Origin of the sequence: Cupriavidus basilensis, from assembly GCF_000876015.1 — a bacterium.
Taxonomy (GTDB): Bacteria; Pseudomonadota; Gammaproteobacteria; order Burkholderiales; family Burkholderiaceae; genus Cupriavidus; species Cupriavidus basilensis_B.
This window is the reverse complement of record NZ_BBQM01000018.1, coordinates 112579-168552: the sequence shown is the minus strand read 5'-3', so window position 1 is coordinate 168552 and position 55974 is coordinate 112579. Positions and strand designations below refer to the sequence as shown.

The 55974-nt window shown below is 70.4% G+C and carries 51 protein-coding genes and 1 pseudogene (2 of these 52 cut by a window edge); 33 read left to right on the top strand and 19 right to left on the bottom strand.

The genetic code is table 11. The features are described 5' to 3' along the window. Together glnE and rrtA are read left to right on the top strand one after the other, a co-directional pair. On the top strand, positions 1-2575 hold the 3' portion of the coding sequence (gene glnE / locus KF708C_RS19410; RefSeq protein ID WP_082079653.1) for a bifunctional [glutamate--ammonia ligase]-adenylyl-L-tyrosine phosphorylase/[glutamate--ammonia-ligase] adenylyltransferase. Its footprint begins 266 nt before the window's first position; 2575 of the gene's 2841 nt are visible here — the last part of the coding sequence; the start codon falls outside the window, past its left edge; the stop codon is at positions 2573-2575. Next, positions 2572-3207, top strand: coding sequence for a rhombosortase (gene rrtA, locus KF708C_RS19405; protein ID WP_059412958.1), 636 nt, complete (start codon positions 2572-2574; stop codon positions 3205-3207). Before glnE ends, rrtA begins: the two co-directional genes overlap by 4 nt. Positions 3208-3244: 37 nt before the next feature. Here rrtA and KF708C_RS19400 read toward each other — a convergent pair whose 3' ends face one another. The 4 genes from KF708C_RS19400 to KF708C_RS19385 form a co-directional block, all read right to left on the bottom strand. After that, complete coding sequence (locus tag KF708C_RS19400; RefSeq protein ID WP_063923037.1) at positions 3245-4954, bottom strand: S8 family peptidase; 1710 nt, start codon at positions 4952-4954, stop codon at positions 3245-3247. Between the two features lie 172 nt (positions 4955-5126). Beyond that, complete coding sequence (locus KF708C_RS19395) at positions 5127-5567, bottom strand: hypothetical protein (RefSeq protein WP_020201408.1); 441 nt, start codon at positions 5565-5567, stop codon at positions 5127-5129. A 43-nt stretch (positions 5568-5610) separates the two neighbouring features. Beyond that, the gene (gene recN, locus KF708C_RS19390; protein WP_059412957.1) at positions 5611-7335 is read right to left on the bottom strand and encodes a DNA repair protein RecN; all 1725 of its coding nucleotides are present in this window, start codon (positions 7333-7335) and stop codon (positions 5611-5613) included. Between the two features lie 55 nt (positions 7336-7390). Continuing rightward, positions 7391-8308, bottom strand: coding sequence for an NAD kinase (locus KF708C_RS19385; protein WP_020201410.1), 918 nt, complete (start codon positions 8306-8308; stop codon positions 7391-7393). A gap of 104 nt (positions 8309-8412) precedes the next feature. Between KF708C_RS19385 and hrcA the strand changes: the two genes are divergently transcribed. The 3 genes from hrcA to KF708C_RS19370 all read left to right on the top strand — a co-directional run bounded on the left by hrcA (position 8413) and on the right by KF708C_RS19370 (position 11103). Beyond that, positions 8413-9450, top strand: coding sequence for a heat-inducible transcriptional repressor HrcA (hrcA, locus tag KF708C_RS19380; protein WP_020201411.1), 1038 nt, complete (start codon positions 8413-8415; stop codon positions 9448-9450). Between the two features lie 112 nt (positions 9451-9562). Then, entirely contained in the window at positions 9563-10678 is a 1116-nt protein-coding gene (hemH, locus tag KF708C_RS19375; protein ID WP_020201412.1) for a ferrochelatase, read from the top strand. A 29-nt stretch (positions 10679-10707) separates the two neighbouring features. Further along, on the top strand, positions 10708-11103 hold the full coding sequence (locus KF708C_RS19370; protein WP_059412956.1) for an RNA-binding S4 domain-containing protein: 396 nt from the start codon (positions 10708-10710) through the stop codon (positions 11101-11103). 41 nt (positions 11104-11144) lie between these two features. Here the strand turns inward: KF708C_RS19370 and KF708C_RS36480 are convergent, their stop codons facing one another. Beyond that, a complete protein-coding gene (locus KF708C_RS36480) occupies positions 11145-11300 on the bottom strand; it encodes a hypothetical protein (protein ID WP_020201414.1) in 156 nt (51 codons plus the stop codon). 273 nt (positions 11301-11573) lie between these two features. Between KF708C_RS36480 and grpE the strand changes: the two genes are divergently transcribed. Continuing rightward, positions 11574-12131, top strand: coding sequence for a nucleotide exchange factor GrpE (gene grpE / locus KF708C_RS19365; RefSeq protein WP_059412955.1), 558 nt, complete (start codon positions 11574-11576; stop codon positions 12129-12131). A 95-nt stretch (positions 12132-12226) separates the two neighbouring features. After that, positions 12227-12652 (top strand): thioredoxin family protein, encoded by a 426-nt coding sequence (locus KF708C_RS19360; protein ID WP_082079646.1) that lies wholly within the window; start codon positions 12227-12229, stop codon positions 12650-12652. A gap of 12 nt (positions 12653-12664) precedes the next feature. Here KF708C_RS19360 and KF708C_RS19355 read toward each other — a convergent pair whose 3' ends face one another. Together KF708C_RS19355 and KF708C_RS19350 are read right to left on the bottom strand one after the other, a co-directional pair. Next, on the bottom strand, positions 12665-13999 hold the full coding sequence (locus KF708C_RS19355; RefSeq protein ID WP_059412954.1) for a phospholipase A: 1335 nt from the start codon (positions 13997-13999) through the stop codon (positions 12665-12667). A 181-nt stretch (positions 14000-14180) separates the two neighbouring features. Further along, positions 14181-14612: a DUF1841 family protein gene (locus KF708C_RS19350; RefSeq protein ID WP_020201418.1), complete on the bottom strand. Its 432-nt coding sequence runs from the start codon at positions 14610-14612 to the stop codon at positions 14181-14183. 250 nt (positions 14613-14862) lie between these two features. On the opposite strand from KF708C_RS19350, the gene KF708C_RS19345 reads away from it, so the two are divergent. After that, the gene (locus KF708C_RS19345; protein WP_020201419.1) at positions 14863-15450 is read left to right on the top strand and encodes a malonic semialdehyde reductase; all 588 of its coding nucleotides are present in this window, start codon (positions 14863-14865) and stop codon (positions 15448-15450) included. Positions 15451-15530: 80 nt separating this feature from the next. Here KF708C_RS19345 and nth read toward each other — a convergent pair whose 3' ends face one another. Together nth and rsxB are read right to left on the bottom strand one after the other, a co-directional pair. Beyond that, the gene (nth, locus tag KF708C_RS19340; RefSeq protein WP_020201420.1) at positions 15531-16175 is read right to left on the bottom strand and encodes an endonuclease III; all 645 of its coding nucleotides are present in this window, start codon (positions 16173-16175) and stop codon (positions 15531-15533) included. Beyond that, entirely contained in the window at positions 16172-17032 is an 861-nt protein-coding gene (gene rsxB, locus KF708C_RS19335) for an electron transport complex subunit RsxB (protein ID WP_231586536.1), read from the bottom strand. The genes nth and rsxB overlap by 4 nt, the downstream gene beginning before the upstream one ends. A 159-nt stretch (positions 17033-17191) precedes the next feature. On the opposite strand from rsxB, the gene KF708C_RS19330 reads away from it, so the two are divergent. Next, the gene (locus KF708C_RS19330) at positions 17192-17827 is read left to right on the top strand and encodes a TetR/AcrR family transcriptional regulator (protein WP_020201422.1); all 636 of its coding nucleotides are present in this window, start codon (positions 17192-17194) and stop codon (positions 17825-17827) included. Positions 17828-17926: 99 nt separating this feature from the next. Here KF708C_RS19330 and KF708C_RS19325 read toward each other — a convergent pair whose 3' ends face one another. Continuing rightward, positions 17927-19168, bottom strand: a complete 1242-nt coding sequence (locus tag KF708C_RS19325; protein ID WP_020201423.1) for a polyhydroxyalkanoate depolymerase — start codon at positions 19166-19168, stop codon at positions 17927-17929. 298 nt (positions 19169-19466) lie between these two features. Further along, positions 19467-20663, bottom strand: a complete 1197-nt coding sequence (locus KF708C_RS19320) for an amino acid aminotransferase (protein ID WP_059412952.1) — start codon at positions 20661-20663, stop codon at positions 19467-19469. Between the two features lie 168 nt (positions 20664-20831). Between KF708C_RS19320 and uvrB the strand changes: the two genes are divergently transcribed. Together uvrB and KF708C_RS19310 are read left to right on the top strand one after the other, a co-directional pair. Then, entirely contained in the window at positions 20832-22931 is a 2100-nt protein-coding gene (uvrB, locus tag KF708C_RS19315) for an excinuclease ABC subunit UvrB (RefSeq protein ID WP_020201425.1), read from the top strand. 64 nt (positions 22932-22995) lie between these two features. Then, a complete protein-coding gene (locus KF708C_RS19310; protein ID WP_059412951.1) occupies positions 22996-23295 on the top strand; it encodes a putative quinol monooxygenase in 300 nt (99 codons plus the stop codon). Between the two features lie 31 nt (positions 23296-23326). Here KF708C_RS19310 and KF708C_RS19305 read toward each other — a convergent pair whose 3' ends face one another. Then, on the bottom strand, positions 23327-23632 hold the full coding sequence (locus KF708C_RS19305; protein WP_020201427.1) for a hypothetical protein: 306 nt from the start codon (positions 23630-23632) through the stop codon (positions 23327-23329). A 331-nt stretch (positions 23633-23963) separates the two neighbouring features. Between KF708C_RS19305 and KF708C_RS19300 the strand changes: the two genes are divergently transcribed. From KF708C_RS19300 to iscX, 10 genes are all read left to right on the top strand, one after another. Then, positions 23964-24461, top strand: coding sequence for a low molecular weight protein-tyrosine-phosphatase (locus KF708C_RS19300; RefSeq protein ID WP_231586535.1), 498 nt, complete (start codon positions 23964-23966; stop codon positions 24459-24461). Between the two features lie 79 nt (positions 24462-24540). Continuing rightward, a complete protein-coding gene (locus KF708C_RS19295) occupies positions 24541-26637 on the top strand; it encodes a site-specific recombinase (RefSeq protein WP_059412948.1) in 2097 nt (698 codons plus the stop codon). Between the two features lie 90 nt (positions 26638-26727). Continuing rightward, positions 26728-27279 (top strand): Fe-S cluster assembly transcriptional regulator IscR, encoded by a 552-nt coding sequence (iscR, locus tag KF708C_RS19290; RefSeq protein WP_029043269.1) that lies wholly within the window; start codon positions 26728-26730, stop codon positions 27277-27279. Between the two features lie 58 nt (positions 27280-27337). After that, positions 27338-28561 carry an IscS subfamily cysteine desulfurase gene (locus tag KF708C_RS19285; RefSeq protein WP_269432163.1) on the top strand — a complete coding sequence of 408 codons (1224 nt, stop codon included), beginning with the start codon at positions 27338-27340 and terminating at the stop codon, positions 28559-28561. A 49-nt stretch (positions 28562-28610) separates the two neighbouring features. After that, positions 28611-29015 carry a Fe-S cluster assembly scaffold IscU gene (gene iscU, locus KF708C_RS19280; protein WP_020201432.1) on the top strand — a complete coding sequence of 135 codons (405 nt, stop codon included), beginning with the start codon at positions 28611-28613 and terminating at the stop codon, positions 29013-29015. A 25-nt stretch (positions 29016-29040) separates the two neighbouring features. Next, positions 29041-29361: an iron-sulfur cluster assembly protein IscA gene (iscA, locus tag KF708C_RS19275; RefSeq protein ID WP_020201433.1), complete on the top strand. Its 321-nt coding sequence runs from the start codon at positions 29041-29043 to the stop codon at positions 29359-29361. Between the two features lie 357 nt (positions 29362-29718). Beyond that, entirely contained in the window at positions 29719-30237 is a 519-nt protein-coding gene (gene hscB / locus KF708C_RS19270) for a Fe-S protein assembly co-chaperone HscB (RefSeq protein ID WP_059412947.1), read from the top strand. 109 nt (positions 30238-30346) lie between these two features. Further along, entirely contained in the window at positions 30347-32212 is a 1866-nt protein-coding gene (hscA, locus tag KF708C_RS19265) for a Fe-S protein assembly chaperone HscA (protein ID WP_020201435.1), read from the top strand. A 38-nt stretch (positions 32213-32250) separates the two neighbouring features. Beyond that, the gene (gene fdx / locus KF708C_RS19260) at positions 32251-32589 is read left to right on the top strand and encodes an ISC system 2Fe-2S type ferredoxin (RefSeq protein ID WP_020201436.1); all 339 of its coding nucleotides are present in this window, start codon (positions 32251-32253) and stop codon (positions 32587-32589) included. 52 nt (positions 32590-32641) lie between these two features. After that, positions 32642-32836, top strand: a complete 195-nt coding sequence (gene iscX, locus KF708C_RS19255) for a Fe-S cluster assembly protein IscX (protein WP_020201437.1) — start codon at positions 32642-32644, stop codon at positions 32834-32836. A gap of 255 nt (positions 32837-33091) precedes the next feature. On the opposite strand, the gene KF708C_RS19250 is transcribed toward iscX, so the two are convergent. The 4 genes from KF708C_RS19250 to prfB all read right to left on the bottom strand — a co-directional run bounded on the left by KF708C_RS19250 (position 33092) and on the right by prfB (position 37663). After that, positions 33092-33808 carry a glycine zipper 2TM domain-containing protein gene (locus tag KF708C_RS19250; RefSeq protein ID WP_059412946.1) on the bottom strand — a complete coding sequence of 239 codons (717 nt, stop codon included), beginning with the start codon at positions 33806-33808 and terminating at the stop codon, positions 33092-33094. Between the two features lie 324 nt (positions 33809-34132). Then, positions 34133-35671, bottom strand: coding sequence for a lysine--tRNA ligase (gene lysS / locus KF708C_RS19245; RefSeq protein WP_020201439.1), 1539 nt, complete (start codon positions 35669-35671; stop codon positions 34133-34135). Between the two features lie 56 nt (positions 35672-35727). Continuing rightward, complete coding sequence (locus KF708C_RS19240) at positions 35728-36498, bottom strand: SDR family oxidoreductase (protein WP_020201440.1); 771 nt, start codon at positions 36496-36498, stop codon at positions 35728-35730. 60 nt (positions 36499-36558) lie between these two features. Beyond that, positions 36559-37663, bottom strand: a protein-coding gene (gene prfB, locus KF708C_RS19235) for a peptide chain release factor 2 (RefSeq protein ID WP_155887964.1) whose coding sequence is annotated in 2 segments (ribosomal slippage) — positions 36559-37581 and positions 37583-37663 — 1104 coding nt in all. Because the reading frame shifts where the segments join, the coding sequence is not laid out codon by codon here. Between the two features lie 275 nt (positions 37664-37938). On the opposite strand from prfB, the gene KF708C_RS19230 reads away from it, so the two are divergent. Then, on the top strand, positions 37939-38676 hold the full coding sequence (locus KF708C_RS19230; RefSeq protein WP_059412945.1) for a peptidoglycan DD-metalloendopeptidase family protein: 738 nt from the start codon (positions 37939-37941) through the stop codon (positions 38674-38676). Positions 38677-38716: 40 nt separating this feature from the next. Here KF708C_RS19230 and recJ read toward each other — a convergent pair whose 3' ends face one another. Together recJ and KF708C_RS19220 are read right to left on the bottom strand one after the other, a co-directional pair. Beyond that, the gene (recJ, locus tag KF708C_RS19225) at positions 38717-40414 is read right to left on the bottom strand and encodes a single-stranded-DNA-specific exonuclease RecJ (RefSeq protein ID WP_059412944.1); all 1698 of its coding nucleotides are present in this window, start codon (positions 40412-40414) and stop codon (positions 38717-38719) included. Positions 40415-40486: 72 nt separating this feature from the next. Continuing rightward, entirely contained in the window at positions 40487-41626 is a 1140-nt protein-coding gene (locus tag KF708C_RS19220; protein WP_059412943.1) for a hypothetical protein, read from the bottom strand. Between the two features lie 128 nt (positions 41627-41754). On the opposite strand from KF708C_RS19220, the gene KF708C_RS19215 reads away from it, so the two are divergent. The 4 genes and pseudogenes from KF708C_RS19215 to KF708C_RS19200 form a co-directional block, all read left to right on the top strand. After that, on the top strand, positions 41755-43005 hold the full coding sequence (locus tag KF708C_RS19215; protein ID WP_020201446.1) for a lipoprotein-releasing ABC transporter permease subunit: 1251 nt from the start codon (positions 41755-41757) through the stop codon (positions 43003-43005). Further along, a complete protein-coding gene (lolD, locus tag KF708C_RS19210; protein ID WP_059412942.1) occupies positions 42998-43744 on the top strand; it encodes a lipoprotein-releasing ABC transporter ATP-binding protein LolD in 747 nt (248 codons plus the stop codon). Before KF708C_RS19215 ends, lolD begins: the two co-directional genes overlap by 8 nt. Positions 43745-43766: 22 nt before the next feature. Continuing rightward, positions 43767-44675: a TatD family hydrolase gene (locus KF708C_RS19205; protein WP_059412941.1), complete on the top strand. Its 909-nt coding sequence runs from the start codon at positions 43767-43769 to the stop codon at positions 44673-44675. A gap of 62 nt (positions 44676-44737) precedes the next feature. Beyond that, positions 44738-47140 (top strand): annotated as a pseudogene (locus KF708C_RS19200) (DNA internalization-related competence protein ComEC/Rec2); the annotation flags it as partial. A 28-nt stretch (positions 47141-47168) separates the two neighbouring features. Here the strand turns inward: KF708C_RS19200 and KF708C_RS34745 are convergent. Then, a complete protein-coding gene (locus tag KF708C_RS34745) occupies positions 47169-48170 on the bottom strand; it encodes a MurR/RpiR family transcriptional regulator (protein WP_231586534.1) in 1002 nt (333 codons plus the stop codon). A gap of 294 nt (positions 48171-48464) precedes the next feature. Between KF708C_RS34745 and edd the strand changes: the two genes are divergently transcribed. The 7 genes from edd to KF708C_RS19165 all read left to right on the top strand — a co-directional run. Next, on the top strand, positions 48465-50360 hold the full coding sequence (gene edd / locus KF708C_RS19195) for a phosphogluconate dehydratase (protein ID WP_059412939.1): 1896 nt from the start codon (positions 48465-48467) through the stop codon (positions 50358-50360). A 194-nt stretch (positions 50361-50554) separates the two neighbouring features. Further along, on the top strand, positions 50555-51055 hold the full coding sequence (locus KF708C_RS19190) for a gluconokinase (RefSeq protein ID WP_020201452.1): 501 nt from the start codon (positions 50555-50557) through the stop codon (positions 51053-51055). A 274-nt stretch (positions 51056-51329) separates the two neighbouring features. Further along, the gene (locus tag KF708C_RS19185) at positions 51330-52802 is read left to right on the top strand and encodes a circularly permuted type 2 ATP-grasp protein (RefSeq protein WP_020201453.1); all 1473 of its coding nucleotides are present in this window, start codon (positions 51330-51332) and stop codon (positions 52800-52802) included. Positions 52803-52898: 96 nt separating this feature from the next. Continuing rightward, positions 52899-53852: an alpha-E domain-containing protein gene (locus KF708C_RS19180; RefSeq protein ID WP_020423689.1), complete on the top strand. Its 954-nt coding sequence runs from the start codon at positions 52899-52901 to the stop codon at positions 53850-53852. Between the two features lie 33 nt (positions 53853-53885). Next, the gene (locus KF708C_RS19175; protein WP_059412938.1) at positions 53886-54710 is read left to right on the top strand and encodes a transglutaminase family protein; all 825 of its coding nucleotides are present in this window, start codon (positions 53886-53888) and stop codon (positions 54708-54710) included. A 156-nt stretch (positions 54711-54866) separates the two neighbouring features. Continuing rightward, positions 54867-55688: a peptidase gene (locus tag KF708C_RS19170; RefSeq protein WP_197090391.1), complete on the top strand. Its 822-nt coding sequence runs from the start codon at positions 54867-54869 to the stop codon at positions 55686-55688. A gap of 180 nt (positions 55689-55868) precedes the next feature. Continuing rightward, positions 55869-55974, top strand: the 5' end (the start) of a protein-coding gene (locus KF708C_RS19165; RefSeq protein ID WP_020201457.1) for a CTP synthase. The gene runs 1547 nt beyond the window's last position; 106 of the gene's 1653 nt are visible here — the first part of the coding sequence; its start codon is at positions 55869-55871; its stop codon lies beyond the right edge, outside the window.

Below are 55974 nucleotides of genomic sequence, written 5' to 3'. Positions count from 1 at the left end.
GATGTGCGTGGTGATCGAGCGCGACCTGCGCGGCCTGTCGACGCTGGGCGAAGTCACCGGCGCCATGACCGATCTGGCCGAGCTCGGCATCCAGTACGGCATGGCGGTGCTGGAGGAGGATATGGCCCCGGCCTACGGCCGCCCGGTCGGCGAGTCGAGCGGCGAGGTGCAGGAGCTGGTGGTGGTCGGCATGGGCAAGCTGGGCGGGCGCGAGCTCAACGTGTCGTCCGACATCGACCTGATCTTCCTCTACGACGAGGACGGCGACACGCGCGGCGGCCAGCGCAGCCTGTCGAACCACGAATATTTCATCCGCCTGGGCCGCCGCCTGATCAACCTGCTGGCCGAAGTCACCGCCGACGGCTACGTGTTCCGCGTCGACATGCGCCTGCGCCCGAACGGCGACGCCGGCCCGCTGGCGTGCAGCTTCGGCATGCTGGAGCAGTACCTGGTGGTGCAGGGGCGCGAGTGGGAGCGCTATGCGTGGATCAAGGGCCGGGTGGTGTCGGCGCAGGACACGCCGCACGCGCGCCGCACCGCGGCGCAGCTTGCCAGCCTGACCGGCCCGTTCGTGTTCCGCCGCTACCTGGACTACGGCGTGATCGCCGCGATCCGCTCGCTGCACGCGCAGATCCGCGCCGAGGCGGCCAAGCGCAGCGGCGGGCTAGTGGCGGCCGGCGGCGGGCAGCGCGTCAACCAGCGCGCGTTCGACATCAAGCTGGGCCGCGGCGGCATCCGCGAGATCGAGTTCATGGCCCAGGTGTTCCAGCTCATCCGCGGCGGGCAGGACACCGCGCTGCGCGTGCGGCCCACGCTGGAAGTGCTGGCGGTGGCGGTCGAGCATGGCCTGCTGCCGGCCGGCCAGGCCGAGCAGCTGGCCGACGCCTACCGCTTCCTGCGCCAGCTCGAGCACCGCCTGCAATACCGCGACGACGCCCAGACCCATCACCTGCCGACCACCGAGGAAGAACAGCAGGCGGTGGCCGCCATGATGGGCTTTGACGGCTGGCCGGCGCTGATGGCGCGGCTGTCCTCGCTGCAGGAGCCGGTGGCGCAGCAGTTCGAGGCGACCTTCTCCGACCCCGACCAGGTCAACGAGCCGTGCGAGGCGCTGTGGCCCGCGCTGATCCGCGACGAGGAGGACGAGCCGCCGTGCGAGCGCCTGGCCAAGGCCGGCTTCACCGACTGCACCGGGCTGCTGGACCGCCTGCGCGCGACCGGCTCGTCGCTGCGCTACCGCGCGCTGTCCGAGCAGAGCCGGGCGCGCTTCGACCTGCTGGTCAACCGCGCGCTGGACCTGGCCGCGCGCCAGCACGACGCCGACCGCACCATCGCGCGCTTCGTCGATTTCCTCGAGGCCATCAGCCGGCGCGCGTCCTATCTGTCGCTGCTGTCCGAATACCCGCAGGCGATGGCGCGCGTGGCCGACACGCTGCACGCATCGAGCTGGGCCGCCGCCTACCTGACGCGCCACCCGCAACTGCTCGACGAACTGCTCGACAGCGATGCGCTGGCCGGCGCGCCGGACTGGCACGATTTCCGCGCGCGCCTGGCCGCGCGGCTCGACGCCGCCCACGGCCAGGTCGAGGCGCAGATGGACATCCTGCGCCGCGAGCACCATGCCGAGACCTTCCGCATCCTGCTGCAGGACCTGCAGGGCATGCTGACCGTGGAGCAGGTGGCCGACCGCCTGTCCGACCTCGCCGACGCCATGCTGGCCGTCACGCTGCACGCGGTGTGGCGCCAGCTGGCCACGCGCCACCGCGAGGATCCGCGCTTCGCGGTGATCGCCTACGGCAAGCTGGGCGGCAAGGAGCTCGGCTATGCCTCCGACCTCGACATCATCTTCCTGTACGAGGACGAGCACGAGCGCGCGCCCGACATCTACGCGGCCTACGCGCGCCGGCTGATCACCTGGCTGACCAGCCACACCGCGGCCGGCACGCTGTTCGACGTGGACACGCGGCTGCGCCCGAACGGCGAGGCGGGCCTGCTGGTGACCAGCTTCGAGGGCTTTCGCCGCTACCAGCAGCGCGAGGGCGACAACACGGCCTGGGTGTGGGAGCACCAGGCGCTCACGCGCGCGCGCTTCTGCGCCGGCGACGCGGAGATCGGCGCGCACTTCGAGCGCCTGCGCGACGAGGTCCTGCGCCAGCCGCGCGACGCCGCCACGCTGCGCGGCGAGATTGCCGCGATGCGGCGCAAGGTGGCCGACGGCCACCCGAATCCCGGCGAGCTGTTCGACCTCAAGCACGACCGCGGCGGCATGGTCGACATCGAATTCACCGTGCAGTACCTGGTGCTGCTGCACAGCCACGACCATCCCGAGCTGACCCGCAACGCCGGCAATATCGCGCTGCTGCGCACCGCCGGCGAGCTGGGCCTGATCGACGCCACGCTGGCGCGCGAGGTGGGCGACGCCTACCGCGCGTTCCGCGCGCGCCAGCACCAGTTGCGGCTCGACGGCCACGACCAGGCGCGCGTGCCCGCCGATGCGGTGGCCGCGGCGGTGGCGCAGGTGCGCGCGCTGTGGCAGGCGGTGTTCGGCGAGCCGGCGGGCGCCGGCGGCAATTGACGCAGCCGCCCGCGCCGCCGCCGGCCGCCGCCAGCCCATCCACCTTGCCCGGCGTGCTGGCCGCGCTGGCCGCCACGGCCGCGCTCGGCGCGGCCTTCACCTTCATTCCGTGGCTGCACGCGCACGGGCTCTACCTGCGCGACGCGGTGCTCGGGCATGGCGCCGCCGGCCAGTGGTGGCGCCTGCTGACCGCGATGTGGGTGCACCTGGGCTGGCGCCACTGGCTGGCCGACCTGCTGGCCGCCGCGGGCCTGCTGCTGCTGGTCGGGCGCGAGGCGCGCGGCGGCGTCATGTTCGCGGTGCTGCTGGCCTGCGGCGTGGCGGTGCAGCTGGCGTTGTGCCGGGTGCCGTCGGTGGGCTGGTACGGCGGGCTGTCCGGCGCGCTGCACGGGCTGGCGCTGTGGGGCGGCTTGCGCTTGCTGCGCGGCGACGGCTGGTCGCGCGCGGCCGGCGTGCTGCTGTGCCTGGGCGTGCTGGTGAAGACCTGGCTGGAGCAGTCGTGGCTGGCGCCGGTGGTGTTCGACGCGCACTGGGGCTTCGGCGTGGTGCGCATCTCGCACGCGGCCGGCGCGGTGGCCGGCCTGGCGCTGTGGCTGCTGCAGGAGTGGTGGGAGCGCCGGCACGGCGCGTGAGCGCGCGGGGGGCGGCGCGGCCGCCTCCGCCGTGCCGTCAGCGCGGCGCGGCCTTCCTGCCGCGGCGCGCGCCCAGGCCCAGCAGCAGGCCGAGGCCGCACAGCGCGATCGAGAGCGGCCATGCCAGCGCGCCGCCACCGCCGCCGCCGCCGCTATCGCCACTCGAAGGCGCGGTCGGCGTGGTCGCCGGCGCCTGCGTGGCGGCGATCAGCGCGGCATTGGCGTCGAGCAGGCCCGCGCCGCAGTTGCCGGTGTTGGCCGCCAGCGTGCAATAGGTGTTGGCCGGATGCGGGCGCGCCGAGCTTTTCAGCGCGGCCAGCACCTGGGCCGGCGTCAGTGCCGGGTTGGCCGCCAGCATCAGCGCGGCCACGCCCGACACCAGCGGCGCGGCGAAGCTGGTGCCCTGCGAGTTGGTCACGTTGTAGTTGCCGAGCGTGGTGGTGCCGTCGTTGGACAGCGTGCGGATGAACGACTGCGACGCCGAGCACGAGATCTGGCCGGTGCCGGGGTCGGTGACGACCTTGGAGTTGCCGCAGCCGCCGCCCGGCGCGCTCAGCGAGACCTGCGGGCCAACGTTGGCGTAGCTGGCGTTCTCGCCGTCGTTGACGTGCGCGGTGACGGCCACCACGCCGGCGCAGTCCGCCGGCGCCTCGACCGCGCCGGCGCTGTTGCCGGTGGCGGCGACCACCACCGCGCCGGCGGCGGCAAGGTCGTTGACGGCCTGCTGCTCGACGGTGGAGCAGGTGCCGCCGCCCAGGCTCACGTTGATGACGCGCGCCGGGGTGGGGTTGTTCGGGATGTTCGGCACCGGCAGGCCGCCGGCCCAGCGCATGCCGTCGACGGTGTCGGACAGCAGCGCGCCGCAGCGGCCCGAGACGCGCACCGGCTGGATGCGCGCGTTCCAGTCCACCCCGGCGATGCTCTGCCCGTTGTCGGTGATCGCGCCCAGCGTGCCCGCCACGCGCGTGCCGTGCCAGCTGTTGTTGGTGGCGGTGGTGGCCGGCGCCGAGCCGGAGCAGGTGTAGCCGACCGGCACGCCGTCGCCGGCATCGGTGGCGTCGGCGTCGCGGCCGCCGCCGTCGTTGGCGGTGCCGGGGTCGGTGATGAAGTCATAGCCCGGCACGATGCGCGCGGCCAGGTCGGGGTGGGGCAGGTAGCCGGTGTCGACCACCGCGATCACCAGGCTGCCGTTGCCGCGGCTGCGGTCCCAGGCGGGCGGCAGGTTGACGCCGCCGCGCACCACGGCGGGCGTGTTGAGATAGGCCTGGTTGAGCGCGAATTCGGGATCGTTGGGGCTGGTGTCGTGGAGCCGCAGCCAGCGGTCAGGCACCACCTCGGCAATGCGCGGATCCTTGCGCAGGCGCGCCGCGGTGGCCTCGGGGTCGGCGGCATCGCCGGCGCTCAGCAGTTGCAGGTTGCCGCCCATCTGGCGCTTGACCGAGAGCGCCACGCCGGTGTCCTGGCTCACGCTCAGCATGCGCTCGGATTGCGGGTCCGCGCCGGCGTTGCCGGCGGCGCCGTCCTTGGTGGTGGCGCCGTCGCGCCAGCGCACGATGAAGTTGCCGCTGTAGCGGGGTGCCGGGCGCGCGGCCGGGTCGGGCGCCGCGCCGGCGGCGGCCGGCAGGCCCAGCCAGAGGCCGGCGCCCAGCACCAGCGGCGCCAGCAGCGCCGAGAGCGCCGATCGCGCTGCGCCGCGCCGCGCCCGTTGCGCTAGCCCGCTATTTCGATCCTGAAACGGTTGCCGCATGTCTGCCTCCTGCCGTTTGGTCCGCGTCGGACCGACCGCGGTGGAGCACCCCTGGGACGCTCCGGAATTGCCTGTGCGCGGATGCGCCGGAAACCTCGGTTACTGCGACCAAGCTTTTTCAAGGTACTTCAACGCCCGAGCGCGGGCATTCGACTACAGCAAACCGTTTTTCTCAGTCGGGCCGCATGTCGCGGCTGGCCGGCTGGGTGCGGTTGGGCTTGAGCACGCGGTCGGGCTCGGCGGTCTCGATGCGCGGCGCCGCGCGCAGCGTGGCCACGGCCTGGTCGAGCGTGGCGTCGGCCGAGGCGGAGATCGCGGTGACGAGCCAGACGCCGCCCGACATGGGCCGCTTGACCACGAAGCGGATCGGCCCGGCGATGGATTCCACCAGGCGCCCGGCGTCTTCCGAGGCGGTCACGGGCGGCGCGGTGAAGCGCACCATGATGTCGCCGACGGCGCGGTCGGCGTTGAGGCTGCTGGCCGGCGCGGACGGGCGCTGGGCCTGGCAGGCGCTCAGCGTGGCCAGCGCCAGCAGGGCCAGCGCGCCGCACAGGATGGTCAGGCGCAGCGGGCGGGCCGGCTTGCGGGAGAGCGGCTGCGTGCCGATGGACATGGGAGACTCCTGAATGGTTACGGGGCCGGAGGACGGGGCGCGGTCAACTGGCGGCGCGGCGCGTGCGGCGCGGCTCGCGGGCCGCGCCGGCGCCGCCGCGCGCGCCTTGCGCGAGCATTTCCTCGGCGTGCTGCATGGTGGTGGCCGTCACCGTGGTGCCGCCGAGCATGCGCGCGGTCTCGACCACGCGGCCGGCGGCATCGAGCGCGCGGATGCGCGAGCGGGTGACGGAGCCGGCCGGGCCGCCCTCACTGGTTTCCTTGCTGACCAGCAGGTGCGTGCCGGCCTGCGCGGCCACCTGCGGCAGGTGGGTCACGCACAGCACCTGGCGCGCGCGGCCCAGCTCCTGCAGGCGGCGGCCAACGACTTCGGCCACCGCGCCGCCGATGCCGGTATCGACTTCGTCGAAGATCAGGGTCGGCGTGGGCGCGGCCTCGCTGGTGATGACCGAGATCGCCAGGCTGATGCGGGCCAGCTCGCCGCCGGAGGCCACCTTGGCCAGCGGGCGGGCGCTCACGCCGGCATGCCCGGCGACCAGGAATTCGACTTGCTCGAGGCCGTGGCTCTGGCCTTCCTCGAGCGGGTGCAGCGCCACGGCGAAGCTGCCGCCGGCCATCGACAGGCCCTGCATGGCCTCGGTCACGCCGGCCGAGAGCTTCTCGGCGGCCACCTTGCGCGCCGCGCCGAGGTGCTGGGCGATGGTCAGGTAGGCGGCGCGCGCGGCGGCCTCGCGTGCCATCGCCTTGTTCAGGTCCTGGGCCGACTGCAGGTCGTCGAGCTGCTGGCGCCGTGCCAGCAGCTCGTCGGGCAGTTGCTCGGGCGGCAGCCGGTACTTGCGCGCGGTGGTGTGCAGCGCCTGCATGCGCGCCTCCACCACCTGCAGCCGCTCGGGGTCGAGGTCGAGCCGGTCGACGTAGCGGTTGAGCGAGTGCGCGGCTTCCTCGACCTGCACCTGGGCCGGGTCGAGCGCGGCCAGCACGTCGCCCAGGGCCGGGTCGACGTCGGCGAGCTGGCGCAGGCGCTGCACCACGCCGTTGAGCGTGGACAGTACCGAGCCGTCGGCCTCGGAGAGCGCCTCGAGCGCGGCGCGGCTGCCTTCGATCAGGCCGGCGGCGTGCGACAGGCGGTTGTATTCGGCCTGGGTGTCTTCCCATTCGCCGGGCTGCGGCGCGAGCTTTTCCAGCTCGCCGACCTGCCATTCGAGGCGCTCGCGCTCGAGCGCCATCTCGCGCGAGCGGTGCTCCACGGTTTCGCGCTGGCGCACGCAGGCGCGCCACGAGCGCCAGGCTTCGGCCACGGCGCCGGCCTGCGCGGTGAGGCCGGCGTGGGCGTCGAGCAGCAGGCGCTGGGCGTCCGGGCGCAGCAGCAACTGGTGGGCGTGCTGGCCGTGGATGTCGACCAGGCGGTCGCCGATCTCGCGCAGCTGGCCGAGCGTGGCGGCGGCGCCGTTGATGAAGGCCTTGCTGCGCCCGCCGGCGTCGACCGTGCGGCGCAGCAGCACCGTGCCTTCGTCGCCGGTGAGGTCGTGCTCGGCCAGCCAGGCGTCGAGCCCGGGCGGCGTGGCGAAGGTGGCGCTGATGCCGGCGCGGGCGGCGCCTTCGCGCACCACGCCGGCGTCGGCGCGCTCGCCCAGCACCAGGGCCAGCGCGTCGATCAGGATCGACTTGCCGGCGCCGGTCTCGCCGGTGAAGACGGTGAAGCCCGGGGAGAAGTCGAGGTCGAGGCTATCGACGATGACGAAATCGCGGATGGACAGGCTGCGCAGCATCGTGGGCGACGGGTCAGGGTCTGGGTTGGATCGTTCCGGGTCGTTCGGGGCCGCATCAGAGCCGGTTGTCTTCGCTCGGGTACTCGTGCCAGTGCAGCTTCTTGCGCAGCGTGGCGTAATAGTTGTAGCCGAGCGGGTGCAGCAGGTGGACGGTCTTGGCCGAGCGCCGCACCACGATGCGGTCGCCGGGCAGCAGCGAGGTCAGCGACTGCATGTCGAAGTTGACGCTGGCGTCGCGCGCGGTGGCCACCTCGATCGACACCTCGGCGTCGTGCGGCAGCACGATCGGGCGGTTCGACAGCGCGTGCGGGGCGATCGGCACCAGCACCAGGCCGGACAGCGTGGGATGCAGGATCGGGCCGCCGGCCGACAGCGCGTAGGCCGTGGAGCCGGTCGGCGTGGACACGATCAAGCCGTCCGAGCGCTGGTTGTACATGAAGTAGCCGTCCACCGAGACCGCCAGCTCGACCATGCCGGAGATGCCGGAGCGGTTGACCACCACGTCGTTGAAGGCCAGCGCGGAGAAGATCACGCCGTCGTCGCGCACCACCTGCGACTCCAGCAGCATGCGGGTCTCGGATTCGTAGCGCCCGGCCAGCATGTCGGGCAGCACCGACTGCACGTTCTCGAGCGGGATGTCGGTCATGAAGCCGAGCCGCCCGTGGTTGACGCCGATCAGCGGCACCGGGAAGCCGGCGAGCTGGCGCGCCAGCCCCAGCAGGGTGCCGTCGCCGCCCAGCACCACGGCGACGTCGGCATGCTTGCCGATCTCGCCGGGCGGCAGGGAAGGGTAGTCGGTCAGCCCGGTGGCCAGCGCGGTCTCGCGTTCGAACACGACGTCCTGGCCGTTCTTCAGGATGCAGGCGGCCAGTTCTTCCAGCGGGCCTTCGATGCCGGCGGTGGCGTACCTGCCGATCAGGGCGACGGTGCGGAAGGGGGCGCGCGCGGCGGCGGGCTTGGGGAGCGATGACATGCCCGGATTAGACCATACCGCCGTGACCATTGTCAGCACGCGGGCGCGCGCCGGTGCGCGCCAGCCGCCCGAACCGGGAAAACTTGCGTAAAATCGGGTGCATCATGGATGAACGTGCCAAAACGCTTCTCAAAACGCTGATCGAGCGCTATATCGCCGAGGGGCAGCCCGTCGGCTCGCGCACCCTGTCGAAATACTCGGGGCTCGACCTGTCGCCGGCCACCATCCGCAATGTGATGTCGGACCTGGAGGAGATGGGCTTCATCACCAGCCCGCACACCTCGGCCGGGCGCATCCCGACGCCGCGCGGCTACCGGCTGTTCGTCGACACCATGCTGACCGCCCAGCCGCTCGACAGCGCGCTCAACCTGGCCGAGCTGGCCGGCAAGATCCAGGGGCAGCTGCACGGCCAGCAGCTCGGGCCGCAGCGCATGATCACCTCGGCGGCGCACACCTTGTCCAACCTGTCGCATTTCGCCGGCGTGGTGATGACGCCGCGGCGCGCGCAGGCGTTCCGCCAGGTCGAATTCATGCGGCTGTCGGACAAGCGCATCCTGCTGATCATCGTCACGCCCGAGGGCGACGTGCAGAACCGCATCATCCAGACCGAGCTGCCGTACACGCCGTCGCAGCTGGTCGAGGCCGCCAACTTCATCAACTCGCACTATGCCGGCATGAGCTTCGACAACGTGCGCGACCACCTGCGCGGCGAACTGCGGGCGCTGCGCATGGACATGTCGCAGCTGATGCAGGCGGCGGTGGAGGCCGGCAGCAGCGCGATGGCCGAGGAAGAGGACAACCACGTCTTCATCTCCGGCGAGCGCAAGCTGCTCGAGGTGGAGGACCTGTCCTCCAGCATGGAAAAGCTGCGCCGCCTGTTCGACGTGTTCGAGCACAAGACCGGCCTGCTCAAGCTGCTCGACGTCTCCAGCCATGCGCAGGGCGTGCAGATCTTCATCGGCGGCGAGAGCAAGCTGGTGCCGCTCGAGGACATGGCGGTCATCACCGCGCCCTACGAGGTCGACGGCCAGATCGTCGGCACGCTGGGGGTGATCGGGCCGACCCGCATGGCCTACGAACGGGTGATCCCGATCGTCGACATCACGGCGCGGCTGCTGTCCAGCGCGCTGAGCCAGAACTAGTGCGGGGTCCGGCGGGTCTCACCGGCTGCCAGTGCCGTTGCGCCCGCCAGCCCGGCGCGACCCGGCGGCCGCGCGCGTTCGCCGCGGCCCGCCCCGCCACACCGGAAACACCATGACGACTACTCCCGAACCGGCCTATCAGCACGGCCAGGCGCCGCGCACGGCGGTCCTGCTGATCAATCTCGGCACCCCGGACGCGCCGACCCCGAAGGCCGTCGGCAGCTATCTCCGGCAGTTCCTGTCCGATCCGCGCGTGGTGGAGATCCCGCGCGCGGCCTGGCTGCCGATCCTGTACGGCTTCATCCTGCCGCTGCGCTCGCGCGCCTCGGCCATGAAATACGAGTCGGTGTGGCTGCGCGAGGCGCACATGACCGGCTCGCCGCTGCTGGTCCACACCGAGCGCCAGGCCCACGCGCTGCAACTGCTGCTCAACCAGCACGGCCACGAAGTGACGGTGGCGTGCGCGATGCGCTACGGCAATCCGTCGATCGGCTCGGTGCTCGAGGCGCTGCGGCGCCAGGGCACCGAGCGCGTCCTGCTGCTGCCGCTGTACCCGCAGTATTCGGGCAGCACCACGGCCACGGCGTTCGACGAGGCGTTCCGCGTGCTGGCGCAGTGGCGCAACCAGCCAGAGCTGCGGCTGGTCAAGCATTTTCACGACCATCCGTCCTATATCGCTGCCCTGCACCAGCAGGTGGGCGCATACTGGGCGCAGCACGGCACGCCCGATTTCGCGCGCGGCGACCGGCTGATCCTGTCGTTCCACGGGGTGCCGCGGCGCACGCTGGAACTGGGCGATCCCTACCATTGCGAATGCCTCAAGACCGGCCGCCTGCTGGGCGAGGCGCTGGGCCTGCAGCCGGGCCAGTACCAGGTCACGTTCCAGTCGCGCTTCGGGCGCGCGGAATGGCTGCAGCCGTACACGGCGCCGACGCTGCGGGAGCTGGGCAAGGTCGGCACGGGCCGCGTCGACGTGTTCTGCCCGGGCTTCCCGGCCGACTGCCTGGAGACGCTCGAGGAGATCGGCATGGAAGGGCGTTCCGAATTCCAGGTGGCCGGCGGCAAGGTTTTCCACTACATTCCCTGCCTCAACGACGCCGAGTCCTGGATCGCCGGGCTGGCGGAGATCGCCCTGCAGCACCTGCAGGGCTGGCCGCTGCGGCTGCCGCACCCGCACGAGCTGGAGGCGCGCCGCAGCCAGGCGCAGATGCGCGGCGCGGCGGCCTGAGGCGCGCTTCGTGGCAAGGAGATGACAGCATGAACGTATCTTTCGAGGCGGATGCCCGCCTGCGCATCGACAAATGGCTGTGGTGCGCGCGTTTCTTCAAGACCCGCTCGCTGGCGGCCGAGGCCGTGGAGCGCGGCAAGGTGCGGGTCAACGGCCAGCCGTGCAAGAACTCGCGCGAGGTCAGGCCCGGTGACACGGTCGTGCTCGAAGCGCACCAGCAGCGCTGGGAACTGGTGGTCAGGGGGATCGCGGGCGCGCGCGGCGCGGCGCCGGTGGCGCAGACGCTCTACGCGGAAACCGAGGCAAGCCAGGCGCGGCGGCGGGAGGAGGCGGAAAACCGGCGGGTCAACACGGAGCCGGCGTCGCGGCTGCAGGGCCGGCCGACCAAGCGCGACCGGCGCCTGCTCGACGGCATCGGGCAGTGAGGCGCGCGCCGGCGCATGCGGCGCCGCGGCTCACTGGCTGGTCAGCGAACGAAGGGAACGATGTAATGCTTGAAAACCGCCTTGCCACTGCCGTATTCGGTATCCCGCGGCGTGAAGGCGCCGGAGAGGCAGATGAAGACTGTCATCACCGATAATGCGGCGAGAAGGAAGACCGTCAGAACAGGCAGCTTATGCATGGCTAACCTTTCGAGAGTGGCCCGACTTGTGATGCATCTTCGACCCCGTTATTTTTGTCATTTTTGTACACTTTCATCTTAGAGGGTGCGTTGCAGCAAAGCAATATGGCCCCTATTTCGGTGCCCGCCTCTTTGTAACCATGTGTTTCACCGCACCGACACGGTGCGCTCTTGAAAAACCGGAAGCCTGTCACCAATTGCAGGCTACATTTGCCGATTTACCACCCGTGGCCGGCGCAGGCCGGCCGCGTCCTTGTATCAGAACGGATCGACATGGAAGAACAGAAGCAGACGCCATCCAACACGACGCCGCCCGAGGCCGCCGGCGAGGAGCTGAACAACGCGCCGGCCGCGCAGGCCGAGAACGCCGCCGCGGACGGCGTGGCCGCCCAGTTGGCCGCGCTCGAAGCCAAGGCCAAGGAAAACTATGACCTGTTCCTGCGCGCGACCGCCGAAGGCGAGAACATCCGCCGCCGCGCCCAGGAAGACGTCGCCAAGGCGCACAAGTTCGCCATCGAAAGCTTCGCCGACTACCTGCTGCCGGTGATGGACAGCCTGCAGGCCGCGCTGGCCGACGGCTCGGGCGACATCGCCAAGCTGCGCGAAGGCGTCGAGCTGACCGCGCGCCAGCTCACCAGCGCCTTCGAGAAGGGCAAGCTCGTCGAGCTGAACCCGGTCGGCGAGAAGTTCGACCCGCATCGCCACCAGGCCATCTCGATGGTGCCGGCGCCGCAGGAGCCCAATACCGTGGTGTCGGTGCTGCAGCGCGGCTACATGATCGCCGACCGCGTGCTGCGCCCGGCGCTGGTGACGGTGTCCGCGCCCAAGTAACCGCCGCAGTCCCTTTCGCTGTCCGCCCGTCCGGCTGGCACGAGCAACGCCCGGTGCCGCTCTGGCCCGGGCGTTTTCCATTGATGGAGAGACCGATGTCCACATCCCCCGACCAGGCCACCGGCGCCGAGGCCCCGCACCAGGATCACCGCGCCTTCGAGGCGTTCGGCATGCGCGAAGTCAATGGCGACGACATCGACGCCGCCATCGCCGCGGCGGGCGACAAGCTGGTCTGCGTGTTCTTCTGGGGCGTGGACTGCTTCAACTGCGAGATGGCGAAGAAGGCCATGCTGGCCAATCCCGAGCCGGTGCGCGCGCTCGACCTGCACTGGCTGCACGCCAACGTCTACGCGCACCCGGAGCTGGGCCGGCGCTTCGGCCTGCACGGCATCCCGGTCTTCATGTTTTTCCACAAGGGCAAGAAGCTGGGCCGCGCCACCGGCTGGCATGGCCACGGCCAGTTCGCCGCGGCGGTGGGCAACGCCCGCCTCAAGGCCGGCGGCAAGCCGCTGGCCGGCTGAGCGCCGGCGGCGCTAGCGCGACAGCGCGTAGCCGAGGCGGAACTGCCACGGCAGCTTGCGGTTGTAGTCCAGCAGGCTCTCGCCGTAGCCGATGAAATAACCGGCCATCAGGTAGCCCGCCGTGCCCGGAACCAGCCGCGCGAGCGGGTAGGTCACGGCCGCGTCCACGCTGCCGTAGTACTTCTGCGTGCCCTTGCGCAGGGTGGCGGCGAACTCCCACGAATCCGCCTTGCCGTAGGCCAGCTTGAGATCCATGTAGCCCCGGTAGCTGGCGATGTTGGTGTTGTCGCTCTTCTCCACGTAGTAGTACAGCTTGGGCGACGCGCTCCAGTGCCAGTCGGTCAGGTCGCCCAGGTAGAGGGTCGGCCTGACGAACACGGTATTGATGCTGCGCGAGCGGTCGCCGTCGAGGCCGTTCGATTCATGCTCCAGGCCCGCCGCCACCGACAGCCGGCTGATGGCGCGGTTGTGCACGCCGGTATCTGACAGGTAATAGAACAGGCTCGGCCGGTAGTTGGTGTCGCGGAACGGGTGCGAGTCCGAGGCCAGGTCCCACAGCGAGAACTGCGTATAGCCGAAATACAGGTTGTCGAGCAGGCTGCGCGAGTTCGGGTTCTCGCCCTGGAACACGCGGAACTTGAAGCTGAGCTGGAATTTGGCATTGGCGCCGCCGTGCCCGCCGGCCATGAAATACATCGGTTCGTGGAAGGTCAGGCGGCCCTGGTCGCGCAGGTCGGCCTGCACCGGCGCGGGCTCGGCCGCGGCGGCCACCGGCACGACCGGCACGACCGGCACGACCGGCGCCGGGGCGCGGCCGTCGTCGGCCGGTGCCAGCGAGGTGGCCACGGCGGCCGCGGGTGCCGGTGCCGGGGCCGCCGGCGCCTCCGCCGGGCCGGGCGCGCGGTTCAGCGTGACCAGCACCGGCGCGGCGTCGATGTCGACCGCGTCGAGCCGCACCAGGCCGCGCAGCGTGGGCGGCACGGTCGCGCTGTATTCGATGATGCGGTGCTCGCCCTGGCGCAGCCGGACCGTGGCGGGGCCGGGCGTGGCGCGCTCCATGTGCAGGCGCACCGGCGCCTGCAGGTCGGCCGAAGCCACCACCTCGATGGTCTGCGGCACCAGGAACGCGCGATTGGCCTTGTCGGCGCTGACCAGCAGCGTGAGGGTCAGCGGCCGGGTGCCGTCGACCACCTTGGGCGGCTGCAGCAGCGCGATGGCGGCGCGGCCCTGGAGCGGCCAGGCCGCCGCCAGCATCAGCGAGAACAGAAGGGCGGGCGCGGCCGGTGCGGGCCGGCGCCGGTGCGCGCCGGAGCCGGCGGCCCGGGCTTTGCGCGAGAAAGGCGGCATGGGATGAAGGCGGCCTGCGTTCCCTGACTCCGGGGGGCGGGTGACGCATGCGCGGCGGGTGATTGCGACGCGGTAGAGCCTATCATGCCCGGCACGCGCAATTTGTGATGATTTGTGCGCCGCCGTTGTCTGCCACCATTCGCCGCCGCCGTTATCCGCCGCGACGGCGGGCGGCGCCGGCCTAGCGCGTGGCGCGGCGCTGGACGGCGGCGATGTATTGCTCGCCGTCGGGCGGCAGGCCGCTGCGCTGTGCCTGCCACAGCATTTCGCCCAGGCATTCCATGACCTGGTGATGGGCCTCGTGCGGCGAGTCCAGACGCCGCGCCAGCGCCTCGTAGGCGCCGCGGATGCCGGGCGGCTGGTCGATCGAGACCTGCTCGGCGATCGACAGGTGCATGGCCAGATGCAGAAAGGGGTTGGTCTGGCCGCCTTCGGGCGTGTAGTCCTGGCCCAGCGCGCCCTCGGTGTCGGCGAGCAGGTCCTGGTATTCGGGATGCTCGCCGATCCAGTCGACGGCAATGGCTTCGAGCGGGGTGAGGACGCTGCCGGCGCGCTGCTTCTGCCAGGCTTCGCAGAAAAAACGGCGGACTTCTTCGCGGGAGGGATTGAACATGGTGGCGCCATTGTAAACGAGCGCGGATGGCGCCGCAGGGCGCCTGCCGGGCGTTTCCGTCCAGGTGCCGCCATGTCCGCTTGCCGCGCCTGCGCCGCCGCCTCCGCGCGGGCGCAACAGAAGGCGCGGCAAAAGATGCAACAGAATTGAATCGTCCGCTCAAATCGCTTGCAGAGGGAAAGCGCGGTCTTCGCTACAATCCGGCTCTTACCTCCTCCTCCTTCTCCTCCTCCCGCTCAGGAACCGACGCATGAAACCGATCGACCAGGCCGCCATCGCCCAACTGTTCACCGATGCCCGCACCCACAACGTCTGGCAGGACCGCCAGGTGGACGATGCCGTGCTCCACCAGATCTACGAGGCGATGAAGTTCGGCCCGACCGCCGCCAACGGCTCGCCGGCCCGCATCGTCTTCGTCAGGAGCGCCGCGGAAAAGGCCCGCCTGGTCGAATGCGTCTCGGCCGGCAACACGGAGAAGACCCGCTCGGCGCCGGTGACGGCCATCATCGCGTTCGACAACGCCTTCCACGACCAGCTGCCCAAGCTGTTCCCGCATGCCGACGCGCGCGCGTGGTATGCCGGCCAGCCGGAAAAGATCGCGCGTGACGCGCTCATGAACGGTTCGCTGCAGGGCGGCTATTTCATCCTGGCCGCGCGCGCGCTCGGCCTCGACTGCGGCCCGATGGCCGGCTTCGACGCCGCCAAGGTGAACGCCGCCTTCTTCCCCGACGGCAAGTGGTCGGTCAACTTCCTGTGCAACCTGGGCTACGGCGAGGCGGACAAGCTGTTCCCGCGCGGCCCGCGCCTGTCGTTCGACGAGGCCTGCCGCATCGTCTGAGACCGGCGTTCCGGTTCGCGGCAAGAAGCAAAGGCCCCCGCGGGGGCCTTTCTGCATTGCGGGCGCCGTTCGGACGCTGCTTAGATGCTGGGCGCCTCGGTCTTCTCGCGGAACTCGCACAGCGGCTCGATCGCGCAGTGCCAGCACTCGGGCTTGCGCGCCTTGCAGACGTAGCGCCCGTGCAGGATCAGCCAGTGGTGCGCGTCGTGCAGGAATTCCTGCGGCACCACCTTGAGCAGCTTGTGCTCCACCACCTGCACGTTCTTGCCCGGCGCCAGCCCGGTGCGGTTGGCCACGCGGAAGATGTGCGTGTCGACGGCGATGGTGGCCTCGCCGAAGGCGGTGTTGAGCACCACGTTGGCGGTCTTGCGGCCCACGCCCGGCAGCGCTTCCAGCGCCGCGCGGTCGCGCGGCACCTCGCCGCCGTACTGCTCGGCCAGGATGCGGCAGGTCGCCATGACGTGCCTGGCCTTGGTCTTGTAGAGGCCGATGGTCTTGATGTACCCGATCAGCCCTTCCTCGCCGAGGTCGAGGATCTGCTGGGGCGTGTGCGCGACCGGGTAGAGCTTGCGGGTAGCCTTGTTCACGCCCACGTCGGTGGCCTGCGCCGACAGCAGCACGGCGATCAGCAGCTCGAACGGCGAGCTGTATTCCAGTTCGGTGGCCGGGGCCGGATTGACTTCGCGCAGTGTTTCGAACAGGGCGCGGCACTTGGCGGCGTTCATTCGTCCTTGTGGGCTGGGTTGGTGTCGGGTGCGGGTCCGGCCGGGTCCGGCGCGGCGAGGCCGGCCCTGGCGCGGCGCGCCTCGGCGGCGTCGATCTGGGCCTGCACGGCGGGCGCGACGTTTTCCGTGTTGCGCGGCTTGACGGCCTGCTGCTTCAGGCGCGCGCGCTCGATGGCGGCCTGGATGATGGCCTGCTTGCGCGCCTGGGCCAGGCGTTCTTCCTCGCTCTGCGCGGTCTCGGCCTGCAGCGCCTCGAGCTTGGCGGCGGCCTTGGCGGCCAGGCGGGCGTCGTTTTCCTCCCGCTCGCGCACCAGCCGGGCGCGGCGCGCCACGTAGCGCGCGCGGGCCTCGTCGGCCTGCGCCTGCGACCACGCGGCCCAGCCGGTGCGCCCGGGCGTGACCGGGATCATGGCGATGCAGTCGACCGGGCAGGGCGCCACGCACAGGTCGCAGCCGGTGCACCAGTCGGCCAGCACGGTGTGCATCTGCTTGGGCGCGCCCACGATGGCGTCGACCGGGCAGGCCTGGATGCACAGCGTGCAGCCGATGCACAGGCTTTCGTCGATGCGGGCCACCGCGCGCGCCTGCTCGATGCCACATGCCGGGTCCAGCGCCGGCGCCGGCGCGCCGAGCAGCGCGGCCAGGCGGCCGATGCCTTCGGCGCCGCCGGGCGGGCAGCGGTTGCAGTCGGCCTCGCCGGCGGCCAGGGCTTCGGCGTAGGGGCGGCAGCCGTCGAAGCCGCACTTGGTGCACTGGGTCTGCGGCAGCAGGGCTTCGAGCCGGTCGGCGAGGGTTTGCGGAATGGCAGTCACAGCGGCATTTGCGGGTTTGCGGGGACGGCGGGGCGCCGTTCTCATGTCCGGCCGGTGGCCCGGCCCGCCGGAACGGCTGCGCGGCAGGGATTATCCCCGATTTCGTTGCGGCGCAGAAACGCGCGATGATGCGGCGCAGCTTCGCGGGGCCGGGCGCCTGCCGCCCTATGCCATAATCCCGCGCAACGATTCTTCAGCCGTCGCATGCAAAACGAAACCAGAACGAAGCGGGACCCAGAGGGTACGCGCCGCCGTATTCTCGACGCGGCGACCGAGGAATTCGCCAAGGGCGGCCTGGCTGGCGCGCGCGTCGACCAGATCGCGCGGCGCGCCGAGACCAACGAGCGCATGCTGTATTACTACTATGGCAGCAAGGAGGGCTTGTTCCTCGCCGTGCTGGAGCGCCAGTACGCGGAATTCCGCGCCGCCGAGGAGCAACTGCACATCGTCGACGAAGACCCGGTGGCCGCGGTGCGCACGCTGGCCCGCTTCGTCTGGGACTGGTATTACCGCAACCCGGAGTTCATCCGCCTGGTCAACAGCGAGAACCTGCACGAGGCGCGCCACCTGAAGAAGTCCACGCAGCTGCACCAGCTGGTCAACCCGATCGTCAACGTGCTGGCCGACATCGTCAAGCGCGGCCAGCGCCAGGGCGTGTTCCGCGACGACGTGGACGTGCCGCAGCTCTACCTGACGATCTCGGCGCTGGGTTACTACCTGCTGTCCAACCGCTACACCATCAGCGCGGTGATCGGCCGCGACGTGGCCTCGCAGGACGAGCACGCGCGCTTTGCCGAGCTGCACACCGACATGCTGCTGTCCTACCTGGAAAAGCGCTGAGGCCCGCCGCCGCGCGCGTCACCGCATGAAAAAACGCCCGCATCCGATGCGGGCGTTTTGCCTTCTTGCCGCCGGCGCGCCGGCGGCGGTTCAGCGGGATCAGCGGTACTTCAGGATGAAGTCGCGCAGCTCGGGGTAGATGTCCTGGCGCCAGCGGCGGCCGGAGAAGATCCCGTAGTGGCCGCACTTGGGCGCCACGATATGCTGCTTGCGCGTCTTGGCGATGCCGGCGCACAACTCGTGCGCGGCGGCGGTCTGGCCGGCGCCCGAGATGTCGTCCAGCTCGCCCTCGATGGTCAGCAGCGCGGTGCCCTTGATGTCCTGCGGGCGTACCGCCTCGCCGTCGATTTCCCAGGTGCCGTTGGCCAGGCGGAATTCCTGGAAGACCTCGCGGATGGTGTCCAGATAGTACTCGGCCGCCATGTCGAGCACGGCGTTGTATTCGTCGTAGAAGCGCACGTGGGCTTCGGCGTCGTCGGAGTCGCCCTCGACCAGGCTCAGGTAGTAGTCGTAGTGCGAGGACAGGTGGCGGTCCGGGTTCATTGCCACGAAGCCGGCGTGCTGCAGGAAGCCGGGATAGACCTTGCGGCCGTGGCCCGGGTAGTTCGCCGGCACGGTGTAGATCACGTTGTTCTCGAACCACTCGTACGACTTGTTGGTCGCCAGCGAATTGACCGCGGTGGGGCTGCGGCGCGCGTCGATCGGGCCGCCCATCATGGTCATGGTCCTGGGCGTCTTCTCGCCGGCCGAGGCCAGCAGCGAGATCGCCGCGAGCACGGGCACGGTCGGCTGGCAGACCGAGATCACGTGCAGGTTGTCCGCGCCGATATGGCGGATGAAGTCCTGGATGTAGTGGATGTAGTCGGCCAGGTGGAACGGGCCGTGCTCGACCGGCACCATGCGCGCGTCGAGCCAGTCGGTCACGTAGACCTTGTGGTCCTGCAGCAGCGTGCGCACGGTGTCGCGCAGCAGCGTGGCGTGGTGGCCCGAGAGCGGCGCGCACACCAGCACCACCGGCTCGTCCTTGAGCAGCTTGATGGTTTCGGGGTCGTCGGCATAGCGCTTGAAGCGCACCAGCCTGCAGAACGGCTTTTCGACGATGGTCTGCTCGACGATCGGGATCTCGCGGCCGTTGGAGCGGACCGACTTGATGTCGAACGACGGCTTCTCGTATTCCTTGCCGAGCCGGTACAGCAGCTCGTAGCCGGCGGCCAGGCGGGTGGCGCCGGGGACCAGGGAGAGCGGGCTGAGGGGATTGGTGAAGGTCTTGGCCGTGGCCTGCGCCCACGCGGTCAGCGGGTGCAGCATCGAGCGCTGGAACTCATGCAGCTGGTAAAGCATGACGGATACCTATCAGGCTGGGGGGCGAAGCGGGAATTCAACGCCTTGACGTTATAAATGTGATGAAACCACGATTCATGCTGCTCACGTTGCCAACGTGTTACCGACTGCGGTGGATTATGCGCGTTTGCGAACGATCGTGCGATGCAGCATATACCCTAAGGTACGCCCGCACCGGAAAAAGACAATAGGACAAAGCCGGTACCGCTCCATTACAGATCGGAAAAGATCGTAAAAAATTGAGTCCGGGCGCGAAAAAGGCGACCGAAGTCGCCTTTTCATCGCTTTTTGCCGCGAATTACAGCACGGCCGCGATCGCGTCGACCACCGCGTCGATGTTGCGGCTGTTCAGCGCGGCCACGCAGATGCGGCCGGTGCCGACCGCGTAGATGCCGTGCTCGGTGCGCAGGCGGTCGACCTGGGCCGAGGTCAGGCCCGAGTACGAGAACATGCCGCGCTGGGCCTTGACGAAGGAGAAGTCGCCCGGCACGCCCTTGGCGGCCAGCTTGTCCACCAGCGCGTGGCGCATCAGCTTGATGCGGTCGCGCATCTCGCCCAGTTCCTGCTCCCACATGGCGCGCAGTTCCGGGCTGTTCAGCACGGTCGCCACCACGGTGCCGCCGTGCGTGGGCGGGTTGGAGTAGTTGGTGCGGATCACGCGCTTGACCTGCGACAGCACGCGCTGCGCTTCTTCCTTGCCGGTGGTCACGATGGACAGCGCGCCGACGCGCTCGCCGTACAGCGAGAAGCTCTTCGAGAACGAGCTCGAGACGAAGAACGGCAGGCCCGACTCGGCGAACAGGCGCACCGCGGCGCCGTCCGGCTCGATGCCCTCGGCGAAGCCCTGGTAGGCCATGTCGAGGAACGGGATCAGGTTGCGTTCCTTGACCAGCTCCACCACCTGCTTCCACTGCTCGGGCGACAGGTCGACGCCGGTCGGGTTGTGGCAGCACGCGTGCAGCACCACGATGGTGTTGGCCGGGTAGGACTTGAGCGACTCGACCATGCCGGCGAAGTTCAGGCCGTGGCTGGGCGCGTCGTAGTAGGCATAGTTGACCACGGGGAAGCCGGCCGCCTCGAACAGGGCGCGGTGGTTTTCCCAGCTCGGGTCGCTGATGGCGACCTTGGCGTCCGGATACAGGCGCTTGAGGAAGTCGGCGCCGATCTTCAGCGCGCCGGTGCCGCCCAGTGCCTGCGCCGTCACCACGCGGCCTTCGGTGATGAGCGGCGATTCCTTGCCGAACAGCAGAGTCTGCACGGCCTGGTCGTAGGCGGCGATGCCTTCGATGGGCAGGTAGCCGCGCGGCGTCGCGGTGGCCAGGCGGGCTTTCTCGGCTTCCTGCACGGCGCGCAGCAGGGGGATTTTCCCTTCGTCGGTGAAGTACACGCCGACACCCAGATTGACCTTGGTGGCACGGGTATCGGCATTGAAGGCTTCATTCAGGCCCAGGATCGGGTCGCGCGGGGCCATCTCGACGGCAGAAAACAAACTCATTTGGGATCTCGTGGTCAGCTATGTAACAAAACGGGAGGGCGTAGAATGCTCCGGACTGCGCTGGAGAGTGCGGCGGCCCCCATCTTGATACCTGGCCGCCAACCCCAAGATTCTAGCGTATCCATCCGTTTTCCTGAGGTTTTCCCTTACTTTTCCGCTGCCAGCCCTATGTCGAATCTTGTTGAAGTCGCGCCCGCGCTGGACGAAGAGAAGTTCGCGACCTTTCCCGGCTCCCCGTTCCAGCTCTACCAGCCCTATCCGGCCGCCGGCGACCAGCCCGAGGCGATCCGCCAGCTGGTGGAGGGCGTGGAGGACGGCCTCTCGTTCCAGACCCTGCTGGGCGTGACCGGCTCGGGCAAGACCTTCACGATGGCCAACGTGATCGCCCGCCTGGGCCGCCCGGCCATCGTGTTCGCCCCCAACAAGACGCTGGCGGCGCAGCTGTACTCGGAATTCCGCGAGTTCTTCCCGCGCAACGCGGTCGAGTATTTCGTCAGCTACTACGACTACTACCAGCCCGAAGCCTACGTGCCGCAGCGCGACCTGTTCATCGAGAAGGATTCCTCGATCAACGAGCACATCGAGCAGATGCGGCTGTCGGCCACCAAGAGCCTGCTGGAGCGGCGCGACACCATCATCGTGGCCACGGTCTCGGCCATCTACGGCATCGGCAACCCGTCCGAGTACCACAAGATGATCCTGACGCTGCGCGCGGGCGACAAGATCAGCCAGCGCGACGTGATCGCGCGCCTGATCGCCATGCAGTACACGCGCAACGAGACCGACTTCCAGCGCGGCACCTTCCGCGTGCGCGGCGACACGCTCGACATCTTCCCGGCCGAGCACGCCGAGCTGGCGGTACGCGTCGACATGTTCGACGACGAGATCGACTCGCTCCAGTTCTTCGACCCGCTCACCGGGCGCGTGCGCCAGAAGATCCCGCGCTTCACGGTCTATCCGTCGAGCCACTACGTGACCCCGCGCGAGACCGTGCTGCGCGCGATCGAGGACATCAAGGTCGAGCTGCGCGAGCGGCTCGATTTCTTCTACAAGGAGAACCGGCTGGTGGAGGCGCAGCGGCTCGAGCAGCGCTCGCGCTTCGACCTCGAAATGCTGTCCGAGCTCGGTTTCTGCAAGGGCATCGAGAACTACTCGCGGCATCTGTCCGGCGCCCGGCCCGGCGAGCCACCGCCCACGCTGGTCGATTACCTGCCGCCCGACGCGCTGATGTTCCTCGACGAGTCGCACGTGCTGATCGGCCAGTTCAACGGCATGTACAACGGCGACAAGGCGCGCAAGACCACGCTGGTGGAATACGGCTTCCGCCTGCCGTCGGCGCTCGACAACCGCCCGCTCAAGTTCGAGGAATTCGAGCGCAAGATGCGCCAGGTGATGTTCGTCTCGGCCACGCCGTCCAACTACGAGAACGAGCACGCGGGCCAGGTGGTGGAGCAGGTGGTGCGGCCGACCGGGCTGGTCGACCCGATCATCCACGTGCGCCCGGCCACCACGCAGGTGGACGACCTGCTGTCCGAGATCCACGCCAAGGTCGAGATCGGCGAGCGCGTGCTGGTGACCACGCTGACCAAGCGCATGGCCGAGCAGCTCACCGAGTTCCTGACCGAGAACGGCGTCAAGGTGCGCTACCTGCATTCGGACATCGACACCGTCGAGCGCGTGGAGATCATTCGTGACCTGCGCCTGGGTACCTTCGACGTGCTGGTCGGCATCAACCTGCTGCGCGAGGGGCTGGACATTCCCGAGGTGTCGCTGGTGGCGATCCTCGACGCCGACAAGGAAGGCTTCCTGCGCGCCGAGCGCTCGCTGATCCAGACCATCGGCCGCGCCGCGCGCAACGTCAACGGCACGGCGATCCTGTACGCCGACCGCATGACCGACTCGATGAAGCGCGCCATCGGCGAGACCGAGCGCCGCCGCGCCCGGCAGATCGCCTTCAACGAGGCCAACGGCATCGTGCCGCGCGGCGTGGTCAAGCGCATCAAGGACATCATCGACGGCGTCTACGACCCGGGCGAGGTCAAGGCCGAGCTGCTGGCCGCCGAGGAGCGCGCGCGTTACGAGGACATGAGCGAGAAGCAGGTCGCCAGGGAGATCAAGCGGCTCGAGAAGCAGATGTTCGAGCACGCCAAGAACCTCGAGTTCGAGCAGGCCGGCCAGGTGCGCGACCAGCTCGCCAAGCTCAAGCGCCAGGTGTTCGGCGCCAGCGGCGACGGCGAACACCTGCCGCCCGCCGCGGCGGCTTCCTGAGGCGTCTCGCGGCCTCGCTCACCGTCTATAGTTGGAATCCCGGACGGTGATGAAGAGGTGCGTCATGGTCAAGTTCGCGCTGTGGGTTCCGCTGCATGCGAAGCCCGGCAAGGAAAAGGAAGTCGAGGCGTTCCTGCTCGGCGGGCTGCCGCTGGTGCAGGCCGAAACCGGCACCACGGCCTGGTTCGCGCTCAAGCTCGGGCCGTCCACGTACGGCATCTTCGATGCCTTTTCGGACGAGGCCGGGCGCGACGCCCATCTCTCCGGCAAGGTGGCCGAGGCCCTCATGGCGAAAGCGCCGGACCTGTTCGCCGATCCGCCGTCGATCAACAAGCTGGACGTGCTGGCGGCCAAGCTGCCCTGAGCGCGCGGCTCCAGGGCCGCGCCGCGCCGGGCTAGCTCTTGGGCGGCAGCGTGCGCAGGCGCTTGTTGACTTCCAGCAGCGTCTCGCACGCATCGGCGTCGGCCGCGCGGCGCTTGCCGATGTAGTCCGCGATGGCGCGCAGCGGTTCCTGCTGCGCCGCGCAGGCGGTGGCGGCGGCCGGGATCGAGGCGGGTGCCGCGCAGGCCTTGCCGAGTTCTTCTTCCAGGCTGCGCTCGATGACGGCCAGCATGTTGGCGCAGCCGGCCACGGCGGCCGCGTTGCCGGCCGCCGTGGCGGCTTCGGCGGAAGGCTCGGCGCGCGCGGGGCCCGCGCACAAGAGAGCGCCGCACAGGAGCGCGCCGCACAGCAAGGCGCCGGAGGCGGGGAGGGGGCTGAAGCGATGGTTCACCGCAGGCATTATGCGGGTGGAGGAACCGTTGCGTCACCTTTTTTGCTTTTCTTGCGCCGCCGCCGGTTCGCTGCCGCCGCCGTTTTTTTGCCGCTTCTTCGCTGCTTTTCCGCCGCCGCCGCGCAGCCTGGCCGGCGCCGGGCCGCGCGCCGCGGGCCGCCCGGCCCGATCCGGCACGCCACGCGGGCCTGTCGCCGCGGGCGGGTAAAATCCGCTCTCCGCGCGCCGGGCGCCGACCGATCAGGAGGCTGGATTCAGCATGCCGACAAAGACATTCTCGATTCTCATGTGCTGCATGGGCAATATCTGCCGTTCGCCGACCGCCGAGGGCGTGCTGCGCGCCAAGCTGCGCGCGGCCGGCATGGACGGCGCGGTCGAGCTCGATTCCGCCGGCACGCACGGCTACCACGTCGGCCGCGCGCCGGACACGCGCGCGCAGCGCTATGCGCTGGCGCGCGGCTACGATCTCTCCGCGCAGCGCGCGCGCCTGGCCACGTCGGCCGATTTCGCGCGCTTCGACCTCGTGCTGGCGATGGACCGCGACAACCTGCAGGCGCTCGGCGCGCTGTGCCCGCCCGGCAGCCGCGACCGGCTGCGCCTGCTGATGAGCTTCGCCACCCGGCACGACGCCGACGAGGTGCCGGATCCGTACTACGGCGAGGGCGACGGCTTCGAGCGCGTGCTCGACTACGTGGAGGACGCCTGCGACGGCGTGGTTGCCATGCTGCGCGCCAGGGGCCTGGACGCGGCGGGCTGAGGCGCGCGCGCGGCTTGCGTGGCATGCACGAATTGCCCGGCAAGTGCGCCGGCCGTTTTTCCCATTTTCACGAGGTGCCATGTTCCGTTCCCTGTTCCGCAAATGGCGCGAGTCGCGCAATGCCAGCCTGCAACTCGACGCGATCCTGGCCGCCGCGGATCCGGAGGCGCCGCTGGCGGACCGCAACGGCTGGCTGATCGAGCTGGGCTACTGGATCCGGCGCGACGGCCTGCCCGGCGCCGAGGGCGTGGTGGCCGACAACAGCCGCAAGAGCCGGCGCGAGCACGTGCGGCTGCGCTACCTGCTGCAGGTGCTGGGGCGCAATCCGGAGATGGCCGCGCGCGTGGCGCGCACGGTGCGCTCGCTGGTGCGCGACAACGACCCGACCGCCTTGCTGTGCGACACCGGCGTGGCCTCCCATCCGGGCTTCTGGGGCGAGATGCTGGACCGCCTGCAGGCGCGTGTCCTGCCGCCGCCGCCCAACCGCGGCGACCTCGCCGGCCTGTTCGCGCTGCTGTTCATCGACGACAACGATGCCGACTGGGTCGAGTCGCTCGACGCCGACCTGCTCGAACGGCTGGCGGCCATGCTGCGCGCGGGCGAGGAGTCGGCGGGCGAGGCCGCCGGCGCCGCGCCGCCCGAATGGGACCGCTTCGACCGCACGCTCGCCACCAGCATCCAGGTGCTGGTCAGCCAGGTGCGCGCCACCGGCCTGAGCCAGTCGATCCGCTCGCGCCTCAAGGGGCGCGTGCAGGACACGCCGTTTTTCCGCCTCGACAGCGCCATCGAGGCCTTGTGCGAGGACGACGCGGCCGGCGGCGAGGCCTTCGCGCACCGCCTGAACTATTTCCGCGCGCTGCTCGACGGCTGCCACCAGGCGGCGCAGCGCGTCTACGACGACCTGGAGGAGAACGGCGTCTCGGTGGAGGTGGTGTTCCAGATCGAGCGCATGAAGGTGCGGCTGGCGCGCATCGAGCTGCTGCTGGCGACCTGGGTCGAGCCGCAGCGTCCGGGCCGCCACGCGCACCTGATCGCCGCGCTGATCCGCTCCACGCAGGCGCGCCGCAGCATCGCCCACCTGGCCGGCTCGTCGTTCTCGCAACTCGCGCGCAAGGTGGTCGAGCGCTCGGCCGAGAGCGGCGAGCACTACATCACGCGCGACCGCCGCGAATACCGCGAGCTGATGCGCGCGGCGGCCGGCGGCGGCCTGATCACGGCGGCCACGGTCTATCTCAAGTTCCTGATCTACGGGCTGCACCTGGACAAGTTCGCCGAGGGCCTGCTGGCCTCGTTCAACTATGCCGGCAGCTTCCTGGTGATCCACTTCGCGCATTTCACGCTGGCCACCAAGCAGCCCGCCATGACCGGCCCGGCGCTGGCGCACCGGCTCGACGCGGCGGGCAAGCCGGAAGGGCGCGAGGCGTTCGTCGACGACACCATCGCCATGATCCGCTCCAACGCCGCCGCCATCTTCGGCAACCTGGCCCTGGTGTTCCCGGTGGCGCTCGGCATCCAGTGGCTGGCCAACCGCGTCCTCGGCGCCAACCTGATCACGCCGGCCAAGGCCATCGACACCATCGGATCGTTCTCCATCCTCGGCCCCACGCCGCTGTACGCGATCTTCACCGGCGTGCTGCTGTGGCTGTCGAGCCTGGTGGCGGGCTGGGCCGACAACTGGTTCGCGCTGCACAAGGTGCACGACGTGATGGCCTACAACCGCCGCCTGCGCTACGTGCTGGGCGCGGCCGGCGCCATGCGCCTGGCGGATTTCTGCAAGCGCAACATGTCCGGCATCGCGGCCAACGTGTCGCTGGGCCTGCTGCTCGGGCTGGGGCCGGAGATCCTGAGCTTCTTCGGGCCGCACATGGAGGTGCGCCACGTCACGCTGTCGACCGGCGCGGTGGGCGCGGCGATCGGCGTGCTGGGCTTCGACGCGCTGCGCATGCCGGCGCTATGGCTGGCGGTGGCGGGGATCGCGCTGATGGGGCTGCTGAACGTGGCGGTGAGCTTCGCGCTGGCGTTCAACATGGCGTTGCGGTCACGCAGCCTGCGGCGCGTCGACCGGCGCGCGGTGGTGTCGGCCGTGCGGCGGCGCATCCTGAAGCACCCGTGGTCGCTGATCGTCCCGCCGCGCACGGCCGGGCAGGCCGTGCCGGCCGGCGAGGAGCGCGCCTGAGGCGGCGTTGATGCAATGCAGTAGGGGTACTTGACTGAATTAGTCGGGATCTTTATACTCGACCAAAATGATCAAGTATTCCCCGGCATCATGAGACTGACTACCAAAGGCCGCTTCGCGGTAACCGCCATGATCGACCTGGCCATGCGCCAGGATCAGGGTCCCGTTACGCTGGCCGGTATCAGCCAGCGCCAGAAAATCTCCCTGTCCTACCTGGAACAGCTGTTCGGCAAGCTGCGCCGCCACGAGATCGTGGAGAGCGTGCGCGGCCCGGGCGGCGGCTACAGCCTCGCGCGCAAGGCCGAGGACGTCACGGTTGCCGACATCATCATCGCCGTCGATGAGCCGCTGGACGCCACGCAATGCGGCGGCAAGGGCAATTGTAACGGAGATGAAGGAAACGGACGCTGCATGACCCACGAGCTGTGGGCCACGCTGAACCAGAAGATGGTCGAGTACCTCGACTCCGTTTCCCTGAAGAACCTGGTCGACCAGCAGCGCGCCAAGTGCCCGACGGTGCTGCACGACATGCGCGAGGATGCCGCCGCGCACGCCGTGGCCACGCCGCGCGCGGTCCCCGAAAAGGAAAAGCCCGCGCGCCCGCGGGTGGTGAATTCGGTCTTCAGCCTGGCCCAGTCATAAGCGAGCACCCGGCCGGACAGATCAACTTCAAGCATTGCGGTCCCAAACAAAGGCAGTCATAACGATGAGCACCCCACATTTCCCCATCTACATGGATTACTCGGCCACCACCCCGGTGGACCCGCGCGTTGCCGACAAGATGATCCCGTACCTGCGCGAGCAGTTCGGCAATCCGGCGTCGCGCAGCCACGCCTACGGCTGGGACGCCGAGCGCGCGGTGGAAGAGGCGCGCGAGCAGGTGGCCGCGCTGGTGGGCGCCGATCCGCGCGAGATCGTCTGGACCTCGGGCGCGACCGAGTCGAACAACCTCGCCATCAAGGGCGCGGCGCATTTCTACTCGGGCAAGGGCAAGCACATCATCACGGTCAAGACCGAGCACAAGGCCGTGCTCGACACCACCCGCGAGCTGGAACGCCAGGGCTTCGAGGTGACCTACCTCGACGTGCAGGACAACGGCCTGGTCGATATCGACGTGTTCAAGGCGGCACTCCGTCCGGACACTATCCTGGTCTCGGTGATGCTGGTCAACAACGAGATCGGCGTGATCCAGGACGTCGAGCAGATCGGCGAGATCTGCCGCGCCAAGGGCATCATCTTCCATTGCGACGCGGCCCAGGCCACCGGCAAGGTCGCCATCGACCTGAACACGCTCAAGTGCGACCTGATGTCGTTCTCGGCCCACAAGACCTACGGCCCCAAGGGCATCGGCGCGCTGTACGTGCGCCGCAAGCCGCGCGTGCGCATCGAGGCGCAGATGCACGGCGGCGGCCACGAGCGCGGCATGCGCTCGGGCACGCTGGCCACGCACCAGATCGTCGGCATGGGTGAGGCCTTCCGCATCGCCCGCGAGGAAATGGCCACCGAGAACGAGCGCATCCGCATGCTGCGCGACCGCCTGTGGCGCGGCCTGTCGGGCATGGAAGAGGTCTACCTGAACGGCGACATGGAGCGCCGCGTGCCCCACAACCTGAACGTCAGCTTCAACTTCGTCGAAGGCGAGTCGCTGATCATGGCCATCAAGGACGTGGCCGTGTCGTCGGGCTCGGCCTGCACCTCGGCTTCGCTGGAGCCGTCCTACGTGCTGCGCGCGCTGGGCCGCAACGACGAGCTGGCGCACAGCTCGATCCGCTTCACGGTGGGCCGCTTCACCACCGAGGCGGAAGTCGACTACACCGTCGAGCTGCTCAAGAGCAAGATCGCCAAGCTGCGCGACCTGTCGCCGCTGTGGGAGATGTTCAAGGACGGCGTGGACCTGAATTCCATCCAGTGGGCCGCGCACTGAGCGCCGAGGCCCCCAGCAAGACCCCATAAATACGCAAGAGGTAGCCAAAATGTCATACAGCAACAAGGTTCTCGACCACTATGAAAACCCCCGCAACGTGGGTTCGTTCGACAAGAACGACGACGCTGTGGGCACCGGCATGGTCGGCGCGCCGGCTTGCGGCGACGTGATGAAGCTGCAGATCAAGGTCAACGAGGCCGGCGTGATCGAAGACGCCAAGTTCAAGACCTACGGCTGCGGCTCGGCCATCGCCTCGTCGTCGCTGGTGACCGAATGGGTCAAGGGCAAGACCGTGGACCAGGCGCTGGAGATCAAGAACACGCACATCGCCGAGGAACTGGCGCTGCCGCCGGTGAAGATCCACTGCTCGATCCTGGCCGAGGACGCCATCAAGGCCGCGGTCGAGGACTACAAGAAGAAGCACGTGGGCGCAGCCGAGCAGAAGGCCGCCTGAGTTCAACGCAAGGGATGAAGCAGCGATGATCACGCTTACCGAGAAGGCCGCCAAGCACGTGGCGCGCTACCTGGACCGCCGCGGCAAGGGCGTTGGCCTGCGCCTGGGGGTCAAGACCACCGGCTGCTCGGGCCTGGCCTACAAGCTGGAATACGTCGACGACCTGCAGCCGGAGGACAGCGTGTTCGAGTCGCACGGCATCAAGGTGATCGTCGATCCCAAGAGCCTGCCGTACATCGACGGCACCGAGCTCGACTTCGCGCGCGAAGGCCTGAACGAGGGGTTCCGCTTCAACAACCCCAACGTCAAGGACGAGTGCGGCTGCGGAGAGTCGTTCCGCGTCTGAGCGCCCGCCGGGCGGCAGGCGTGGCGCGCGGCGCCGCTGGTTCCCATCGGGACGGCGAGCACCGCGGGTGGCCGGGTTCGATTGCGGTCATGGCGCATGCGCCATGACCTGCCCTGGCGATGCGGCCGCGGACCGCGCCCGAACGCGCGGCACGGATCGGCGTCCCGCCGGATTGCCTGACGCGCGACCGCGGCGAGCCGCCGGCCAGGCGGGCAGTCCCGCCGAGGGGTTTGCCCGCGTCTGCCTTTGCCGCCGTTTTCCGCGACGCGGGACAGGGCCGGGAAGACCACGAACGGCAAGCTGACCTCGTCAGCAGCCTGGGGCGGCGCAGCCGCTCTTTTTTGTTTGGGGAAGGTGTTGAAAGACGACTATTTCGCGCTGTTCGGCCTGCCGGCCACCTACACGGTGGATGAAGCCGCGCTGGACACCGCCTACCGCACCGTGCAGTCGCAGGCGCACCCGGACCGCTTCGCCAACGCCGGCGACGCCGAGCGCCGCGTCGCCATGCAGTGGGCCGCGCATGCCAACGAGGCCTACCGCACGCTGCGCCAGCCGCTCAAGCGCGCGATCTACCTGCTGTCGCTGCGCGGCGTGGACATCCAGGCCGAGAGCAACACCGCGATGGCGCCCGCGTTCCTGATGCAGCAGATGGAATGGCGCGAGGCGCTGCAGGAAGCGGTGGCCGGGCGGGACGTGGCGCGCCTCGACGCGCTGCTGCGCGAGCTGCGCGGCGAGAAGCGCGAGCGCCACGCGGCGCTCGGCGCGCTGCTCGATGCCGGCGACGATGCCGCCGCCGGCGGCGCGGCCAGGCAATTGATGTTTATCGAGAAGATCGAACACGATACCAGCGAAGCGATCGACCGCCTGGAAGACTAGCCCGGCCGCCGGGCAGGTTCGCCCCGGCCATGCCACAATGGCGCCCCGGCGCGGGCCGCATCGCTGCAAGCGGTGATGTCCGCCACCGCACGAATAAAGACGATTCATCATGGCACTGCTCCAGATCTCCGAACCCGGCATGTCGCCGGCTCCCCACCAGAAGCGGCTCGCGGTCGGCATCGACCTCGGCACGACCAACTCGCTGGTGGCGGCGGTTCGCAACAGCATTCCCGAAGTCCTGACCGACGAAAGCGGCCGCGCGCTGCTGCCGTCCGTGGTGCGCTACCTGCCCGGCAAGGGCACGCAGATCGGCTACCGCGCGCAGGACGAAGCGGTGCACGACCCCAAGAACACCATCGTCTCGGTCAAGCGCTTCATGGGCCGCGGCCTGCGCGACGTGACGCACATCGAGCACAGCCCCTACGATTTCGTCGACGCGCCCGGCATGGTGCAGATCAAGACCGCGGCCGGCGTGAAGAGCCCCGTGGAAATCTCGGCGGAAATCCTCGCCACGCTGCGCCAGCGCGCCGAGGACTCGCTCGGCGACGAGCTGGTCGGCGCCGTCATCACGGTGCCCGCGTACTTCGACGACGCCCAGCGCCAGGCCACCAAGGACGCGGCGCAACTGGCCGGCCTGGAAGTGCTGCGCCTGCTCAACGAGCCGACCGCGGCGGCCATCGCCTACGGCCTGGACAACGCCTCCGAAGGCATCTACGCGGTCTATGACCTCGGCGGCGGCACCTTCGACATCTCCATCCTCAAGCTCACCAAGGGCGTATTCGAAGTCATGGCCACCGGCGGCGATTCCGCGCTCGGCGGCGACGACTTCGACCAGCGCGTGATGTGCTGGATCGTCGAGCAGGCCGGCCTGCAGCCGCTTTCGGCCGAAGACATGCGCCTGCTGCAGGTACGCGCCCGTGCCGCCAAGGAAGCGCTGTCGGCGGCCGACGCCACCGTGATCGACGCCGTGCTCAACAGCGGCGAGATCGTGCACCTGACGCTCACCGCGGCGGCCTTCGTCGAGATGACCGCGCCGCTGGTGCAGAAGACCCTGGCGCCGGTGCGCAAGGCGCTGCGCGACGCCGGCGTGGCCGCCGACGAGGTCAAGGGCGTGGTGCTGGTCGGCGGCGCCACGCGCACGCCTTCGATCCGCAAGGCGGTGGGCGAGTTCTTCGGCCAGCCGCCGCTGACCAACCTCGACCCGGACAAGGTGGTGGCGCTCGGCGCCGCCATGCAGGCCAACCTGCTGGCCGGCAACGGCGCGCCCGGCGAGGACTGGCTGCTGCTGGACGTGATCCCGCTCTCGCTGGGCGTGGAGACGATGGGCGGCCTGGTCGAGAAGATCATCCCGCGCAACAGCACCATCCCGGTGGCGCGCGCGCAGGAATTCACCACCTTCAAGGACGGCCAGACCGCGATGGCCATCCACGTGCTGCAGGGCGAGCGCGAGCTGGCGGCGGACTGCCGCTCGCTGGCGCGCTTCGAGCTGCGCGGCATCCCGCCGATGGTGGCGGGCGCGGCGCGCATCCGCGTGACCTACCAGGTCGACGCCGACGGCCTGCTGTCGGTCTTCGCGCGCGAGACGCAGTCGGGCGTGGAGGCCACCATCACCGTCAAGCCGTCCTACGGGCTGGCCGACGACGAGATCGCCCGCATGCTGCAGGACAGCTTCCGCGAAGCCGAGCACGACATGAAGAGCCGCGCCCTGGCCGAGGAGCGCGTGGAAGCCGCGCGCCTGGTCGAGGCCACCAGCCGCGCGCTCGAGACCGACGGCGAACTGCTCTCGGCCGACGAGCGCGCCGCCGTGGAGCGGCTGATCCAGGCGGTCGGCGACGTGGCCGCGGGCCAGGACCACCACGCCATCAAGGCCGCCGTGGAGGCGCTTTCCCGCGGCACCGACGAATTCGCCGCACGCCGCATGGACCGCTCGATCAAGAGCGCGCTGGCGGGCCGCAAGGTGCAGGACCTGGGCTGATCCCCGAGGCCGCGCCGTATCCATATCCAGGACAACCCATGCCACAGATCATCGTATTGCCCCACGTCGAACTCTGCCCGGAGGGCGCCGTGTTCGAAGCCGAGGCGGGCACCAGCATCTGCGATGCCTTGCTCAACAACGGCATCGAGATCGAGCACGCCTGCGAAAAGTCGTGCGCCTGCACCACCTGCCACGTGATCGTGCGCGAGGGCTTCGACTCGCTCGAGGACGCGGAGGAAAAGGAAGAGGACCTGCTCGACAAGGCCTGGGGCCTCGAGCCCAATTCGCGGCTCTCGTGCCAGGCGCTGGTCGCCGACGGCGACCTCACCGTGCAGATCCCGAAGTACACGATCAACCATGCCAAGGAAGAGCACTGAGCGCCCGCCGCGCGCCCCTGCCGCCTTCACGACCCGACCGGAGAGAGAGCCCATGAAGTGGACCGACACCTACGACATCGCCGCCGCGCTGTACGACAAGTACCCCGACGTCGATCCCGCCGCGATCCGTTTCACCGACCTGCACCGCTGGGTCATGGAGCTCGATGGCTTCGCCGACCTGCCCGACCGCTCGGGCGAGAAGATCCTGGAAGCGATCCAGGCCGCGTGGATCGAGGAAGCGGCGTAGGAAGTCGTTTCAAAAAGACCCTGGCGTCGCTGCGCGGCACGGCAAGTTACTGGTTGTACTGTCTGCGGCCGCGCCCTTGCAGGGCGCATGCGCGCTGCGTGATCCGAGCTCCCTGCTTCGCCCTGGCCAGAACCGCTTCGCTTCATCTTGAAACGACTTCTAGGCCGCGATGCAGGCAGGCTGGCAGCAGGTAAAGGGTCAAGAAAAACGGGCGCGCGCGCCCGTTTTTCTTTGGCCGCCGGCACTGTGTCCGTCTCAGGCGGGGGCCAGCCCGCCGTCCTGCAGCCGGACCCGCTCGCCGACCTGCACGCCGGGATCGGCATGGTAGGTGAAGGTGCGGTGCGTGCCGTTGTCCATCTGCACGCGGACCTGGTAGCTGGTGTCCTTGCGCACGCTCTTCTCGATCTGGTTGCCGGCGAAGCCGCCACCCACGGCGCCGGCCACGGTGCCGAGGATGCGGCCGTTGCCGCGGCCGATCTGGTTGCCCAGCAGGCCGCCGACCACGGCGCCGCCCACCGCGCCGAGGCCCGTGGCCGGCTTGGCGGTCTCGACCGGCGTGATGGCCACTACGCGGCCGAGGCTGGTGCTGGGCGGCGCGGGCTGGCGCTGCGCATACGCGCCGTTGTCGGCGCGCCGGGGCGGCTGGGCCTGCGCGGCCGGCGCAGCGGGGGCGACAGCTTGCGCCGGCGCCGGATTCATGGCCTCGGGCGGCCGCGTGGTGCTGCCCGGCACGGGCTGCTGCGGCTGCTGGCTGGCCGCGGCATTTTCCGCGGCGATCTGCGCGGTCAGCGACTGCGGCGCACCGGGCGCGGCCTTGCCGAGCGGCAGCACGCCGGTCATGGCGGCCACCGCCGTCAGGCTGGCGATCACGATGGCCACGGCCGCGGCGCCCACGAGCGGATGCAGGCGGCGTTGCGCGGGCAGCGCCGGCGCGGTGGATTCGCTGGACGGGTTCAGGGTCGGATTCGGCATGTCGTTTTCCTTGTGCGGTACCGAAAGCACACGTTGAGTTGAGCACACGCGGCTTCGATGTTTCCCGGTCTTGAGTCTGGCCGAATCCGCCGCCGTTTTCCGTTTGATTTTGTAAGTTTGTGTAGGGCGGATTTGCCCGTGGAATCAATGGCTTGGCCGAGGTGGGCCGGGCGCCGCGCCGGGCCGTTTGTAACAACGCCGGCCGCGGAAAGCAAAAAGCCCCATCGACGCGATGGGGCTCTGGGTCGCCGGCACGTTCAGCCGGCCGCTTGGGTTCGCCCCTCTCCTGCCAGCAGGAGATGAGCGCCAGCCATTCAGCAGCGTTCAGTCCTCGCGGCGCAGGTGCGGGAACAGGATGACGTCGCGGATGTTGGGGCTGTCGGTCAGCAGCATCACCAGGCGGTCGATGCCGATGCCGCAGCCGCCCGTCGGGGGCATGCCGTATTCCAGCGCGCGGATGTAGTCGGCGTCGAAGTACATGGCTTCCTCGTCGCCGGCGTCCTTCTGGTCGACCTGCTTGCGGAAGCGCTCGGCCTGGTCCTCGGCGTCGTTCAGCTCGGAGAAGCCGTTGGCGATCTCGCGGCCGGTGATGAACAGCTCGAAGCGCTCGGTGATGCCGGGCAGCGTGTCCGAGGCGCGCGCCAGCGGCGAGACTTCCACCGGGTAGTCGACGATGTAGGTCGGCTCCCACAGCTGGCTTTCGGCGGTTTCCTCGAACAGCACCAGCTGCAGCGTGCCCAGGCCCGCGTTGAGGAACTGCGGCGCGCCGGTGTTGACGCCGAACTTCTTCAGCTCGGCGCGCAGGAAGTCCACGTCGGCCAGTTGCGCGTCGGTGTATTGCGGCGCGTATTTCTGGATCGCCTGGCAGATGGTGAGGCGGTGGAACGGCTTGGACAGGTCCAGCTCGCGGCCCTGGTAGGTCAGCACGGCGCTGCCGCGCGCGTCGATGGCGGCCTGGCGGATCAGGTTTTCGGTGAAGTCCATCAGCCAGCGGTAGTCGGTGTACGCGGCGTAGAACTCCATCATGGTGAACTCGGGGTTGTGGCGCGGGCTCACCCCCTCGTTGCGGAAATTGCGGTTGATCTCGAACACGCGCTCGAAGCCGCCCACCACCAGGCGCTTGAGGTACAGCTCGGGCGCGATGCGCAGGAACATCTGCATGTCCAGCGCGTTGTGGTGCGTGATGAAGGGCTTGGCCGCGGCGCCGCCCGGGATCGGGTGCAGCATCGGCGTTTCCACTTCCATGAAGTCCGCGTCGGCCATGTGGCGGCGCAGCGAGCTGATGGCCTGGGTGCGCGCGCGGAAGGTGGCGCGCGTCTCCGGCGACACGATCAGGTCGACGTAGCGCTGGCGGTATTTCAGCTCCTGGTCCGACAGGCCGTAGAAATCGCCGGGCAGCGGGCGCAGGCTCTTGGACAGCAGGCGCAGCTCGCTGACCGCCACCGACAGCTCGCCGGTCTTGGTCTTCATCAGCGTGCCGCGCGCGGCGATGATGTCGCCGAGGTCCCACTTCTTGAAGGCGGCGTAGACCTCTTCGCCGATCGCGTCGCGGCTGATGTAGAACTGGATGCGGCCGGCGCCGTCCTGCACGGTGGCGAAACTGGCCTTGCCCATCACGCGCTTGAGCATCATGCGCCCGGCGATGGCGACCTCGACCGGCGCCGCTTCGAGCGCGGCCTGGTCGGTTTCGCCGTACTGCGCGTGCAGCGCGGCGGACTGGTGGGTCGGGCGGAAGTCGTTGGGGAAGGCCACGCCTTGCTGGCGCAGCGCCTGCAGCTTCTCGCGCCGTTCCGCGATGATCTTGTTTTCGTCGGCTGCGGCGGGGGCGTTGGCCTCGGCGGGAGCGCGGTTGGAGTCGGTCATGGTGTCTTGGTGAGGCGCGCGGCGGGCCGCGCGCGGGTCAGGCGGTTCAGGGCGATTCAGGTATTGCGGATGTCGTCGAGCTCGGTGCTGCCGAAGTCCGGGCGGTCGAGGTAGGCCGCGATGCGGCGCGCGGTGTCCTCGGCCGAGGCGAGCTGGTCGTTGTCCTTGAGGTCGCGGAAGCGCTGCACCTGCGCGAAGTCGGCGCCGCGGATGGTGGCCTGCATGCTGGTGTCGACCACGCCCGGGGCCAGCGCCACCGCGCGCACGCCGCGTTCGGCCGGCGCCTGCGCGTACTCGGCGTTGACCGAGCGCACGAACATGTCGAGCCCGGCCTTGCCGGCGCAGTAGGCGGCCCAGCCCTCGACCGGGCGGCGCGCCGCGCCGGACGAGATCGCCAGCACCTTGCGCGGGCAGCCGAAGCGCTCGGTGCGCGCCAGGAAGGCCGCGGTCATGGTCATCGGCGTGGCCAGGTTGGTGAGCAGGTGCGGCACCAGCGTGGCCTCCTGCAGCGCGGCCACCGGGCCGATCGGCTCGATCATGCCCGCGTTGAGGATCAGCGTGGCGCTGGCGGGCGCCTCGTCGACCGCGTCGAGCACGCTGCCCAGCCACGCCGCGGCAGGCCCCGCCTGCGACAGGTCCTGCAGGTGCCAGGCCACCTTGACGCCGCTGGCGGCGGCGGCCTGTTCCAGTTCGGGGTTGCGGTTGCGCGCCACGCAGATCAGGCGGTGGCCCGGCTTGAGCAGGGCCTGCGCCAGCGCGGCACCGAGCCCGCGCGAGGTGCCGGTGATGATGAACAGGTGCGTTGCTGCGGTCGATGCTGCGGTCATGGTCGGATGGGTCCGGCAGGTGAGTCGCGCCGCGCCGCCGGGCGGCGGCGCGGGGTCGTGTTACAGGCCTTGCTTGAGGCTGGCCTCGATGAACGGGTCCAGGTCGCCGTCCAGCACCTTCTGCGTGTTGGACATTTCCACGTTGGTGCGCAGGTCCTTGATGCGGCTCTGGTCCAGCACGTAGGAGCGGATCTGGTGGCCCCAGCCCACGTCGGTCTTGCCGGCCTCGAGCTTGTCGGCCTCGGCCTGGCGCTTGCGCATCTCGTGCTCGTACAGGCGCGACTTCAGCATCGACATGGCCTCGGCGCGGTTGCGGTGCTGCGAGCGGTCGTTCTGGCACTGCACCACGATGCCGGTCGGGATGTGCGTGATCCGCACGGCCGAATCGGTCTTGTTGATGTGCTGGCCGCCCGCGCCCGAGGCGCGGTAGGTGTCCACGCGCAGGTCCGCCGGATTGACCTCGACCTCGAACGAATCGTCCACCTCGGGGTAGACGAACACCGACGAGAACGAGGTGTGCCGGCCGCCCGACGAGTCGAACGGCGACTTGCGCACCAGGCGGTGCACGCCGGTCTCGGTGCGCAGGTAGCCGAACGCGTATTCGCCCTCGATCTTGATGGTGGCGCTCTTGATGCCGGCCACGTCGCCCTCTGACTCTTCCAGCACCTCGGCCTTGAAGCCCTTGCGCTCGCAGTACTTCAGGTACTGGCGCAGCAGCATCGAGGCCCAGTCGCAGGCCTCGGTGCCGCCGGCGCCGGCCTGGATGTCGATGAACGCGTTGGCCTGGTCCATCTCGCCCGAGAACATGCGGCGGAATTCCATGTCCGCGACGACGGCCTCGAAGCCCTTGACGTCGGCCTCGATGGCTTCCATCGTGTCGTCGTCGCCTTCCTCGCGCGCGAGCTCGAACAGCTCCTCGGCGCCCGAAAGGTCATCCGTGAGCTTGCCGAGGACGCCGACCACGCCCTCCAGCATCTTCTTTTCCTTGCCGAGGTCCTGGGCCTTCTTGGGGTTGTTCCAGACCTCGGGATCCTCGAGTTCGCCGTTGACTTCGTCGAGCCGTCCTACCTTGACATCGTAGTCAAAGATACCCCCGTAGATCTTCCGTCCGGGAACGGAGATCGGAGATGGCACCGGAAATGGCGTTGAGGCGTTCTGCTTCCATGATGTTCTGCGCTTTTCAAAACCTTGAATTATAGCGGATCGGGGGCTGTTCCCCCGCACCGGGCGGCGCGCGGCGGACAATTTCGAACGGTTCGCTTGCCGAACGGTCTACAGTTGCGGGTGCGGCATGGCAGACTTGCGGCAGGCCCGCGCCGGCGGGAGCCCGCCGGCCGCCTTCGAAATAGCCGTTCAGACATGGACAAGGATGGACGATAAGCACGCATGAAGCCAAGCAATCACGAGACGACCGAGACGACCAGAATCGAGAGGGCAAGGATGACCGGGACGACCGACACGACCGACACGACCAATGGCCGCCGCCGCCGCGCGCTCGGCCTGCTGGCCGCCGCGGCCGCGGCGTGCCTCGCGGCGGGCTGCGGCACCCTGGCCAGCGAGCCGGCGCCGGACGGCTACTACCGGGTGCAGAGCGGCGACACCCTGTACAGCGTGGCCCAGCGCCACAAGCGCTCGGTGCGCGACCTGACGCGCTGGAACCAGCTGCCCAGCGCCGACCGTATCGAGGTCGGCCAGTTGCTGCGCATCCGCCCGCCCGGCACCGCCAGCGCCGGCGGCAGCGCGGGCAGCGGCAGCGGCCCGGTGGCCGTGCGCGACACCCCGCGCGTGGACAGCAGCCCGCCGGCGCGCGCGCCGGCCACCAGCATCCGCCTGCAATGGCCGGCCGAGGGCCGCGTCACGGCGGGCTACGGGCCGCCCGCCAGCAAGGGCCTGAGCATCGACACGCCGCCCGGCAGCGCGGTGCGCGCCGCCGCCGCGGGCAAGGCCATCCACGTGGGCAACCTGCGCGGCTACGGCATGCTGGTCATCATCAAGCACGACGACAACTGGCTGACGGTCTACGGCAACCTCGACAAGCCCTCGGTCAGCGAAGGCGTGCAGGTGTCCGGCGGCCAGGAGGTCGGGCGCATGGGCAGGTCCGACAGCGAGCTGCACTTCGAGGTGCGCAACAACGGCAAGCCGGTCGACCCGGCCGGGCTGCTGCCCGCGCGCGGCTGAGGCGGGCGCGGGCAGCGGCGGGCAGCGGCGGGCGCCGCCGCTACTGCGCGTGCTCGATCACCATCTGCACGCGCGTGACGCCGTTGAAGGTGTTGTTGTCCAGCCGGTAGGCCACCAGCGCGCTGGCGCCGAGCGAATCGGCGTGGTTGAACCAGATCGCGTCGAAGCGCTGGCTGCCGCGCCCGAGCTGCAGCTTGAGGTGCTTGCCCTTGAGCACGCTCTGGCGCAGCACGTCGAACTCGCCGCAGAAGGTCGGCGCGGGAAAGCCCTGGCCCCACACCTGCTGCTCGAGCAGCGCCACGAATTCCGGGCTGAAGCAGCCGTCCTCGATGTCGCCGTCGGTCTCGATCACGCGCGCGAGCTGCTCGTCGTCCAGCCATTCGCGTCCCACCGCCTCGAACGCTTCCGTGAACTCGCCGAAGGTGTCCGCGCGCAGCGTCAGGCCGGCCGCCATCGCGTGGCCGCCGAACTTGACCAGCAGGCCGGGATGGCGCTTGGACACCAGGTCCAGCGCGTCGCGCAGGTGGAAGCCGGGGATCGAGCGGCCCGAGCCCTTGATGGTGCCGTCGTCGCCGGGCGCGAAGGTGATGGTCGGCCGGTGGTATTTCTCCTTGAGCCGCGACGCCACGATGCCGATCACGCCCTGGTGCCAGGTATCGTTGAACACGCTCACGGTGAAGCGCGCGGCCGGGTCCAGCGCGCCCAGCGGGCCTTCCAGGATGCGCAGCGCTTCCTGCTGCATGCCGGCCTCGATGTCGCGGCGCTCGCGGTTCATGCCGTCGAGTTCCTGGGCGATTTCCCACGCGCGGTTGGCGTCGTCGGTGAGCAGGCATTCGATGCCGAGCGACATGTCGGCCAGCCGCCCGGCCGCGTTCAGGCGCGGGCCCACGCCGAAGCCGAGGTCGAAGGTGTTGGCGCGCGCGGCTTCGCGCCCGGCGGCGCGGAACAGCGCGGCCACGCCCGCGTGCATGCGCCCGGCGCGCATGCGCTTGAGGCCCTGCGCCACCAGGATGCGGTTGTTGCTGTCGAGCTTGACCACGTCGGCCACCGTGCCCAGCGCCACCAGGTCGAGCAGGGCGTCCAGGCGCGGCTGGGTCTGCGCGTCGAACGCGCCGCGGCGGCGCAGCTCGGCGCGCAGCGCCAGCAGCACGTAGAACATCACGCCCACGCCGGCCAGGTTCTTGCTCGGGAAGGCGCAGCCGGGCTGGTTGGGGTTGACGATCACCGCCGCGTCCGGCAGCTGCTCGCCGGGCAGGTGGTGGTCGGTCACCACCACGTCGATGCCGAGCGCGTTGGCCGCCGCCACGCCGTCCACGCTGGCGATGCCGTTGTCCACCGTGACGATCACGTCGGGCTGCTGCCGCGCGGCCAGCGCCACGATCTCCGGCGTCAGGCCGTAGCCGTACTCGAAGCGGTTCGGCACAATGTAGTCGACGCGCGCGCCCAGCATGCGCAGGCCGCGCACGCCCACCGCGCAGGCGGTGGCGCCGTCGCAGTCGTAGTCGGCCACGATCAGCAGCCGGCGGCCGGCGGCGATGGCGTCGGCCAGGTAGGTGGCGGCGTGGCCGATGCCTTTCATCGTGTCCGGCGGCATCAGCCCCGGCAGCTCGGTGGCGAGCTCGGCCGGCGCGCGCACGCCGCGCGCCGACAGGATGCGGGCCAGCGTGGGGTGCAGGCCGGCGCCTGCCAGCGTGCCGGCGTGTTCGGCGGAAAAGGAGCGGACGGCGATTCGGGTCATGTGGAGGCAGGCAGGAAAACGGGGTGAGGCGTTCGGGCGGTCAGTCGGCCGGGCGTTAGTTCATCCGGCCGTTCAGGCGGCATAGGCCAGGTCGGACAGCAGCGCGCGCCAGTCGCCGCGCGCGCCCAGGCCGCGCCAGAACTTGCGCAGGTCGGCGCGGCGCACGGTGAACTCGGCATAGTGGTTGTCGCCGGCCAGCACCAGCGTCAGGGCCGGCAGCGCGCCGCTCTCCAGCGCGGCCAGCGCCGGGGCGAACCAGTTGGCCTCGAGCGCGTGCATGCGCTCGATCCACAGGCCCCAGTCCTCGCCGATATGGGCTTCGGTGGCGTCGTCCAGCAGCGCCAGCGCGCTGTCGGCGGTCCCGGCCGCCGCGGCGTCGAAGCGCGGCGGCAGCGGCTGGCAGGCCGCGCCGCCCGCCAGCGCCAGCCCGCGCAGGAAGGCGTCGTCGCCGAGCACGGCGCCGGCCAGGCGCGGCACCGCCTGCAGCGTGCCGCCGCCGTGCAGCCAGACCGAATTGACGGCCGGCTTGCCGGCGGCCTCGCGGGCCTGGTTGACGCGGTGGTCGTGCCAGGTCATCTGGATCTCGTTCTGGACGCGGCGCCAGTCGCGCGCGCGCTCGCCGGCCTGCATCCACATGTCGATATTGCGCCCGCTGGCGCGCAGCGGGCTGGTGGCGACCAGCGGGCCGAACGCGGCCTCGGGCAGGTACCAGCGCGCCGGCTGCGGCGTTTCCAGCACGATGCCCGATTCCTCCAGCAGGCCGGCCACCGCCGCGTGCAGGGCCGCCGCCTCGTCGGCGCGCAGGCCCAGGTGGGCCGGGTTCATCAGCACCAGGTGGTCGCGCGCGGCGTGGATGTGCACCGGCTGCAGGCAGGCCCAGGCCTGGCCGCCGCCGTTACCGTCGCCGCCGTCGTCCGGCAGGCCCGCGGCGGCGCGGTCGGCCAGCCGCATGAAGGGGGCGCTGGGCACGCGGGTGGTGTCCAGCCCGGCGCGCCCGGCCAGCCAGCGCTCGTGCGGCAGCGAGCGCAGGAAGGGATCGTCGTGCCGCTCGCGCGGGCCGGGGCTGGCGCGGGTCAGCAACTTTCCGAGCGCCGGCAACTCCAACTGGCGCAGCAGCGCCTCCAGCATGGCGTCGTTGCCGCCGCCGTCCGCATCGGTCGCGGCGCCCGGCGGCACGGAAAAGGGCACAATCAGGGTCAGGTGCGTCATCATGATGGCCGAGATTGTAAACTTCCGGCTGGCGGGCGGCGGAAATATCGCCCGGACAGGCGTCGGCGGCAGCACCGCCGGCGGTGCCGGCGACGTGGCGCCGGCGTTTCTCCTCAACGACAGGGATCCTCTTGAACTTTCCGTACGAATGGCAGATCGGCTGGCGCTACACCCGCGCCAGCAAGCGCGCCAGCCGCAACACCTTCATTTCCTTCATCTCGATGATCTCCATGCTCGGCATCGCGCTGGGCGTGGCGGCGTTGATCGTGGTGCTGTCGGTCATGAACGGCTTCCAGAAAGAGGTGCGCGACCGCATGCTGTCGGTGCTCTCGCACATCGAGGTGGTCGGCCCGGGCGCGCTGCCCGACTGGCAGAAGACCGCCGCCGAGGCCGAGCGCAACAAGGAAGTGATCGGCGCGGCGCCCTATGTGGCGGCCCAGGCCATGCTGACCCGCGAGGAAGCCGTGCGCGGCGTGCTGCTGCGCGGCGTCGAGCCCGGCCAGGAGCCCAAGGTCTCCGACATCGGCAAGCAGTTCCGCGCCGGCAGCATGGACAGCCTGGCGCCCGGCAGCTTCGACATCGCGCTCGGCAACGAGCTGGCCAACGCGATCGGCGTGCAGGTCGGCGACAAGGTCACGCTGGTGGTGCCGCAGGGCACCATCACGCCGGCCGGCGTGCTGCCGCGGCTCAAGCAGTTTACCGTGACGGGCATCTTCTCGTCCGGCCATTTCGAGTTCGACAACGCGCTGGCGCTGATCAACCTGCAGGACGCCGAGACCCTGTTCCGGCTGGCCGGCCCGACCGGCGTGCGCCTCAAGCTGAGCGACATGCAGCGCGCGCCGCAGGTGGCCGACGAACTGGCCGGCACGCTCTCGGGCGAGCTCTACCTGCGCGACTGGTCCAAGCAGAACCGCAACTGGTTCGCCGCGGTGCAGACCGAGAAGCGCATGATGTTCATCATCCTCACGCTGATCATCGCGGTGGCGGCCTTCAACCTGGTGTCCACGCTGGTGATGACCGTGACCGACAAGCAGGCCGACATCGCCATCCTGCGCACGATGGGCGCGCAGCCGAGCTCCATCACCAAGATCTTCATCGTGCAGGGCGTGGCGATCGGCTTCATCGGCACGCTGGCCGGGGTGGCCGGCGGCGCGCTGATCGCCTGCAACATCGACGTGATCGTGCCCTTCATCGAGCGGCTGCTGCACGTGCAGTTCCTGCCGCGCGACATCTATTTCATCAGCGAACTGCCTTCGGACCCCCGCGTGAACGACATCGCCACCATCGGCATCCTCTCCTTCGTGCTGGCCACGCTGGCCACGCTCTACCCAAGCTGGCGCGCCGCCCGCGTCAACCCGGCGGAGGCGCTGCGCTATGAGTGAAGCCATGCTGCGCAGCGCCCCCGAAGGCGCCGCCGCGTCCGTGCCGGCCGCGCCCGCCGGCACCCCGGTGCTGATGGCCGAGGGCCTGACCAAGCGCTTCCGCCAGGGCGGCCTCGACGTGACCGTGCTCAAGGGCGTGGACGTGCGCGTCGACGCCGGCGAGAAGGTGGCCATCGTCGGCGCGTCGGGCTCGGGCAAGAGCACGCTGCTCCATGTGCTGGGCGGGCTGGACAACCCGGACAGCGGCCGCGTCGCGCTCAAGGGCAAGCCGTTCACCGCGCTGCGCGAGAGCGAGCGCAATATCGCGCGCAACCGCGACCTGGGCTTCATCTACCAGTTCCACCACCTGCTGCCCGAGTTCACCGCGCTCGACAACGTGGCCATGCCGATGCGCATCCGCGGCCTGAAGCAGGGCGAGGCGCGCGCCGCGGCGCAGGCCGTGCTCGAGCGCGTGGGCCTGGGCGAGCGCGCCCAGCACCGCCCCGGCGAATTGTCCGGCGGCGAGCGCCAGCGCGTGGCGATCGCGCGCGCGCTGGTGGGCAGCCCGGCCTGCGTGCTGGCCGACGAGCCGACCGGCAACCTCGACGACCACACCGCGGGCGGCGTCTACGACCTGATGCTGGAACTGTCGCGCACGCTCGGCACCAGCTTCGTGATCGTGACCCACGACCTCGACCTCGCCAGCCGCTGCGACCGCGTGCTGCGCCTGCGCGACGGGCACCTGCACCGCGAGCGCTGAAGCGCGCAGGACGCCGCCGCCCATGTGGATCGACACCCACTGCCATCTCGACGCCGCCGAGTTCGACGCCGACCGCGATGCCGTCGCGGCCGCCGCGGCCGCGGCCGGCGTGAGCGGCATCGTGCTGCCGGCGGTGGCGGTGTCGAATTTCGCCGCGGTGCGCGCGCTGGCGCGGCGCCACGCGGGCTGCGTCTACGCGCTCGGCATCCATCCGCTCTACACGCCCGGCGCCGGGCAGGCCGATCTCGATGCGCTGCGGCGCGAGGTGGCGGCCTCGCTGGACGATCCGCGCTTCGTCGGCATCGGCGAGATCGGCCTCGATTTCTTCGTGCCCGGGCTCGACGCGCAGCACCAGGCCTGGATCTACGGCGAGCAGCTCAAGCTCGCGCGCGAGTTCGACCTGCCGGTGCTGCTGCACGTGCGCAAGTCGCAGGACCAGGTGGCGGCGCAGCTGCGCCGCGCGGGCGTGCGCCAGGGCATCGCCCATGCGTTCAACGGCAGCCCGCAGCAGGCGCGCGGCTTCGTCGACCAGGGCCTGAAGCTGGGCTTCGGCGGCAACATGACCTTCAGCCGCGCGAAGCAGATCCGGCGCCTTGCGCAGGAACTGCCGCTCGAGGCCATCGTGCTGGAGACCGACGCGCCCGACATCGCGCCCGCCTGGCTGTCCGACGACCAGTTCGGCGAGCAGCACAAGGCGCGCAACACGCCCGCCGAAACGGCCGGCGTGGCGCGGGCGCTGGGCGAGCTGCGCGGCATCGGCGCGCCCGCGCTGGCGCAGGCGATGTGGCGCAACTCGGTGGCCGCGCTGCCGCGCCTGGCGGCATTCGAGGCCACCATGTTCCCGGCCGGCGCTTTGTCCGCCGACTCGTTCGCCGGCACGTCCACCGACCAGCCCGCCGACACAAACGGCAACCTTTCCGTTTCTTCCTGACAAGTTTTCCGCCGCGCGCCGGCCGTATAAACGGACCCTGGTGAATTCGTCCGGGAATCCGCATGCGTCTGGTCCTGATCGCCTTCGTGGCGGGAAGCTGGTGGCTGCAGCAGCAAGGCGCGCTGCCGGGCCGCGCGGCCGGCTGGGCGCTGGCGGCGGCGGGCCTGCTGGCGGCGCTGCTCGCGGTCCTGCTGCGCGCCCGGCATCCGGCCCGGGCGCGCGCGGCCCTGTGTGCGTTCTCCGCGCTGGCCGGCTTCGGCTGGTCGGCGTGGCGCGCGGACGCGCGGCTCGGCGAGCGGCTGGCGCCGGCGCTCGAAGGCATCGACCTCGTCGTGAGCGGCGTGGTCGCGGGGCTGCCCGCGCCGGCTGCGCGCGGGCAGCGCTTCGAGTTTGCGCCCGATGCCGTGCCCGGGATTTCACCTGGTACCGCGCCCTATACCGCGCCCGACGCCGCGCCCGATGCGCCGGCCGGCGGCGCGCGCCCCGCGCCGCGCCTGCCGCCGCGCGTCGTGCTCGGCTGGGAGGACGCGCCGGACGGCCTGCTGCCGGGCCAGCGGCGCGTCTTCGCGCTGCGCCTGACGCGGCCGCGCGGGCTGGCCAACCCGCACGGCTTCGACTACGAATTCTGGCTGCTGGCGGCCGGGCTCGGCGCCACCGGCTACGTGCGCGCCGAGCGCGCACCGCCGCGCGAGGCCGTGGGCGAGCGGCTGGAATGGCGCATCGCGCGCTGGCGCGCGCGCGTGCGCGACCACGTGCTCGCCAGCCTGCCCGCCGGCGCGCGCTTCGGCCCGGTGCTGGCGGCGCTGGTGGTGGGCGACCAGCGCGGCATCCAGCCGCGCGACTGGACCTTGTTCACGCGCACCGGCATCGGCCATCTGATCAGCATCTCGGGCCTGCACATCACCATGATCTCGGGCCTGTGCGGCGCGCTGGTCCACTGGCTGTGGCGGCATTCGCTAGGCCTGGGGCATTGGCTGCGCCGGCCCCTGCCGCTGTGGTGGCCGGCGCGGCGCGCGGCGCTGGTGGCGGCGGTGCTGGCGGCGTTCGCCTACGGCCTGCTGGCGGGCATGCAGGTGCCGGCGCAGCGCACCGTGTCGATGCTGGCGGTGGCGGCACTGGCGCTGTGGAGCGGGCGCGCGCCGCTGGCCTCGCTGGTGCTGGCGTGGGCCGCGTTCGCGGCGGTCGCGCTCGATCCGTGGGCGGTGCTGGCGCCCGGTTTCTGGCTGTCGTTCGGCGCGGTGGGCGTGATTTTCCTGGCTGCCGCCCGGCCGGCGCGCGGGCCGGGCGCCGCGCGCGGGCCGCGGCTGCGCCACGCGCTGGCGCAGGCCGCGCGCACGCAGTGGGTGGTGACGATCGGGCTGGTGCCGCTGACGCTGCTGCTGTTCGGGCAGGTCTCGGTGATCTCGCCGCTGGCCAACGCGGTGGCGATCCCGCTGGTCAGCCTGGTGGTCACGCCGCTGGCGCTGCTGGCCGCGGCCATGCCCGCGCCGCTGGCGGGCTGGCTGCTGGCGCCGGCCCATCTGCTGCTGGCGTGGCTGGCGGCCGCGCTGGAGGCGCTGGCGGCACCGCCGTGGGCGGTCTGGCAGGCGGCGCGCGCGGGGCCGCTGGCCGGCGCGCTGGCCACGTTCGGCGCGCTGTTGCTGCTGGCTCCGCTGCGCTGCGGGCTGCGCGCGCGCCTGCATGGCGTGGCGCTGCTGCTGCCGATGGTGGTGGCGGGGCGGCAGCCGGTCGCGCATGGCGAGTTCCGTGCCACGGCGCTCGACATCGGGCAGGGCACGGCGGTGCTGGTGGAGACGCGCTCGCGCGTGCTGCTGTACGACGCCGGGCCGGCCTACGGCTGGGGCGCCGGCGCGGCGCAGCCCGGCAACAGCGCTGGCGCGCGCGTGATCGCGCCGTACCTGCGCGGCGCGGGCGTGCGCGCGCTCGACCGCCTGGTCATCAGCCATGAAGACGCCGACCATGCCGGCGGCGCGCGCGACGTGATGGCGGCGCTGCCGGTGCGCGACCTGCTGACCGCCGCGCCGGCCGGGCATCCGCTGCTGGCGCCACCCGATGGCGTGGCGCCGCCGCCAGCGCGGCCATGCGCGGCGGGGCAGCGGTGGCAATGGGACGGCGTGGCATTCTCGATGCTGCATCCGCTGCCGGAGGCGGCGGGCAATGCCGCGCTCGACAGCAATGCGCGCTCGTGCGTGCTCAAGGTGGCGGGCAGCGCGCGCAGCCTGCTGCTGACCGGCGACATCGGCCGGCGCGACGAGGCTGCCTTGCTGGCGCGCCTGCCGGCGCAGGACCTGCGCGCGGACTTCCTGCAGGCGCCGCACCACGGCAGCGGCACCTCGTCGGGCGCGTCGTTCCTGGCGGTGGTGTCGCCGGAGCTGGCGTTGTTCCAGCTCGGCTACCGCAACCGCTACCGGCATCCGCGCGCCGACGTGTGGGCGCGCTATGCCTCGCGCGGGATCGGGCGCTACCGCAGCGACGAAACCGGCGCGGTCCAGCTCACGACGCGCGGCGCGGCCTACGTGCTGCGGGCTTACCGGCAGCACGAGCGGCGCTACTGGCGCGCGGCGCCGGTTGCGCCCGATCCTGGCGATCCTGCGCCCGAGCCCCCGCCTGGGGGCCGGCCTGAACCCCGGCCTGGACCCCCTTGACCCGGGCCGGCTCGGCCTGCGCGATGCGGCGCTCGCGCAGGTGCGCCTTGGCGCGCTGCAGGCCGGCGGAGACGATGTCGGCGCGCTCGAGCGCCACGCCGGCGGCGAGCACGTCGCCCAGCACCAGGTGGCAGATGCGCGAGGTCATCGGCGTGTAGACCTCGCTGTCTTCCTCCACGTCGGAGAACACGCAGACGTCGGCCAGCTTGGCCAGCGGCGAGCCGCTGTGCGTCAGCGCCAGCACGCTGGCGCCGCTGGCGCGCGCCAGCGTGGCGGCGGCCAGCATGTCCCAGGTGCGGCCGCTGTTGGACACCAGCACCGCCACGTCGCCGGGGCCCAGCAGCGCGGCCGACATGCTGAACACGTGCGAGTCCGAATACGCGGTGGTGGGAATGCCCAGGCGGAAAAACTTGTGCTGGATGTCCAGCGCCACGATGCCCGAGTTGCCGCAGCCGTAGAACTCGATGCGGTGCGCGGCGGCGAGCAGCTTGATGCCGTGCTCGATCTGGTCCGCCGAGAGCGCGTTGCGCACCGTCATCAGCGTGGCGATGGTGCGGTCGAACACCTTGCCGGCGATGTCGGCGGGGCGGTCCTCGGCCTTGACGTCCTGGTGCACGAAGGGCGTGCCGCCGCCCACGTTCTGCGCGAACTGCAGCTTGAACTCGCGGAAGCCGTCGTAGCCGAGCGCGGCGCAGAAGCGCGCGATGGTCGGCTGCGACACGCCGGCGCGCTCGGCCAGTTCGGGCATGGACAGGCGGATCACGCTGGCGCCGTGGCGCGCCACGTAGTCGGCCAGGCGGCGTTCGGAGGGGCGGAGCGTGTCGTAGACGGCAAGGATTCGTTCGCGCATGTCGGCAGGCGGGATCTCTCGTGCCCGCGCGCGCCGGACATGGCTGCCGGGATCGCGCGGGCTTGGGGTTCGATTGGGAATGTAGATATTCTACAGAATTCGCGCTGAGATTCGCCCGGCGCCGCGCTCGGGAATGGCTAGGGATTTCACCTATGGAGCCGGAATGTGCCGTGCTTTCGCCGCTTTGTGATGTGCTGTCGGGGTGCGCGGCGGAAGTCTTTCGATATAATGTAGAAAATCTACACAAAAAAACGTTCACGGAATCACCGGACACACCATCAGGAACTCCCACGAATGTCGCAAGCCCTCCATTCCGAAGTGCAGGCCGTCACCGCGCGCGTGGCCGCGCGCAGCCAGCGCAGCCGCGCCGCCTACCTGGCGCGCTGCGAGCGCGCCCAGCGGGAGCTGGGGCCGCTGCGCGGGCTGTCCTGCGCCAACCTGGCGCACGGCCTCGCGGCGCTGCCCGCGCATGACAAGCTCAAGCTGCGCGTCGAGCATGCCGCCAACCTGGGCATCGTCACGGCCTACAACGACATGCTGTCGGCCCACCAGCCCTACGAGCGCTATCCCGGCGTGATCCGCGAGGCCGCGCGCGCGGTGGGCGCGGTGGCGCAGGTGGCGGGCGGCGTGCCGGCGATGTGCGACGGCATCACGCAGGGCAACCCGGGCATGGAGCTGTCGCTGTTCTCGCGCGACGCGATCGCGATGGCCACGGCCGTATCGCTGTCGCACAACACCTTCGACGCCGCGGTGATGCTCGGCGTGTGCGACAAGATCGTGCCGGGCCTGCTGATGGGCGCGCTCCAGTTCGGCCACCTGCCGGTGGTGTTCGTGCCGGCCGGGCCGATGGCCACGGGCCTGTCGAACAAGGAAAAGGCGCGCGTGCGCCAGCTCTACGCGACCGGGCAGGTCGGCCGCGAGGCGCTGCTGGAAGCGGAATGCGAGGCCTATCACGGCGCCGGCACCTGCACCTTCTACGGCACCGCCAACAGCAACCAGTTCCTGATGGAGATCATGGGCCTGCACATGCCGGGCGCGGCCTTCGTCCATCCCGACAGCGGCCTGCGCGACGCGCTCACCGCGGCCGCCGCGCAGCGCGCGCTGGCGCTCTCCGCGCGCGGCCCGGACTACCTGCCGCTGGCGCGCATCGTCGACGAGCGCGCCGTGATCAACGCCATCGTCGGCCTGCTGGCCACCGGCGGCTCGACCAACCACACCATCCACCTGGTGGCGATGGCGCGCGCGGCCGGGATCGTGATCGACTGGGACGATTTCGACCGCCTGTCGCGCATCACGCCGCTGCTGGCGCGGGTCTATCCGAACGGCTCGGCCGACGTCAACCATTTCCACGCCGCCGGCGGCGTGGCCTACGTGATCGGCCAGCTGCTCGAAGCCGGGCTGCTGCACGAAGACGTGGAGACCGTGGCCGGGCGCGGGCTGGCGCGCTACACGCAGGAGCCGGTCATGACCGGCGGCGCGCTGCGCTGGCGCGACGGCCCCGCCGCCAGCGGCGACGCCGCGGTGCTGGCCAGCGCGGCCGCGCCGTTTTCGCCCGAGGGCGGGCTGCGCCTGCTGCGCGGCAATCTCGGCCGCGGCATGATCAAGGTCTCGGCGGTGGCGCCGGAGCACCGCGTGGTGGAGGCGCCGGCGCGCGTGTTCGATTCGCAGGAGGGCCTGCAGGCCGCCTTCGAGGCGGGCGAGCTGACCGGCGACGTGGTCGCGGTGGTGCGTTTCCAGGGCCCCAACGCCAACGGCATGCCGGAGCTGCACCGCCTCACGCCGGTGCTCGGCTCGCTGCAGGACGCCGGCCACAAGGTGGCGCTGGTGACGGACGGCCGCATGTCGGGCGCGTCCGGCAAGGTGCCGGCCGTGATTCATGTGGGCCCGGAGGCACTTGCGGGCGGCCCGCTGGCGCGCGTGCGCGACGGCGACCGCATCCGCGTGGACGCCGTGGCCGGCACGCTGGAATGGCTCGGCGGCGCGGATGGCGCGGATGGCGCGTCCGGCCTCGCGGCGCGCGCGCTGGCGCCGTCGCCCGACGACGACTTCGCCCGCTTCAGCGTCGGCCGCGGCCTGTTCGGCCTGTTCCGCCGCCACGCGCGCACCGCGGAGGAGGGCGGCAGCGCGCTCGACCTGTCCGAGGCCGATGCGCCCGGCGCTGTCCAAACCGCCGCGGCCGTCGCACAATAGTCCGCGCCCCCAGGCCGCTTTCCTCTTTTTTGTGGCCTTGCCCGCCGCCTGGCGGGCAAGGCAGCCCCGAGCCGGTGCATGCCAGGTCCTGGCATGGCTGCATGGCCGCGCGGTTCGCCAGGAACCGCCCGGCGCGGCGCGGGGACTACCGACAAGGATGGGACAACCATCCGAACACGATCGCTGGAGCAGACATGATCTACATCCTGATGGGCGTTTCCGGCAGCGGCAAGACCACGGTCGGCCAGTTGCTGGCCAAGACCCTGCATTGCGGCTTCCATGACGCCGACGAATTCCACAGCGCGGCCAACAAGGAGAAGATGCACAACGGCATCCCGCTGACCGACGAAGACCGCTGGCCCTGGCTGGGCGCGCTGCGCGCGGCCATCGACACGGCCCGCGCCGAGGGCCGCACCCATGTGTTTACCTGCTCCGCGCTGCGCCAGGCCTACCGCGACCGCCTGACCCCGCCCGACGGCGGCGTGACCTTCGTCTACATGAAGGGCGACGCTGCCGTGATCGGCGGGCGCCTGTCCGGGCGCAGCGACCACTTTTTCAACCCGGCCCTGCTGCAGAGCCAGTTCGACACGCTGGAGGAGCCGCGCGACGCGCTGGTGCTCGACATCCGGCAGCCGCCCGAGGCGCTGGTGCAGCGCATCCTGGCCGAAGTCCCCGCCACCGCCGCGGCACGCTGAGCCCCCCGCCCCCGCGCGCGCTTTTGCGCCGCGCACGCGCGGGCTGGCAGACATCTTGCTAGATTCCCTTGCGATGGCGCGAACGCCTGCTGCTTGCGGCTTTCGCGGTCATGGGTATCATCCCAGTTAGGACAGCACTTCGACGCATGGCCCGCGGCCTTGACCGCCGGGCCCCGGGTGGTGGCCTCGAAATGCTGTGCCGGGAAGAACAAGCCAATCAAAACGGGATCGCCGGCAGGCTGAGCGGCGCCCAAATCATGGGGGAACGGCCATCATGGCGGCGCGGTTTTTCGACGAGATGCTCGATTGGCAAGATGGCGTGGCGGCAGCAATCCACGCGGGGCAGGCCCTGCCGGCAGGCGCGGTGCGCGCGCACTACAAGCAGTTTGCGGAGTGGCTGGCGCGGCAGTCCGAAGGGACGATGGGCAACAAGCGCGCGGAAGCGGACCTGATCTTCCGGCGCGTGGGCATCACCTTCGCCGTCTACGGCGACAAGGACGAGTCCAACAGCGGCACCGAGCGGACCATCCCGTTCGACGTGATTCCGCGGATCTTCCCGGCCAGCGAGTGGGCCACGCTGGAGCGCGGCCTGCGCCAGCGCGTGTCGGCGCTGAACCGCTTCATCCACGACATCTACCACGGCCAGGACATCATCCGCGCGGGCGTGATCCCGCCCGACCAGATCTACAACAACGCCCAGTACCGGCCCGAGATGCTCGGCATCGACGTGCCGCGCGACATCTATGCCCACGTGGCCGGCATCGACGTGGTGCGCGCGGGCGAGGGCGAGTTCTACGTGCTGGAAGACAACCTGCGCGTGCCCTCCGGCGTGTCCTACATGCTGGAAAACCGCAAGATGATGATGCGGCTGTTCCCGGACCTGTTCGCGCGCAACCGCGTGGCGCCGGTGGCCCACTATCCCGACCTGCTGCTCGACATGCTGCGCAGCGTGTCGCCGCAGAGCATCGCCGATCCGACCGTGGTGGTGCTCACGCCCGGCATGTACAACTCCGCCTATTTCGAGCATGCGTTCCTGGCCCAGCAGATGGGCGTGGAACTGGTCGAGGGCAGCGACCTGTTCGTGCAGGACGAGCACCTCTACATGCGCACCACGCAGGGGCCGCAGCGCATCGACGTGATCTACCGCCGCGTCGACGACGACTTCCTCGACCCGCTGGTGTTCCGCCCCGACTCCACGCTCGGCGCGGCCGGGCTGCTGTCGGTCTACCGCGCCGGCAACGTGACCATCTGCAACGCCATCGGCACCGGCGTGGCCGACGACAAGTCGATCTACCCGTACGTGCCGGACATGATCCGCTTCTACCTGGGCGAGGAAGCCATCCTCAACAACGTGCCGACCTACATGTGCCGGCGCCCCGACGACCTGCAGTACGTGCTCGACCACATGGACCAGCTGGTGGTCAAGGAAACCCACGGCGCCGGCGGCTACGGCATGCTGGTGGGGCCGGCCGCCACGCGCGCGGAGATCGACACCTTCCGCGAGGTGGTGCGCTCGCGCCCCGAGCAGTACATCGCCCAGCCCACGCTGGCGCTGTCGACCTGCCCGACCTACGTGGAGTCCGGCATCGCGCCGCGCCACATCGACCTGCGGCCGTTCGTGCTGTCCGGCAAGGACGTGCGCATGGTGCCCGGCGGGCTCACGCGCGTGGCGCTGCGCGAGGGCTCGCTGGTGGTCAATTCGTCGCAGGGCGGCGGCACCAAGGACACCTGGGTGCTGGAGCGCTGAGCGCCGCGCGCGCAACGAATGCTTGAGATGACCCGCGCCGCCGCCGCTGCCAGCGCGGCCGGCGCGGACGAACCGCGCAGTACGAGGGGACCGACCATGCTAAGCCGCACCGCCGACCATCTGTTCTGGATGGCGCGCTATACCGAACGCGCGGAGAACACCGCGCGCATGCTCGACGTGAATTACCAGACTTCGCTGCTGCCGCAATCGGCGGAGGTAGCGGAGCAGGGCTGGTGGGCGATGCTCGACATTTCCGAGCTGACCACCGTGTTCGACCACAAGTACGGCCTGCTCACGCGCGACGACGTGATCGACTTCATGGTGCGCGACATGACCAACGCGTCGTCGATCATGAGCTGCCTGCGCGCGGCGCGCGAGAACGCGCGTGCGGTGCGCGGCTCGCTCACCACCGAGGTGTGGGAGACCATCAACACCACCTGGCTGGAAGTGCAGCGCATGATCGCCGACGGCGTGCTGCGCGAGGACCCGGCGCAGTTCTTCGAGTGGGTCAAGTTCCGCTCGCACCTGGCGCGCGGCGTGCAGTTCGGCACCATGCTCAAGGACGACGCCTTCCACTTCATGCGGCTGGGCACCTTCCTCGAGCGCGCCGACAACACCGCGCGCATTCTCGACGTGAAGTTCCAGGCCAGCACCGTGGACGACAGCGACCCCAACCGCGACGCCAACGACTTCTATCACTGGGCGGCGGTGCTGCGCTCGGTGTCGGGCTTCGAGGTCTACCGCAAGATCTACCGCACGGTGATCACGCCCGAGCGCGTGGCCGAGCTGCTGGTGCTGCGCCCGGACATGCCGCGCTCGCTGGTGTCGAGCATGGACGAGGTGGTGTCGATCCTGGCGCTGGTGGGCAACCAGCATTCGTCGGAGACCGAGCGGCAGGCTGGTAAACTCCACGCCGACCTGAAATACGCGCGCATCGACGACATCTTCGCCGTCGGCCTGCACGCCTACCTGACCAGTTTCCTGGAGCGCATCGGCGACCTCGGCAATGGCATCAGCCGGGATTTCCTCGTGCCGCTGCTGGCTGCCTGAACCCCGTGGTGGTCGCGCCGGCCTCGCCACATCGTGAAATACAAGATCCGCCACAAGACCGTCTACCGCTACGCCGAGCCGCCGCGCCGCAGCGTGCACGAGCTGCGCCTGGCGCCGCGCTCGGGCCCGCTGCAGACCGTGCGGCAGTGGCAGGTGTCGGCGCCGGGCAACCTGTCGGAGGCGCGCGACGGCTTCGGCAACATCGTGCACAGCTTTACCGTGGCCGGTCCGGCGCATACGCTGGTGATCGAGGCCAGCGGCGTGGTGGAAGTGACGCCGCCCGCGGCCGGCGGCGCGCCGCTGTTCTGCGATGCGCCGCCGGCCGGCGAGGCGCGCGTGTCGCCGCTGTACTACCTGGGCGGCACGCCGCTGACCGCGGCGCCGCCGGAGATGGTCCGCTTTGCCGCGCCTTACCTCGCGGCCGGGCATGAGGTGCCCGCGCTGCTGGCGCTGGCCGACGGCATCGCGCGGCGCGTGCGCTACGCGCCGGACAGCACCGACGTGGGCACCTCGGCCGGCGAGGCGTTCGCGCTCGGCAGCGGCGTGTGCCAGGACCAGGCCCAGGTGATGGTGGCGTGCTGCCGCGCGCTGGGCGTGCCGGCGCGCTACGTCAGCGGCTATTTCTACGACCCGGCCGCGGCGGCGCTGGCCGGCCATGCCTGGGCCGACATCTGCGTGGATGCGGACAAGGAACTGTGGTGCAGCGTCGACGTGACGCACCGCTGCCTGAGCGACGCGCGCCACGTGCGCCTGGCGGTGGGGCGCGACTACCGCATGGCCGCGCCGGTGCGCGGCGTGCGCCACGGCGGCAGCGGCGAGCAGATGGCGGTGGAGATCGCCATTGCACCGCAGCGGTGAATGCGGTGGTGCGTGGCGCACCACCGGTGGGCGCGCGCGCCGGTTCCGCGCGCGGGGCCGCGGCGCTAGAATGCTGCATTCGTTGATGTGGCCTCGGTGCGCCCCTGATGCCGGCGGCGCGCCGGCGCCGGACATGCACCATAACAAGACAAGATCATGACGTATTGTGTTGCCATGCGGCTCGACGCCGGCCTGGTGTTCCTCTCCGACTCCCGCACCAACGCCGGCGTCGACGCGATCTCCAGCGCGCGCAAGATGACCGTGTTCGAGGAACCCGGCGACCGCGTCATGGTGCTGCTCACCGCCGGCAACCTGGCCATCAGCCAGTCGGTGCGGCAGGTGCTGGCCGAAGGGCGCGACGAGAAGCGCTCGCTGTGGACCGCGCGCGACATGTTCGAGGCCGCCACCATCGTCGGCGACGCGGTGCGCCAGGTGCACAAGCACGATGCCCACGCGCTGCGCGAGGCTGGCATCGAGTTCAACGTGAGCCTGATCTTCGGCGGGCAGATCCGCGGCGAGCGGGTGCGCCTGTTCAATGTGTACGCGGCCGGCAACTTCGTCGAGGCCACGCCCGAGAACTGCTACTTCCAGATCGGCGAGGCCAAGTACGGCAAGCCGATCATCGACCGCGTGGTGGAGCCGTCGCTGCCGCTGGGCGAGGCCGCCAAGTGCGCGCTGATCTCGATGGACTCCACGCTCAAGTCGAACATCTCGGTGGGGCTGCCGCTGGACCTGCTGGTCTACGAGGCCGACTCGCTGCGCGTGAGCCGCTTCGTCAACATCGACGAGAAGAACGCCTACTTCCGCATGATCCGCGACACCTGGGGCCAGCGCCTGCGCCAGGTCTTCGGCGAGATCCACGACCCGGAATGGGATGCCGCGGCGCCGGCCGAATTCCCGCTGGCGCGCCAGGGCGAGGCCGACCGCTGGGGCCAGCCGGTGCGCGCCAAGCGCGAGCGCAGCAGCGGGCGCGGCTGAAGGCGCCGGCCAGGGTGAGATGAGGGGCAAGCGGGGCAAGCGGCGCATGCGCCGCAGCGCGCCGCGGGCACGAAGGGCGCGCGCGCGGAGGGGGCAGGTGAAGGTCCGCTTGTCACAAATGCGGCGGTGCAGCAGGCAGCCGCTCATGTATAATCCCGATTTCCCCGGCAAGCTCGGTTTATGACCAAATTCGTCTTCGTCACCGGTGGCGTCGTCTCTTCTCTCGGCAAGGGCATCGCTGCTGCTTCGCTCGCGGCCATTCTCGAGTCGCGCGGCCTCAAAGTCA

Excerpts from the sequence above, each read along its gene's own strand:
- KF708C_RS19360 (WP_082079646.1), top strand. The coding sequence starts at position 12,227 with ATGTCCACATCCCCCGACCAGGCCACCGGCGCCGAGGCCCCGCACCAG.
- KF708C_RS19250 (WP_059412946.1), bottom strand. The coding sequence starts at position 33,808 with ATGCCGAATCCGACCCTGAACCCGTCCAGCGAATCCACCGCGCCGGCG.
- KF708C_RS19180 (WP_020423689.1), top strand. The coding sequence starts at position 52,899 with ATGCTAAGCCGCACCGCCGACCATCTGTTCTGGATGGCGCGCTATACC.
- rsxB (WP_231586536.1), bottom strand. The coding sequence starts at position 17,032 with ATGAGAACGGCGCCCCGCCGTCCCCGCAAACCCGCAAATGCCGCTGTG.
- KF708C_RS19230 (WP_059412945.1), top strand. The coding sequence starts at position 37,939 with ATGACCGGGACGACCGACACGACCGACACGACCAATGGCCGCCGCCGC.
- uvrB (WP_020201425.1), top strand. The coding sequence starts at position 20,832 with ATGTCGAATCTTGTTGAAGTCGCGCCCGCGCTGGACGAAGAGAAGTTC.
- KF708C_RS19300 (WP_231586535.1), top strand. The coding sequence starts at position 23,964 with ATGCCGACAAAGACATTCTCGATTCTCATGTGCTGCATGGGCAATATC.
- nth (WP_020201420.1), bottom strand. The coding sequence starts at position 16,175 with ATGAACGCCGCCAAGTGCCGCGCCCTGTTCGAAACACTGCGCGAAGTC.
- fdx (WP_020201436.1), top strand. The coding sequence starts at position 32,251 with ATGCCACAGATCATCGTATTGCCCCACGTCGAACTCTGCCCGGAGGGC.
- lysS (WP_020201439.1), bottom strand. The coding sequence starts at position 35,671 with ATGACCGACTCCAACCGCGCTCCCGCCGAGGCCAACGCCCCCGCCGCA.
- iscA (WP_020201433.1), top strand. The coding sequence starts at position 29,041 with ATGATCACGCTTACCGAGAAGGCCGCCAAGCACGTGGCGCGCTACCTG.
- KF708C_RS19350 (WP_020201418.1), bottom strand. The coding sequence starts at position 14,612 with ATGTTCAATCCCTCCCGCGAAGAAGTCCGCCGTTTTTTCTGCGAAGCC.
- KF708C_RS19185 (WP_020201453.1), top strand. The coding sequence starts at position 51,330 with ATGGCGGCGCGGTTTTTCGACGAGATGCTCGATTGGCAAGATGGCGTG.
- iscX (WP_020201437.1), top strand. The coding sequence starts at position 32,642 with ATGAAGTGGACCGACACCTACGACATCGCCGCCGCGCTGTACGACAAG.
- recN (WP_059412957.1), bottom strand. The coding sequence starts at position 7,335 with ATGCTGCGCAGCCTGTCCATCCGCGATTTCGTCATCGTCGATAGCCTC.
- KF708C_RS19320 (WP_059412952.1), bottom strand. The coding sequence starts at position 20,663 with ATGAGTTTGTTTTCTGCCGTCGAGATGGCCCCGCGCGACCCGATCCTG.
- KF708C_RS19220 (WP_059412943.1), bottom strand. The coding sequence starts at position 41,626 with ATGATGACGCACCTGACCCTGATTGTGCCCTTTTCCGTGCCGCCGGGC.
- lolD (WP_059412942.1), top strand. The coding sequence starts at position 42,998 with ATGAGTGAAGCCATGCTGCGCAGCGCCCCCGAAGGCGCCGCCGCGTCC.
- grpE (WP_059412955.1), top strand. The coding sequence starts at position 11,574 with ATGGAAGAACAGAAGCAGACGCCATCCAACACGACGCCGCCCGAGGCC.
- edd (WP_059412939.1), top strand. The coding sequence starts at position 48,465 with ATGTCGCAAGCCCTCCATTCCGAAGTGCAGGCCGTCACCGCGCGCGTG.
- hrcA (WP_020201411.1), top strand. The coding sequence starts at position 8,413 with ATGGATGAACGTGCCAAAACGCTTCTCAAAACGCTGATCGAGCGCTAT.
- KF708C_RS19295 (WP_059412948.1), top strand. The coding sequence starts at position 24,541 with ATGTTCCGTTCCCTGTTCCGCAAATGGCGCGAGTCGCGCAATGCCAGC.
- iscU (WP_020201432.1), top strand. The coding sequence starts at position 28,611 with ATGTCATACAGCAACAAGGTTCTCGACCACTATGAAAACCCCCGCAAC.
- hemH (WP_020201412.1), top strand. The coding sequence starts at position 9,563 with ATGACGACTACTCCCGAACCGGCCTATCAGCACGGCCAGGCGCCGCGC.
- KF708C_RS36480 (WP_020201414.1), bottom strand. The coding sequence starts at position 11,300 with ATGCATAAGCTGCCTGTTCTGACGGTCTTCCTTCTCGCCGCATTATCG.
- KF708C_RS19370 (WP_059412956.1), top strand. The coding sequence starts at position 10,708 with ATGAACGTATCTTTCGAGGCGGATGCCCGCCTGCGCATCGACAAATGG.
- iscR (WP_029043269.1), top strand. The coding sequence starts at position 26,728 with ATGAGACTGACTACCAAAGGCCGCTTCGCGGTAACCGCCATGATCGAC.
- KF708C_RS19205 (WP_059412941.1), top strand. The coding sequence starts at position 43,767 with ATGTGGATCGACACCCACTGCCATCTCGACGCCGCCGAGTTCGACGCC.
- KF708C_RS19240 (WP_020201440.1), bottom strand. The coding sequence starts at position 36,498 with ATGACCGCAGCATCGACCGCAGCAACGCACCTGTTCATCATCACCGGC.
- KF708C_RS19400 (WP_063923037.1), bottom strand. The coding sequence starts at position 4,954 with ATGCGGCAACCGTTTCAGGATCGAAATAGCGGGCTAGCGCAACGGGCG.
- KF708C_RS19385 (WP_020201410.1), bottom strand. The coding sequence starts at position 8,308 with ATGTCATCGCTCCCCAAGCCCGCCGCCGCGCGCGCCCCCTTCCGCACC.
- KF708C_RS19330 (WP_020201422.1), top strand. The coding sequence starts at position 17,192 with ATGCAAAACGAAACCAGAACGAAGCGGGACCCAGAGGGTACGCGCCGC.
- KF708C_RS19345 (WP_020201419.1), top strand. The coding sequence starts at position 14,863 with ATGAAACCGATCGACCAGGCCGCCATCGCCCAACTGTTCACCGATGCC.
- KF708C_RS19355 (WP_059412954.1), bottom strand. The coding sequence starts at position 13,999 with ATGCCGCCTTTCTCGCGCAAAGCCCGGGCCGCCGGCTCCGGCGCGCAC.
- KF708C_RS19190 (WP_020201452.1), top strand. The coding sequence starts at position 50,555 with ATGATCTACATCCTGATGGGCGTTTCCGGCAGCGGCAAGACCACGGTC.
- hscA (WP_020201435.1), top strand. The coding sequence starts at position 30,347 with ATGGCACTGCTCCAGATCTCCGAACCCGGCATGTCGCCGGCTCCCCAC.
- recJ (WP_059412944.1), bottom strand. The coding sequence starts at position 40,414 with ATGACCCGAATCGCCGTCCGCTCCTTTTCCGCCGAACACGCCGGCACG.
- KF708C_RS19325 (WP_020201423.1), bottom strand. The coding sequence starts at position 19,168 with ATGCTTTACCAGCTGCATGAGTTCCAGCGCTCGATGCTGCACCCGCTG.
- KF708C_RS19310 (WP_059412951.1), top strand. The coding sequence starts at position 22,996 with ATGGTCAAGTTCGCGCTGTGGGTTCCGCTGCATGCGAAGCCCGGCAAG.
- KF708C_RS19170 (WP_197090391.1), top strand. The coding sequence starts at position 54,867 with ATGACGTATTGTGTTGCCATGCGGCTCGACGCCGGCCTGGTGTTCCTC.
- KF708C_RS34745 (WP_231586534.1), bottom strand. The coding sequence starts at position 48,170 with ATGCGCGAACGAATCCTTGCCGTCTACGACACGCTCCGCCCCTCCGAA.
- KF708C_RS19395 (WP_020201408.1), bottom strand. The coding sequence starts at position 5,567 with ATGTCCATCGGCACGCAGCCGCTCTCCCGCAAGCCGGCCCGCCCGCTG.